Raw genomic sequence first — 44,739 nt, 5'->3', positions numbered from 1 at the left:
AAGCACGGAGTACCGGATGCATTGAACCAAAGGGCACCGACCCGTAACGTTAGCAAGACCGGCCTCCACCCCTTGGACAGGCGTAACGAAGGAATGAGAGGGCAAAGACCCGTTGAGACATGGGAGTGATAACCTCCAGGGGCAGCGTGGAGAATGCGTGCAGTATATGGAAGGATATGGGGCTTGCAACCTCCCCCTCTATTTCCTCACGCCTTCATGTTGACCTGGTCTTCAACTACCTTTCTCTACTATCTTTCCGCATTTCCGGCAAGGGTGAAATCCTGCGAATAAGCGAGTATTTGTGAGAAAATTGAATCGTACTGAGGGAGTTCAATCGCCTATTCGATCATCGATTTCGCTAATATAACCATCTGCTTCCTAGACAATCGAAAGCTATCCATCTCAATGTAAGTACCATCTTTCACCCACCGTAAACATCCTCCTTGTGTTCCATAATCAAACCTCGCTTCAATTCCGTTCAAATTAACAATCTCACCACTCGAATCAAATTTAAAATTCTCTTCTATAACTTTGGTCGTAATTGTTTTACTACGAACATCTATTATTGTTTCAGATCGCTTACTTTTGTATCCTATCGCTTTATGCTGTTCAATCCCAAACATATAATTGCTTCCTGATTTATCGAAGTAATGGAGTCTAACCTTCGTAATTAGTCGGTCAGTATCAAGAGGATAAGGTTCTTTGATTTCAATCTTCCAATTCGTTAAGGAGTAATGTGGGGTAAACAACTTAAAATCTGTTGCACTTTTTAGCTGATCCAATCCAATATGTGCAGAAGCTATTATTGGATTTAACAACGATATTGTTGTTAAGACCAAAATAAGGACCAGTTTTTTCAGAACCACCATTAGCACCCCCGCATTATTCGTGTAGGGTTTCCCAAGACTGGTATCTTTATCAACGGGTGGTTTTGTTTAGGAATGCTGCCCGTTACTTCAATAAACCAAAAGAAGTGCTACCACCTTCGCAAGCACCTCCACAATCTTAGCCGTTATCCATCCATGCCGCTCACACGACACCACAGGTTATGGAAGTATTTGCGTTCTTCAATGGGAGCTTAATAAACAAGGAGCAGCTGCCATGGCAAATCTGCTCCTTGTTTTGATAAACTATCGTACTGATAGCTTAATCATGAACAAGCAGCCCCATTAAAGGTGGGACTGCTCAATGTGATACGAGACAGTAAACTTCTCTCTATTCCGCTGTTATTCTTCGATTTTAAACCATGGGCCTGATGCTTGAATTACGCTCCAAAGTTTTTCTGGAAGCTCAAGCTCACCAATCTGTGAAGTTTTAATCGTTGATTGGATTTCGGTCTCTCGTCCACTTTGTACCTTTTCAACCCACTCGGGATTCATGATTAACGCGTGGCCAATCGCAGCTAGGGTGAGACCTTTATCTATTCCTTTTGCAACATCATCAGGAGTCACCATAGAACCGGCAGCCAGCACAGGAACTCTGCCTTGTACATGATCAACAATTAACTCAAGATACGTTTTCTCATCTTGACTGTTGACTGGCTTTGAAGATAGAGCTGCTGCCAATGAAGCATGCACATAATCAACGTCTTCTTCAATCAGGCGTTCAATCAATGCATAGGTATCACTCATTCTCAGGCCACCTTCTTCTGATTCTTCGGGAGAAATTCTGTAACCCAGAATAAACGGTTTAGTTGCATGCTTCTTAATTACATTCTTAATCTCCCTGACGACTGCCAGTGGGAAGCGCAAGCGATTATCTAAAGAGCCCCCCCATTCATCCTCACGTCTATTGAAGAAAGGAGAGAAGAAGTTTTGAAGTAAAAACCCGTGTGCTCCATGAATTTCAACACCATCATAACCAGCTTCAATGGCTCGTCTTGTTGTTTGACCAAATGCATAAATCACGTCAGTTATTTCATCATGAGAAAGTTCTCTGGGTAATACTGAAGGAGCAAATGCAGTAGCTTCAGTCTCTACAGCACTGGAACTAACCACCTCACCATTTGGAGTTAATGCCGGTAAAGCTTTGTTCCCTGCATGGAAAATCTGAAGTAACACCGGAGCACCACCGCTTTTCGCAGCATCAGCTAATCGACGAAGACTTGGAATAAATGTATCGTCATAAGCCACGAACTCATTAGTAAAACCTATTCCGTTCGGTTGCACATGTGTACAGCCGGTTATTACAAGGCCAACTCCGTTTACCCTTTTGCGATAATAGCTGACTTCCTCATCGGAAATGGTTAGGTCATCGTTGCTTGCCCAGGTTGTCATTGGAGCCATCACGACGCGGTTCTTGATCGTGATACCATTTTTGAACGCGAAAGGTTCGAACAGTTGATTGTATTTGGAATTCATATTATATCCTCTTTTCATTTGATTTATTGATAACAGTTTAGACTGGAGTGGATCGATCAGAAGGCAAAATCATTGGGTGCCATTGTTAGTTAACCGAACATTCGTTTATTTATTATTAAAAGTATTCCCTCCCCTACCACATTAATGTAGCCAATTCATTCGCTATTATAATAAACGATCGTTCGATTAAAATCAAGCCATTTAAAATCAGAGGGATTGTAATTTCCTTTGTTATGGAATCTGCTCCCTCTGAAAGTCTGAATCAAATTAAGCTTTTAAAGCATCCCAAGTCATTTGAATTAACTCGTTCAAGCTTTCCTGTTTAAACTCTATTTGACCGCCAATATATGCTTTGACAAATTGCATGGCCGGGATAAACATGAACATATGGAGCAGGTTCGTATCCACTTGTTTGAAAACATTTTGACTCTTGCCTTTTTCTAATAAGTTAAAGATCGGCACAAAAAAATCTAATCCCTCTTTTAGAGATAACTTATGAAGCAGAGGTGAATTTGAAAATTGCTCAAGAAATAAAAATTCATCTTTATTGGTCAATATAAAGTTTATATACTTTCTCAACGCATGCTCGAAAGCGGATTGTAACGATAAAGAGTCATCGTACTCATAGAACACTTCTAGACTCATCTTCTTTTTGATACTCAAATACAATTTATTCAGCATATCCTCCTTGTTTTCAAAATAGACGTAGATCGTTGAAGCAGATACACCGGCTTTTTTCGCAATCTTGGACATCGAGGTTTCTGATAAACCATGTTCATTTATCAGATGGATCGCTGCATTGAAAATGCTGTCGCTTTTATTTTCATCTTTAAGTCTCATGTACCTATGTTAAACGATCGTTCGATTAAAGTCAAGTTACTCCGAAGTACCCTGATCGCGCCTACTTGTTGAACTATGCTGCCCGTTAGCGTAATAAAAAATGGAGTAGCTGCCGACTGCATCTGCTCCATTTTGTGTTTAACTAACATTACCCGTTATTTTAATGAGAGCTGTGGAAAACAATACATGTTCTTGTCCCTAATCGGCAAACAATATATGATCTTTTCATTAACTTTTGACAATAGCATCGTTTGCCGATTTTGAGTACAGTTTTGCTCGATAAAAACGTGCCCACCAATATGGCTGCACGTTTTTTAAAACTAAGTTTTGATATTATATCGATCAACTCAAATACTTACGCAAACCATATCGTTAATCGTTAAGGCATGCCTTATGCAGTATTTTATTTCCTAACTTTCCATATTCCAGCACATTGCCCATCCTAGCAAAGAGTCGCCCCGATAGGACGCTCCGCATCATAATTTCTCAGCATTAAGTTCGATAATAGGACAGCACCCAGCAAACGCCGTTTCGGTCGGTAACGATGGCCAGTAATCCGTTAAACGGGGCTTCGTACATTTCCGAATTAATAGTCCCGCCGGCCGCAAATTCTTCGTAAGTCCTTCGGAACGCTTCCTCCGTCTCGATTCTCAAGAAGACTCTCACGTAATCGCCTTTAAGTACTGGCTTTGCCGCTTGAGTATCGGCAAACTTAAGAGTTGCCCCCTCTACATACAGGTCCGCGTTAAGCAGCTCTTCCCCTTGCTTGCGCAGAATCGCAATCTCGCCGCCAAGAACGCTTTGATAGTACTTGATTTCATCTTTGCAGTTCTCCACTACGATAAACGGAATCGCTATCATCATTTACATCCTCCTAAAGATTATTTGATCATATTTGGAACGCGCGATTTCAATGGCATGAGCGTCTTCTTACTCGGTATTTAATTAAACGGACACCCAGCCCGAATCGGGATTCATATGATGCGGCCTTGCCTTCTCTTCTTCAATCCATCGATCGCGTTCGGATTTTGGCATGAGCAGGTCAATCAAGCGGTTACCGTGAAGATGCACGATCTCATTGCCGTTCAACTGAAATTCTTACCCTCCGAACCGATGAGGGTGCGTCGTAACGCTTGCCCAAGTCAACAGCTCTTCGGTCAAGCCTGCCCCTCCGTTCCCGCTCATCCCTACGTCTCCTCCTGCTCGCTCAGATTGCGAAGCACGGTTTTCAGCAGGCCTACCAACGAGTCATACTCCTCATCGGTAATGCCCTTCCGGGTTTTGTTCTTGACGCGGCCCAGCGCTTCCTGTACCTTCGGCACCACCTCATGTCCCGATTCTGTCAAATAGAGCAGTTGATAGCGGTTGTCGGCGGAATCAACTTCCCTCCGCACGTATCCTTCTGCTTCCAGCTTGGCAATCGCCTTGGCGGTAGTCGTCTTGTCAACGAGCAGCTTCTCACTTAGCACCTTCTGCGTGATTGGCTGCTGAAACGCTATCGCCATCAGAAAAATATACTGTCCGCTTCCGATTCGATATGGCGCCAGCTCGGCTGAGATCATTATCTGCATGTGGCGATAGATAGCTGAGATGTATTGGCCGTGCGATTCCGTTGCTCCCTTGTCATTTTGCCTCCAATGCTCGCTCAGTTTACTCCCTCCTTAAATAGGATGTTATTGCAACTAATTTCACGATACGCCATATAGGATGCTATTGCAACTATTTTTTTGTAAAACTCATCCGAGTTACTGGATTTCAAATATGACGCCACCTAGTTGAATTAAAAAGTCCGCATGACAAAAAGGCAGGGAAGTCACCGCAACAGGGGGGCCTAGCCTTTCTTATGTCTGTACAGATACCGGAGAAAGTGAAGATATTGCATATTGGATGAAAAGTCGATGTCACCACCACGCTAAGCTGCCCGTTAGCGTAATAAAAAATGGAGTAGCTGCCGACTGCATCTGCTCCATTTTGTGTTTAACTAACGTTCCCATTTAGCTCAACGAGGGACGAGAGTGCTTCCAGAAAGGCAAAAGCATAAAGGTTTACCTTTATCCTTTGGTGTCCATCCCTGGTTCATCGCCTCGATAATGACAGTAGTCACATCCGCTGGCTTAATGACCTTCATATCCAGTGACTTTACATTCGGGCACTCAATCCAATATTCATTAATGTCTGATTCTACACTGACTCTAATCAACTGCCCATTGAAATCGTCGTGTTGCACAGTTAAAACAAGAGACCCTTTGCCTGAAGGAGAGACAACCCATCTATAATTCTCTTGCCCGATCGTTATCTTTCTTGATCTTCTATTACTAATAGTCATCAGTTCAACTCCAATAAGACTTCAAGTATCCATTATTCCAGTGTTTAATTATCACTTTCGTGTTCACCCTTAAAATGAAAGTGCTCATGGTAAATACCGTCCATACCTACCAACTTACCGTTTTTTTATGAAAATAAGCAAAATTATGGTTCAATGGCAGTTCAAGCAAATCATAATTCATATCTTTTGGTAACCCTGGAATTACTTCTATTGCCTTTTCACGAGTCTCGAAGAAAGCAATTGGAAAAAAGTTTGGAAAACGTCTAGCATCTTCTGAAACAAATATTCCCCACATAACTACTTGATCCAAGGATTCACTCCGTTCTTGATTGTCCATTTTTACCATATTGTAGCACATTATTTTGCGTTAAACTGCCCGTTAGTTGAGAAAACGGCAGCCAGATTCATGGCAGCCGTTTCATCGTGTTTATTAAGCTATCGTTACCCGTTAGCTTAAGGAAGCATCTGCCGTCTTAGACTTTATTTTCTTTCAACAGATGGCGCGACTGTCTGGAATAGCAAAATTCAATTAATGAGCCGCTATCAAAAAGAAAGTATAATGTGTTAAGACATCATCTTTAAAAAATAATCTAACAAACGGGTAGACATCCGTTAGTATTGAAATTTCTCTATTTCCATTATCTTGAGTAACATATCCAGATGGTCCCCAAGTATCTTGCTCAGCATCTGGATCATATTGACCATAAAATACACCATTGGCATTACTTTTCCAATTCTCATTTTGAGGGAAGAGCGCCATTACCTCTTCAAAAGTATCACCTACACGAATTCCTCGTGGTCCCGGATGATCCCCAAACACATCAACTACTGCCGGTGTTGTTTCTATAGAGCGAGCATCAAAATAGATATATTTAACCACATCATTGGAAAAATACGTTTCACCGCCAAGGTCATTTACCTCTTTTTTAAGCCCGAGCTCTGCCATTTGCTCTTTAGTCCAATCCGAGCGTATTAAATCAAAGTCAAATATTTCTTGTTTAGTCATAACTTCTGGAGAAGGGATATTTGTTTCAGATGGCGCCGTTGTGCTTGTTTCAGAAACCGCTGTACTTTCTAGAGGAGATGATGATATGTCCGATGGAGTGGGACTAGTCTTCGTGGATGAATTAGAACTGCAAGCGCTTAAAAAGATTGACAACAGCAATAAAAGAATAATATTTTTATTCATTATACACCTCCAAGCTATGTTTGTTATTATTTTGCTTGGTTTGAATTTTGAAACTTCCTTTAGTTATTGATATGGCATACTCTTAGTTTTTTCACGTCTAAATATTTCATCATTTGGATATATCAAACAGTTTAGACGTTACGCTAAATTATATTGTTGCATATCTAATGCGGGAAATTTTATTGCGTTAAACTGCCCGTTAGTTGAGCGAAGGCAGCCAATCAATTTTGTCGGCTGCCTTTGCTGTTCCTTTGAACTAACGTTCCCCGTTAGCGTAATAGTTTTCCATCTTTTTCAGCCTGCAATCATTAGAATTCAATTCAATTTCTCGTTAGTTTGTTGATTTAAAGTATTTTGATAAAATGCCCTCTAAAACTTGCTTATAATCGTTTTTATTATAAGAAGAGTTATCAACTTTTATCTTGGTTATGTTTAAGCGGTTAAAAATTTCTTCTTCTAGTTCCCTTCTTGCTTTAAGAACCTGCAGCGTTCCATCTAACCCTTTGTAATTTTGTTTTTTTCCATAACCTTGGTTCGTATAATATTCAATAAATCCCTCTGACCATTCCTGAGGTCTTTCATTTACAGCTTTTCTGAAAGAATGATCAAGATCGTTCTGTTCTACGTAAATCAGCAAGGGATTCAGGCGCTCCACAATTGTTGCTAGTTCAATAACGTAACTTATAACGTCTTCCTTCTTCGCACCATGTTTAATCATCCCCATGGTTACAGGGTTTTGTATAAAACAACAATCAAAAACAAAGGTGTCTGCGCCATTCAAAACACGATCCGCAAACTTCTTCCATCGTTCTGTTATCAGTTTCCTGTTTTGATCTAGCGACAACTCATAAATATCATGTTTGAAAACTGCATGAAGCAATTCATCTGGAAAACCTGACCCGTATTCATTTTTTATTTTCCGATATTCTAGGAAGTAATCGTTACCTTGTTTAATCATGAGATTACTCAACAAATCTTTAAACTTTTCATGGGTACTCAATAATTCATCGCATTCATTTTTCTTAAAGAAAGCGACTCCATCATAATCAACAGGATGTTCCAGATTTCCTTCTAAAAACAGCTTGGATGTAATGTTCATTTCCGTAAGAATTTCATGAACGAGTTGAGCAGTTGTTGTTTTCCCGAATCCTGGCAATCCCTCAATCAAGACTAACTTCGATCTCATAATAAAGTTCCTCCATTCGCTAGTAGGAGGATAAGCAGGTAGGAATCAATAGAGACGCGGTTTCCCACGAATAAAAGCGGATACCATCAGGTATCCGCAGCATGGGTTTATGATACACCTTTCCCTGCATACCCTGTAAGATTAAAGAAAAGCATGCCTAATAGAATAGTGTAGTCACTATTACAGGCATCATTTCGATTGTTAATCTTTACAGAGTAATCCACATGATAAGGTTTATGCTCCTTTGTTTGCATCTCTATTGCCTAGATTAACATTAAGCATAGATAAATACAATCAGGGACTTTCTAAACAAAACTGCCCTCGTTAGCTCAACGAGGCTGCCGTTTCATAACGGCAGCCTCGTCCTGGTGATTGTTATGCTATAGTGTCCCGTTAGTACAATGACTTAACATTTCTGAGATAAGCTTTTTCTGGTCTGTAACTGCAAGATAATACAAAAAAGGCTACCTCAAACATCATATTGGATGGTAACCTCCGCCTTAATCCTTTATCATTTATGGTTTTGGCATACCGTAATCACATTGAAATCATCATCACGCATGTTGAAATATGATACAAACTCATTCCGGATAATCCCACCATAAATGATTTGGAATCCTAAACCTTCTATTAAAGCTGCCGCTTCATCAATATCATCAGCCGGCACAAAGCAAAGAGGTGGAGCTTTATCTGGAATTGGAACATTGTCCATTCCATTCGAATCGATCATAACGTCCGTTCCGTTCGGCAGATGTAGGATATGCATGTGACCGAAACGCTCCTGCTGCTCGCTTGAGAGGTTAAATAGCCTGCTGTATTGCTCTGCCGACTTTTCAAGATTTCTGGACCAAAGAATTACAGAACTGATCTGACTCCGAATGGGATTCTTACGTTCTTCTATCATTGTCGACTTCCTCCTTTTTTTTCTTTAAAAGACTATATTTACTTTTTTTAGCATATTCCCTAGAATAAATTCGTCTTATAGAAAGGAATCCCTGCATTGTTTTAATGCTTACTTGAGAAAAATAAAACTTGCCAATACGTGTGGTATTACTCTCCTACTATACTGCCCGTTAGTTGAGCGAAGGGCTGCCACGCGTCAGCCCTCTCTGTATTGAACTATCGTTCTTACGTTAGTTTGGTCGATTATAAACTATAAATTCCATCTCCTTCTCTAGTTAATACCCGCTTTTCAATGGGGAGCCGTGAACTTATATTGTTTTTCCCACCTCGTTCAGGATGAACCATATCAGCCACTTCCGTTTGACAGCTTTTCCACCGAGGTCCGTAATTACTTAAAATCCAGTCATCGATTTCAGTGTAATGTCTTTCTCCTCCGAGAGTGCGCATTGCATCTATTATTGCTTCATACAAAGTTATCTTCATAATTATCCTTCCCCTTACGTATCACATATTTCTCCGTTAGCTTAAGCTTCGCAGGGCATCATACCATATTATTTTCAGGAAGTTCTTCTTCTAATGGCGCTCTTACTAGGTCGCGGAATTCTTTCTTACAAACGCCGTAGAGCTTGTAATTTTCTCTGGCTTGATTTAATGGAATGTGGTTTGCCCCAATATTTTTATTAGGGCGTTCTTGTGCAATAACATCGTACTGCCAGAAACACACATCGCAGATATCCACGATAACTTCATTTTCACTTTCAATAGTATAGAATCCGCAACAAGGACATTGTAGTCTATTCACATAACAACCTCCTTATTTCAACAAATAAATCATACCACATATTGGAACTAAACTGCCCGTTAGTTGAATAAGCAATTATGAATTCTTTATTTTCAATAAGTCCAGTTCATAACCTAAATCATATTGAAAACGTTCATCCCATTCATCTGAATTATTTACCTTGATTGGATATCTATTTTCATTTAAAAGATAATGCTTCATTTGTAAAAAGCTACTAATAGGAAAGTCATTTCCGTACCATTGTTTTCTATAACCTACAAACCCGTGCTCACTTAAGATTGCTTCTAATGTTAATACAATCTCATGTACAAAATCATGAAATATGCATTCCTTGTCAATGAGCGTCTCTAATGGTAATGTTTCTATTCCATCCTTAAATAAATCAATTTTTATTCTAAGTTTCCCCTGTTGTTTCATTTCAAAATACCAGCGATGTATGGCGGGTTCTGAATCCCAACTGAAAATCACCTTATCTTTAAGTTCATCTGGTTCTACACATTCTGGGATTAATGATTCAACTGCTCTGACCAAATCTAAAAGTGGTTCAGATAAATAACTTGGTCTAATATAGACTCTAACATCATCTATTTCTAGCTCAGCGTCGGACCAACCAATGCTATGCAGTTTATAAGTAAACTTCATCGCGATGCTCCCTTCTTAAAATTGTTATAATTATATGTTTGATTCGAATATTTCAGCAAACGTTCCCCATTAGGTTAATCACGCTTTCGTTTTGATAGATACTTCAGTAGCAACATTCGAGCTTCATCAAAGTTCTTGTACTCCCGACTAAATGCCTCGTAATCGCTGATTCTATCCTCAATAAACTTGTATTGTTGAAACCAACTAAAGAATGACAACTGTAATTTTTCGATTTGTTTTTGAGGAATATCTCCTGTCTGACCAGCTAAAACGTAACTTAAAGTACCCACAATATTCATGCAATATGTGTTAAAATCTCCGGTTAAAGAGTTTTTATCATCCGCTAGCTTCATAAAGTCAGAGCGAAAATCAACCTGTATTCTATCAGTGTCCCTATACGGGAAGGGATTATCTAATTCGATACTTGTCAATTTTTGAATCACATTATCCGCAATAGTTTACCACCCCGTTTTATCCATTTCTTATATAACGTATTTCGGTGTACTACTCAAGTATTCTGCCCGTTCGTTGAGAAAAGGCTGCCTTGATGGCATTGAACTATCGTTTCCAGTTAGCTTAGTAAAATATCTGGGTAAACTCTGATAATTCCTCACTCCTTCATGGTCTTTTTTGTTTGACAAAAGATAAAATGATCACCAGGATTCCAAACGTGCAGATGATCAGCACGGTAACCCCGCAGCCACAACATGCCGTTAATTCGTCTAGGATAAAAGCCTTTCGGAAAATCATCGTCTTCAGATAGTATCTCCGATGCTATTGTGATGGAGCCAGCTGGAGCTTGATGTCGCCGTAAAGGATTCCCAAAATAACCTTCAGGCTGATCCAGATACTCCAGTCTTAGGTGAGGCGCCAGCTCAAGCGGACACAATTCCAAACCAAGTTCGCTCGCTCTTTTAATGATCTGAGCCGTAGTAGCTCCATCATGAAAGCCAAGGTCGCCAACGGTTAGTTCAACGGTCTGCAGGCTGTACTTTGTATCAGAAGTCGTAAATTTATCATCAGCTAATAGCCTCTCTCCAGACTCATTCATATAGATAGAGTATTGTTGCAATTTCTCTATAAGCTGCGATTTCGTAAGTCCGCCAACCTCTACTGTCCTTGTAATGATTTCGCAATTGGGATATATTTTCTCATTTTCGATACGCATTCATCGTCACTCCTAATAAATTGGGGACATAGGCTGAAAAACCGATATAATCGATTGTATTTAAATATTCTACACTTACCCATAAATTTCCTAGTCCCACTAATCTGCCCGTTAGTATAATAAAAATGAGCAGGCCAACATAGCGCCTGCTCAACATAAAGTGTTATTCAACTATCGTCTCCCGTTAGTACAATGAAGTACGTATTCTAAAAGTAGCCAAAGACTAGTTCGTCTCATATTTTATAATCAAGATTGTTGTAAAACCACCTAGAAGTAAACCCAAAGAAATATATCTAATTTTAAAAATAAATCTAATCAAAACAGCTACTATTATTCCAATAATGGAAAATGCAATTGCTAAAATAAAGGCACCAATAACTTCTTCATATCCACTTTCAAAATCAAATAGAAGAAATAATGAACTATACGGAAGAGTCATAACCTAAATTTATGAAATTCGCAAACAATTGGTTCACTAAGAAAATTCGCTATTCGATTAAACTATCCTGCCCATTAGTTTAACAAAGAAAGGGAGAAGATGCCGCACCAAACTACTCCATGTTTGTTCAACTATCGTGTCCCGTTAGCAGAGTAACTTGGTTTTTCAATCAATAACAACTTTTATTCTTTTTAAATTTTATTAGTTCAATTTGTTGAATAAAACTCGTAATTACCACTATTGTTAAAGAAATTCCGAAACTCCATTTCATAACTAATAATGTTTCTGTATCAGGATTCATTATGTCTTGAGAAGAAAATCCCCAATTTAAATAATGTAACACATACGATAAAGATGTTGCAGAAAGTATTAACACTGTATTCTTAAAAAAGAGATAATTTTTTCGCTCTATATTATACCATCCATTAAAAACGACTTGTAAGAAAGGTATTATAAAGGTTGTACAAATGGTATCTATAAAAGTCATAACCCATAAATAGTCAAAGCGTGTGACAAGTAACCAAATGGGAAGGAACAACAAATGATATATTACTACTGGAAAAAAATTAATAGTGTATATATTATCTTTAATTAAAGATTTCAATTTATTAATATTTATCACCCACTGTCCTTAATGTCACGACCATTGTAAATAACTGTTTCGAGTATATATTCTCCAACCCAAGGATAAATCCTTACTTACTCTATGACTAAGTGTAACACAGCAATAATTTCAGAATAGTACCATCATTTTTTAGTACCAGACTACGGTATCGTACTACGTTATCCTGCCCGTTAGCGTAATGAACTAAATTTTAGCTTAACGAGGTACGAGTTTGTTTTCGGAAATGTAGAAAGTTAAATTTTTACCTTTCCCCCTTTGGTCACCCTTATATGATTGCCTCTGTGATGATCGTGGCTACTTCTGCTGGTTTCACCAACTTGTTATTCAGTGACTCAATAGTTAACCACTATTAAATTGAATGATGATGGTGGACGAAGGACTGAAAAATAGTAATCCTCTGCCGAGTCCCATCGAAGATGCCATTCCACATCGTCAGTACCCTCTCTAATATTATGCCTATTGCGGCGTAGTTCGGGTAACACATCCACGAGAATTGTAAAATCGACAACATCGGATAGTTCAGGGAGCGAGCTATAAATTCCCTCGAGAATAATTACCTGTGAAGGCTCATTTGTAACTAAGTACGGTGCCAAACCATTCCCAGACGAAAAGGAAAAAGGGTGATATTCTGCTTTTTCACCTCTAATCATTGGTAATAATGCCTCAGTTCGCATACGCTGCCAATTAATACAATGGCGACATTTTTGCTCCGATGTATAGGAGTCCCATTCATCGTTAGTGATAGTCGCATCGAAGAAGTCATCGTACTGAATCACTACTGCACCCAAGTGCGAAGCAACCTCAGCAGCCAACGTAGATTTACCAGCACCACTCCCTCCATCCAAAGACACGACCAAAGGAATGGTTCGTCCAACCAGACGCTCCTTAATAGCAGAAATAATGGACCGAACAGCTTCTTGTGATTTATGTGATAAATGGTTCTCTTCCACATCTACTACTCCCTTACTAAAAAAGATATTTTGAATTAATTGTAGCTGCTTATAGATATCATGTGAATGGAACAAATATCTTAAGTTATTGAATCTTGTGTGGGTGGTGTTTTAAGCATAACTGCCCGTTAGCGTAATGAACTTTATGCTCAACCTTTCCAATACTTGATTAACATAGGAATACCAAATTGCCTTCTTTCAAAGCAGTAAATATTGCATCTGCGACATCGACTGACCTTTGGTCTTGAGCAACTTCCTCCTCAAAATTATCCTCAAATATCGAACGGATATGTTTTTCAAGTTCAAACGCATCCAAGTCATTAAGATGCTTAGTAATATAAATCGTAATTCTGCGAATCTCAGACTCATATTCGTCTGGGGGACAATCCATTGCTAATAGTCCAAAAGGATCCCATTGATCAACGAACATTTTGACAATTTGAAAGATTGGAGCAGTATCTATAAGAAGGTTGCTAAGATATCTTTTTTCCTCGGCTATTTGGACTTTAGCCAGATTTAATCTTTCCTCAATCGACATGGATTTTTTCATAAAGCACCGACCGCCTACCCTTCACTAAGACTTTTTCAAATTTACTTGGTCAGCACACTGCACTATCCTGCCTGGTAGAGCAATGCAAAACAATCGATGGATCGGTTCCATAGCTGTGCTATCGTTCCCCGTTAGCTTAGCGAACAACCTGATTAAAACTAATATCTACAGCTTCATCAAAGCTGTATTTCAGGTAGTTCTTTACATATTCAGAAAAATCATTAATTGTTACCCAGTTCGAATTGTCCGTTCTAATTGTGCCATTCGTTTTTTCAGCGCATAAGATGGCAGACCTATAAAAGGCCCGTTTATCTACAAGTAAGGCGTTATCATCGATATCAATCATGATAAGTTTATTATTCAGTAATTCAAAATTGTTGACCTTTGGATAACATCACTCCAGCGATTATCATCTATCCATTTATCCCATGACAACATTAAAGAATTATATTCTTTTAGGTCTAATGCGTGAGATACACTCAATGCCTTCTCCCACATAACCTTTTTTAACTCGTCTACATTGGGCAAGGTTTTTGAACTTTTCATGTTTATATATAATTGCATATAAATCCCCTTTTTATTTCAGATCGTCTCCAACATTGCTATTCTCAGTTTAGCTAAGTCTAAAGAAACTTCATACAAAATTCCACTAATCTGCCCGATAGCTTAACGATCGGCCTAGGCACAATAAATGAACTGCACCCCAATTGTTAGACATCATCTAACATTGGAGGTAAGTTCATTAATGGATTTGGCTTCTTTTTTTGTTTTACTCACTTTTAACTCCTTAAACAGACCGGATATACGGGTCGTCGATGCTAACGCGCCGTCCTTCCCGGTTCGATACATAGCTTGCAAGTACCATGCGAAGCGATGTCCGACCTTCCTCCGCCGTGGCCAACGGCCCCCGCTCACCATGAAGGAATTGGGCGATCGGTCCGGCCAGTCCGCTGATGCGGTACCCGTGATTCGCCGGGCTTGCAATATCACTTTCCTCCCATACACCAGACTCCGCGTAATACCGCTTGAGTCCCGTTGCTCCTTCCGGCCGTGGAACGTTGCAGCTGGGAACATCTCCGTAGTTCTGCACGATCGTACCTCGTTCGCAGATGATCTCCATCGTGTTCTCCGCAGCTGTGCAGGTGAAAGAGCAGCTAACCTCGGCGAGCGGTCCTCCCGGATACCGGAATATGGCGATCCCGTTATCATTCGGGATTCGTGGGTTGTACAACGACGCAATCTCTGCGGTTACTGTCTCCGGCACGCCGAGTAGGAAGTGGAAGAAATCTATTGGATGTGAGGAATCGTCCGCCCAAATATCTCTGTTATGCTCGGGGTCAACATGCCAGGAATCGGCGAATGTCGGGTTCAAAGCCATGGGCAGCCCATGTCTACGGCGAACTATAAATACCTTGCCGAGCTCCCCACTTTCCAGCCATGCCTTCATTTGCAGATTCTGCGGGTCTACCCGCATCTGCCAGGCGATTGTAAAAGGAATGCCGTGCTGTCGCACAGCCTCCACAATGCGATCCGCTTCGGCGATCGTCAGCGCGATCGGCTTCTGCAGTACGACCGCTTTACCGTGTATAGCCGCCAGTTCCACCAGTTCTGCGTGCATGGACGTTTCAGAAGCGATCACGACCGCACGGATATCCGCCCGGGAAAGGAGTTCCTCCACGCTATGACAGATCTCCAATCCGTATGATTTAGCTGCCACTCCCACTCTTGTGGAATCATGATCCCATCCAGCGATCACACGCACGCGATGCTCCGGTTGATTCCACTGTTCGCAATAAGCATTGACATGTCCGTGGGCAAAACCCAATACGCCTATTCCAATTGTTGTATTCATTGTGTTCCTCCATTCTGAAAATTTAGTATGTAATAGATTGTAATAGGCATCTCGGCATCATATTACAAAGTCTAGTAACTTCTGATGCATCTGATGTTTGAAACAGTCTTAGCAATAACCCTTTCATACATCAAAACAATTCCCCTCCCCCGTATAGGCTTAGGCCTATTTAGACTACACCCAATGATGTTCATTTCTCAGACCAATTTACTTAAAATATCTCAACGACATATTACTATATATTGTAATTACCCTGCCCGTTAGCGTAACGAAAGGCCGCCCGCTGGCAGCCCTCATGGTATTGAACTATCGTGTCCCGTTAGCTTAAAGATTTAATCGACTAAGACCCTATCACCCTTACTAATAGGTTGAGAAATTACAAGAAATTCAATGTCATCATTTGACTTGTTGAACATTTGATGAGGCACCAAGGGAGCGACTTCTACTCCCTCTTGTGTATTGAGCACAATCTCTTTACCATCAATCTCAATGGTTGCTATACCAGTTAAAACAAAGAAAAATTGACGTGATTGTTGGTGATAGTGCTTAACTTCGGAAGTTTGTGCTGGCATTCTTTCATGGATTACGCTTAAATCTTGATTCTTTACTAAATGCCAACCATCGCAATTATCGCCCCAAATATAGTGTTCAGCAATATGTTTACTCATTTTCATTCCTGTAACTCCTCTCATGATGTTGGAGTAATTTTAACATAATTTCATTAAGCAAATCTGCCCGTTAACGTAATAAAGCTACCCATCGTGCAGGTAGCTTCTCGTCTTAAATTCTTATTGAGCTATCGTGTCCCGTTAGCTCAATGACTTACACCATCTAAGAACCGCCTCGTCAACTTCATCGATATAGCCAACATTATCGATTAAATTCCAAAATAAAATTTTGTCTGTCTCATCATTTTCTTTAAACGGCACTACGTTATCCAATTCTGCATAATAAATTGGATTATATTTTATTGCCCCATCTGGTTTCCTAACCTTCAGTAGGCCCCTAAATTCCATATCCTTAACAACCTGCCCTGTTTCCTCAAAAAGCTCCCGAATCGCACATTCTTTAGCTGTTTCACTGTTATCTCTTCCTCCAGCAGGTACTTCCCACTGTTTTCTCAATGTATTAAAACAAATCAGATACTTACTATCGAATCGAACCACGGCGTATGAACCTGCCAGTGGTGAGTTATGCTTTAGTTCATGTTCATTCAATGAGATGCACTCTAAAAACTCGTAGCCATCTTTATTAATAATAACTGTCACTTCAAACCCTCCTTTCCCCAAATTGTACCATAATGTTAAAGGTGACTATTGCGCAAATCTGCCCGTTAGCCATCCATGCCGCTCACACGACACCACAGATTATGGAACTGATTTCGTTCTTCCATGGGAGCTTAATCTTACTGGTCTTTATTTTGCTTCTTCATATGATTCAAAAAATTAGTCTCAATCCACGCATCCGATACATCATAACTATTAAATTCTTCTTCAGATGGGGCGAATTCTTTTTCATGAACCAAACCTTTTATGAAAGTTTCAAAATTCTCCGCAAGTATTGTAATTTTTGGTTCATCAAATGTCTCTACATCAACATGTATCACTTTTGGATTACCATTAATTCCACATTCGCTATAATCCATCATAATAGCATCATGACCGCCAGAGGGGCATGAGCATACAAGGATACCAATGTTAGGGTATCCCCATTCTTCAATCATAAACTTACTCCCGAGTTCAATAGAATCAATCCCCCACATACCTCCTATTCCAAGAATGGCGGTAATGGCAATATGGTCTTTTGCCCATGAGGTGGCCGTATTTGTGGGGAAACATGTATTAACGGGGGTACCTCCATTTTTTAATTTTATGAGTTCAATATATGCATTCGGCAGTTTATAGCCAAGGAGTTTTTCTGTTTCACAAATCATAGTGTCCGAAACTTGATTCGGACTTGTATAATAATCTGATTCACCCCAAAACTTGTCATAGTCATTTTTCATGATTTTCACCCCTCCGTTTATTACTACATTCGCTATTCAAGTGATTTCTCCCTTGTTTTAGAGTCTATGTTATTGAACTATTCTGCCCTTTAGTTTAATAGCGGCGGAACTCTAGAGGAGAATCCACTGCTATCTCATACTAAAAAAATCGGCGATAAAGTTCTCTCCGACGCTCTCCGCGGAGCTGAGCATAAATTTGCGTGGTTGATGCTTTTTCATGCCCCAGCATGCCTTGAATAAAATCTAACGGTGCTCCGTTATCAAGCAACTGGCACGCATAAGTATGACGAAATCGATGAGGGTACACGTTTGCCTCGATCTCTCCGCGAACTGCAAGCCGCTTTAATGCCCATCTGAGCGTTGGAATGGCCATACGTTTAAGTGGTTTTGTATCAGTTACAAATAAGGCTTTACATGAATCCTCACGATTGGCTAAATACTTCTTCAACCATACTTTACACTCAGTGGTGAAATAAACTTCTCTCTGCTTTGAACCCTTCCCATTAACAATGGCAGAGCAATTCTCCCAGTTCAGATCCTCAATGTTTGTCTTCTCGACCACTCCAATTCGGCAACCTGTGCTGTAGAGAAACTCAAGCAGAGCTCTCTCCCTGAATGTCTGACATGAGATTTTTAGATGGATTACATCTTCCTCCATTAAAAACTTAGGAATTCGCTTATCCATTTTGGGCTCACGTAGCTTGAGTGAAGGGTTGGTAAGTAAATAAGTTTCTTCATATGCAAAACGAAATAAGGAGCGTACAAAACGGATGCGGTGCCCAAGACTACTTGGTTTCAATCGATCAGAATGCTTAGCGAGGTATTCCTTAAGCAGATTCAGAGTTATTTCAGAAATATCTAAATCTCCGAAATTAGTAACCAGCATATTAAGCTGCAGGGCATAAGCTTTTAATGTGTTTGGACTAAACCCTTGGATTCGCTTGTCCGCCTCATAATGACGCCAAAGTTCACTTAAATTCATATTAAAACCTCCTATTAGAGCAGTTAATTCTAGTTTGCTTCTAATAAAAGGTTTTAGACCGATTGATTCATAATAGCGTTCCCCGTTAGCGCAGCGACTCTTCAGTAATAAAAAATCCAACAGGATAGTGCTCATCTTCTTCCACATCTACATCGGGGTACCGATTGAAAACCGATTGAAAGTTATCGTGTTCAATTAAATGTTCGATAAGTTGTTCAATTCTTTCCCTGCTAATAACGTCAATTAACACCATGTCGCTGGACCAAAAATACGAACCGTTCATGCATTCTCCAGTTTGTATATTCTTTTGCCTTAACGTCTCGATGTTTAGATAAGTGAAAAAGCTCGCAATCCATTTGGAGCGATCCGAATAGACAACAATAACATCGGTATTACAATTGTTACAATCCCATGAGTCTTCGAGCCATTCTTCAGCTTCAATCCAAACATAACGCTTCAAATAATTCATACATGACTCCTCTAAGTAGCTTGTATTTCAGCTATCGCTCCTCGTTAGCTTTTTCGTTTGATACGAATAAAGGGGGTTAATGCAATTAAAACTCCTGCTAAGAAAAAGGAAATTCCATACGCATGTAAGTGAAAATCTGTCGCTGGAATGAAGAGGTTATCAAAAAAAAAACTTACGAATTCCCATACTTCCGTTTGGACTTCTGGCGGTAAATGTATAAATCGAGTAAGCTTCATAAATAAGATACAGTCCTAACAGCACTGCAATAAGCTTAAATGTCAGTTTCAATGTCGGCCTCCTTTCTTGCACTTACCATTAATTCCATATAATGTATACGTATTGATTGGGCTTTTTGTTTCATTAAACTGCCAGTTAGTTTAACAAAGAAAGGGAGCAGCTGCCGCAGCAAACTACTCCATGTTTGTTCAACTATCGTTCCCCGTTAGTTGAACAAGATAAAGTGTGTTAAATAATGAATTCCTGTTTCTTTATCTACTATTATTCTGTTTCCATTAGCCACGCCATTTTCTGTAAGGATTTCTTCAAATCTATTCTTTGAGCCTTTATTCTTCTCTGAGTCTTTATTAAACATTTTTCCGCCTCCATATTCAGTTAGATGTTAACACTATTACTGAAATTTCAAACAACACCTTTTTATACTATGATCTTAGCAGGTAATTATTAAAAAAGTAGTAAAAAGGAAACATTTTTTCGAAAACAGCCTATTGCATTAACCTGCCCGTTCGTATTATGAGGTCACCAGATCTTTCTGGTGGACCTCATTTTTGTGTGGTCGTAAGATAGCGGTAGCCGGGGATAGAACGTACCTGCCCGTGGGAGCTAGATCCCGAGAGCTATACAGTTCATCCCCCCTACTTGTTAAACCATGATTAGGCTGGTTGGGACCATGATCCCGAATCACATGCGATAATGTGGACGACAAGAAGGTTAGGGGTTGCCAGCGAATATAATATGAGGAGTGATTGAATGAATCCTGTCATTGGATTAGATGTATCTAAAGGAGAAAGTCATGCACAAGCTTTTTCAGATCGAGGAACGCCCTACGGAAAGACCTTTCGATTTGAGCATAATCTTGAGGGATTAGCATCCTTCCTCCGCTTTGCTCAAAACGTGGAGTCCTTTGCTGGGCAGCGTCCGGCCATTGTGTTAGAAGCAACAGGTCATTATCATAGTCCTGTTATTCAGTTTCTAGATGATCATCAATATCTGTATATCGTTATCAATCCATTAATTTCACACCAAGCGAAAAAGATGAATTTACGTAAGGTGAAAACGGATGTTGCTGACGCATACCAGTTGGGCGAAATGTTCTACAAAGAAGAGCTGGAGCCTTACAAAAAACGGGGTCAGTATCTGATGAACCTGCGTTACCTGACACGGCAACATGAGTCACTGACTGAAATATATGTCCAGGTAAAGTTGCAGTTTCAAGCGGTACTGGATCAAGTCTTTCCAGAGTATCATGGCGTGTTTGGTGACCTTTATTCTAAGGTATCACTTCGTTTCCTGGCCCAGTATCCAACGTCTCAATCGGTGCTAGCGTTGTCCGAGGAAAACGTTACGGCGAACATAAAACGCCTTGTTGGACATGTTACCTCGAACCGGTGGTCGCTAGATCGGGCACAGAAACTAATGGCTGCTGCAAAGCGAAATCCCTTCAGAGAGACCGCTTTTCCGAGTCATTTAATCTCATTAGAGTTATTCATTAATTTACTTCTTCAGTACCAGGAGCATCTAACGAAACTGGATAAATCGATAGAAACTCTGGCTGAAGAATTAATGGAGTACGATCTAATCCAATCGATACCCGGCATTGGCACCAAAATTGCAGCAACAATTTTAGCTGAGGTCGGAGAAATTGATCGGTTCGATCACGCGAAGAAACTGGTTGCGTTTACTGGGATTGATCCAAGCGTCTTTTCTTCCGGCAAGTTTACAGCAACCCGAAATAAAATCACCAAACGTGGTTCTAGAAGGCTTCGGACAGCTTTATATCAAGCTGTAAGGTGTGGACTGAAAGGCTCACGTAACAAGAGAATAAGAGCTTATTACGACAAAAAGCGTGCAGAAGGCAAACTATTTAAAGTAGCCGTGATCGCTTGTGTAAATAGACTAATCCATTGGATATATGCGATTTTGACCAAGAAAGAACCTTTCCGATTGACTGAATAAGCAACGTTTAGATATCGAGGAAAACCTTCCCAAATTCTTTGGGGCGGTTATTTGTCATGCATTTTTACCAGTATAACATCCTTCGTTTACTTCATTAATAATTAAATATTGACAGGCTATTAGCTGGTATAGTTTAACAAAGAAAGGGAGCAGCTGCCGCAGCAAACTACTCCATGTTTGTTCAACTATCGTTCTCCGTTAGTTCAACGCCTAATAGTACATATGTACAAAATTCTATATTTTGTAAAGATGTAAAAAGAAGCTGCCACGGCAGCTCCTTCATCGTCTATATAGAGTCCTTCATTTATCGTGAGCTCATCACGTAAGAAAGCTTTGCTTCGGCATTTCCCGTTAGCTGCAACAAAATTGGTTCGTTTTCGTGACTTGCGCTAACCGTGAACGTTAAAAACGGACAGCATTTTCGCTCCAAGCTAATCCAATCATATAACAGACGCAGCGTATCCGAATCACTAGGAAATTGATACTCAAACCCTTACTCAATCTCCGCAACTCCTAGCCTTCTTTTTTCTAATTCGCCCCCAGCGTCCTTGTAATCTATACGTTCTTCTTTCGTGAAAACGATATGGCAGCAAGCAACCGGTATTTCTTTTTTCATACGCTTAGCTCCTTCCACTTGCACAAGAAGTGCAGCTGCAGCCTGGTTTCATACACGATGTTCCATTTGCCTTTCAGCGCTGATAAATAACGACTGCAACAATAATAAGAACAAGAGCCAATATCACAATCACCACTGGATTTAAAAAGAAAGAAGATATGCCAAGAACTGCCGCGTCGCCAAGCAAGGGTATTGCACAACATAGCGCGCATGCTCCAAGAACACCAAGCCCCGCTAGCCATTCCTTGTTTTCATTTACTCCACCACCTCATTCCGACTATACTTTTATTATAAAACTTAAAGTTAACTTTAAGTCAGGGGGAGGTAAATTCCTTTGCCAAGTCTCAGCATCGGAAAGTTAGCAGCAAAAGCCGATATAAACGCGTCTACGCTTCGTTATTATGAATCTATTGGATTTTTGCCGCCACCGGAACGAATAAACGGTCAGCGCCGCTATGCTGAAAATCTAATTGAGCGAATCACATTCATAAAAATTGCGCAGCAAACCGGCTTTACGATTCCAGAAATCGGCGTGCTGCTCGAAGGTTTCGAAACGCTCCCGCCATCAGAGCGATGGGAGGAAATGGCGCGAGAAAAACGTACGCAGCTTGAAGAGAAAAAAAACAAATTAACTCCATGATCCAAATTTTAGATGATGGCTTGAGCTATAAATGTCTTACCTGGTCCGAGTGCTTTGATAAAATAAAAACCACCGGTACTTGTTCATAGTGAGGTTTCGGCAACATTTTAACGTAAATATACGCTAAGGGATGAGTCGATCCAAGTCACCATCCCTGACGCCAGATGATACTCGCCACCAATTATTTTCAATTCACCGTTCGCTAACTTCTCATTTAATGCTGTTCGTAAAAGGATTGCGAATCTTGTCGTGAATCATTTCCCGTAATGTTTGGCATTCGCATCCACTCCTTTATTATCATTAATTCAACTTCACAACGTCGCGCGCAGAAAGCTGTGCGCGTTGTGAAGTTTTGATTTCAAACAATCAAATAATCAAATATTCAAATATACAGCAGTTACAACCAAAAAACAATTGATGTGCTGGATTGTACCTTCTTCCACGATGTTCGGTTCGAAAATATGTGCTATTATATTCATATATTCAAAAGTTTAAACACATTAAGGGAGCATACGCCATGAATCAAAATATTCAACAGTTTAAAGCCGATTTTTTTAAAGCTTTAGCTCATCCAATGAGAATTCGAATTCTTGAGGTTCTGAGCGAAGGAGATAAAAACGTAAATGAATTACAAAGTATTTTGGGGTCGGAAGGTTCTGCCGTTTCTCAGCAATTGTCGGTATTGCGAAATAAAAATGTGGTCACGAGCTTAAAAGATGGAACTTCGGTCATTTATTCATTACGGGACCCGCTGATTAAGGAGTTACTAGCAGTCACGAAGCAGATCTTCGATAATCATCTAGTTGATGCCATTTCATTACTTGAGGTCATTCGAAATGAATCATAAACGAAAAAACAAGGGCATCCGTGAGTAACACCAGGGATCACCTTGTTTTTTTGTTTTTCAATCTGGAACCTGCTAAGCAATGTTCGATTTTAGCGATTGACATTGATCGTTGACAGGAGTAACATTTCATATATATTCAAATAATCAAATATATGAAGAAGAGAAGGTATATCAGATGAAATGGACGGGACGATTGGAAGGATACCATGCAGCCGCATTCCGTAAGGATCTCATTTCAGGCCTCATTGTTGGCATTATCGCCATTCCATTAGGGATGGCGTTTGCTATTGCTGCCGGTGTGAAACCGGAATATGGCATTTATACAACCATCGTTGCCGGTATTTGTATTTCCTTGTTCGGAGGCTCTAAATTTCAAATAGGTGGCCCAACCGGCGCATTTATTCCGATCCTCTTCGCGATCGTCATTCAATATGGATACGAAAATTTATTGATCGCGGGATTTTTGGCGGGAATTATCCTTGTTCTTATGGGGGTATTTAAACTTGGTGCGTTGATTAAGTTTATCCCTCGTCCTGTAACCATAGGATTCACCGCAGGAATCGCCGTGATCATCTTTAGCGGTCAAATTGCCAACTTTTTAGGGCTAATCGGTATTGAGAAACATGAGAATTTTCTACCCAACATGAAGGAAATTGTGGTGCATCTGACAACTACAAATATTTACAGTGTCATAACCGCTGGGGTTTGTTTGGCGGTCATCCTCCTAACGCCGAGATTTCTACCGAAGGTACCAGGTTCCTTAGTAGGGCTTGTCGTATCCACTGTAGTGGCGACAGTATTCTTCAAAGGAGACGTATCAACGATTGGGTCGTCATTTGGAGTTATTCCAAGCACATTACCCCATTTCCATTTTCCTGATCTAACCTGGGATCGTATTGAAACCCTGATTCGCCCCGCCTTTATTATTGCCATGTTGGGCGGCATCGAATCCTTGTTATCTGCGGTTGTTGCCGATGGTATGACCGGAAGTCGTCATAACAGCAATCGTGAACTGATAGGGCAAGGCGTCGCCAATATGATAACCCCTCTCTTTGGGGGCATTCCAGCGACAGGAGCCATTGCACGGACAGCAACCAATATCAAAAACGGTGCGGTCTCGCCTCTGTCCGGTGTCATACATGGCATTGTTGTATTACTGGTGCTCATATTGTTTGCACCTTACGCATCGGAGATCCCACTTGCTAGTATGGCACCTATTCTGATGCTGGTTGCTTGGAATATGAGTGAACGAAAAGAATTCGCCCACGTCTTGAAAACCAAAACGAGCGATTCCGTAGTCCTCCTCATCACCTTTTTCCTAACTGTCTTTACGAATTTAACGACTGCAGTTGAAGTCGGATTAATCTTGGCCGTTCTTCTGTTTGTGAAAAGAATGAGTGACGGCTTAATAGTTTCCAAAGTATTGCCTGACCCAAAAGCTAAACATGAAAAAGTGAAAGCCCATATGGTAACGGAAAGCCATGATTGTCCACAAATCGGGATATATACCATAGAAGGCCCCCTCTTCTTCGGTGCCGCGAACATGTTTGAGAAGTCGATCATGGACACCATTCATCTAAGGCCGAAAGTGTTACTTCTGCGCATGGGAAAAGTACCCTTTATGGATACAACAGGTGAGTCTAACCTGGCTAGCTTGGTGAAACACTTCAAGAAGTTTGGCGGGATGGTTCTTATATCGGGAATTCAATCTCAGCCTTTGGAAGTATTGAAAAAAACAGCGTTGTATTCGCTAATTGGCGCTGAACATTTATTCGAGCATACGGGTGAGGCGCTTGACTTCGCTCTATTGCAACTAGATTTGAATAAATGTCTGGGTTGTAAACATTTCGCTTTCCGTGAATGTATCTCATTATCTAACAAAGAGTCTCAAAAAGAAATGATATCCAGCTTGAAGCCAGATCCAGCAAGAACATAACCTATCCTCGATTCGGGGTGCTCCAAAGACGAAATGAGGTGAATGGATATGCAACTTAATACGTTATTCTGCCCGTTAGCGTAATAAAAAATGGAGTAGCTGCCGACTGCATCTGCTCCATTTTGTGTTTAACTAACGTTACCCGTTAGCTTAGTAAAATATCTGGGTAATCTCTGATAATTTTTCACTCCTTTAAGTTCTTTTTTGTTTGACAAAAGATAAAATGATCACCAGGATTCCAAACGTGCAGATGATCAGCACGGTATCCCCGGAGCCACAACACGCCGTTAATTCGTCTAAGATATAAACCTTTCGGAAAGTCATCGTCTTCAGATAGTATCTCCGATGCTATTGTGATGGAGCCAGCTGGAGCTTGATGTCGCCGTAAAGGATTCCCAAAATAACCTTCAGGCTGATCCAGATACTCCAGTCTTAGGTGAGGCCCCAGCTCAAGCGGACACAATTCCAAACCAAGTTCGCTCGCTCTTTTAAAGATCTGAGCCGTAGTAGCTCCATCATGAAAGCCAAGGTCGCCAACGGTTAGTTCAACGGTCTGCAGGCTGTACTTTGTATCAGAAGTCGTAAATTTATCATCAGCTAATAGCCTCTCTCCAGACTCATTCATCAAGATAGAGTATTGTTGCAATTTCTCGATAAGCTGCGATTTCGTAAGTCCGCCAACCTCTACTGTCCTTGTAATGATTTCGCAATTGGGATATATTTTCTCATTTTCGATACGCATTCATAGTCACTCCTAACAAATTGGGGAGATAGGCTGCAAAACCGATATAATCTGTTAGCGCAATTTAGAGCCTCAAATTCACCATGAATAATAAGTATAATATTACAGGTAACCCTATAGCAGATAGTATTGTGACTACGGTACGTACATTTTTCTCATCTCGTAATATAAACGCTAAAAACTTATACCCTAAAATACCAATCCATCCACCCATACAATTTAAAATTATGTCATCAATGTCTGATGTTCCGATGCCTAAAAGCCCCTGAGTGATTTCAACAGATAAACTCACAAGGAATATAAACAACAGATTGGTTATTACTCTTTTGTCCTTTTTGAATAATGACAAATAAGTACCAAGAGGAATAAGAATAACAATATTACCGACCACATTACTAAAAGCAAATCTTTTTATAGTCGCAGAACCGCCAAGTATATATTCCTTTATACTATAAAAGGGAATTAGATTAATTGACCTATTTAAAGTCCTTTGACTATTAAACATCTCCAAAAGTGAAATTCTTGATAATAACAATAATTTAATTAAAAAAACTATATAACAAATGAAAACACCATATAAAAAGATTGTTTTAAATCGCTCTCGTTTATTCATAATACCTCCACTTACTTCATCCCTGCTTATTCTCTGACGTTCAGTTAATAAATTGAGTTCATTGAGTGAAAAATCAATTTTACGTGCTTAATGCCCGATTGTTCAAAAATTCACCTATTTATTTCAATGGTAATATTCATTTTTTTTAGCAATTCATTGACCACATGCAGCGCTTCATCTCGCTGCATGTGCTCTAAAGTACAATATCTAATCATATCTAAGTTGATATCTATTTGTTTTAGTTCTCCTTCTATATCGTCAGGCACTGTTATCCAGGAAAAATTATGTTGCAATTCAGCGATACTGTACTTACCTTCAATAAACTTACGACAAGCTAGAATAAACTCGTACAAACAATCATTAATTGATACCCAAACAGGGTCTCTTTTGTCCTGCTCTGTTTGCTTCCTAACATATTGAGTCGCTGTTTCCTCACAAGCACCATACCTCAGATAATTCTTTTGTGCCTCTAACAATGGTATCTTATTGGCTCCTAAATCATATTCATTCATTTTTTGAAAATGGTCATCTTCCCAAAAACATACTGGACAGATTTCATAATCTTCGTCACTGTCTATCGTTTTGTAACCGCAACATGGGCATGTATATTTTTTTACATCATACCTCCATTACGATTTTCTCTATCTTAAAACACATAACCTCTAATTGCACTAAACTGCCCGATAGTTCAACGAGGCTGCCGTTTCATGCCTGCAGCCTCGAATTGGTGATTGTTAAGCTATAGTTCCCCGTTAAGTTAGCTAAGTAGCTTTGAGCCATCCCTATAGGGTTGCTCTCCGTACTGCTGTGGGAACGGTGAACATTGAAGCGTACAACGATCTGATAGGCCTCTTCTGGGTCAGCCGTCTACGGTAAACTCCGAGTAATCAAAGAAGTGATTCAAGATGCCGAATGCGCGAACGGTAAACGCTTTATTTCCTTCGGAATAATTATCCTCCACCTGCATGTAGAAAGGAAGAGATCGAACGTGCTTAGATTGCCACTCCACCGAATTCTCGCCTCGATTGCATACGATAATTTGGTCAGGCCCACCAACCTCGCAAAAAATTTCATGCCTCTCTGCAAGCCACGCTCTGTAATCGTCATCATCTGGACATGTCACACCCAACAAAATGAGCAATAAGCCCAAAACTATTAGCGATACCTTCCATGCTCGTTTCATTAAAACCTCCTAAGTATCGGTGGATGGGAACCGTACTCTTAACTTTACACGAGTTTATCAACAAAATACCAATATTTCACCTTTTTAGAAAGTGTATTTCTATCCTTTTGTTGAACTATCCTGCCCATTAGCTTAATAACATGAGTAAGCAAATATAAGAAAAAACCTCCCCACAGCCAAGAATCGCTGCAAAGAGGTTCATTTCTAATAATAAATCTTCTCATCCCGCTTCTCTTTAAGTATCTCAACCGCTTCACGAAACCTCAGTGAATGTATAATCTCACGCTCTCGCAGAAACTTTAGGCTGTCCTGCAGATCTACATCATCTGTCAGATCAATGAGCCACTGATAGGTAGCCCTCGCCTTCTCCTCAGCCGCAATATCTTCATAAAGATCAGCAATCGGATCACCTTTGGCTTGAATGTAGGTAGCCGTAAAAGGTACACCTCCTGCGCTCTCATAGAACAATGCGCTATCATGGGCAGCATAATGAGCTCCTAATCCAGCTGCTTTGAGTTGATCAGGTGTTGCGTCTTTTGTGAGCTTATAGACCATGGTGGCAATCATTTCAAGATGGGCGAATTCTTCTGTGCCAATATCGGTTAGCAATCCAACTACCTTATCCGGAATCGTATATCGTTGATTTAAGTAGCGCAAGGCAGCTGCCAGTTCTCCATCCGCCCCGCCATATTGCTCCATTAGAAATTTAGCCATTAGAGGATCGCATTTACTGACTCGAACGGGATATTGGAGTTTTTTCTCATAAACCCACATGAATTGAACCTCCTATTCGTTGACCTTAACTCATACCTATCGTAATCGCACTATACCTGCCACGGCCAAGGTGCTTCATTCCACTGCCAAGGCGACTTCGAATAACTGTGGCCAAAATGCATAAGCGGACCATATTGCGATTCGTAATGGTTTGCAATTCTTTGCCTCAGCTCCGCAAAATGATTATACTGCTGAATCGCATCTGAATCTGTTGGATGCGTGTCCAAATATAAATTCAATTCGACCAACACAAAATCTACGGCTTGCAATTCATGCAGCAGCTTATAATAGGCCTCATCCAGCACTTTCTCCATCTCTATTCACCTTCTTCTGGCCTGTCATTTTTTGGACCGTACGGACTGAATAATGCTGGCCAAAGCGTTCCGTATTTTAGAGCATCAAAGGGTGAAAACTGCGGTAAATTGGGGGGTTGAAATGTAATGAACAATTGAGGACCCACATTAAAGCTCTTTATTCGTATTGGCGGACAAGGATCAAACGGACTGACGAAAGGCTTATAATAGCGTGTCTGATCATTCACGATCGAAGTCTCCTTTCGGTGATGTTCTCCGATTAATTGTATGATAGACAGCTTGCTCAACATTACAAATATATAATTTCTTATCACTACACAAAAAAGCTGTCTCAAAAGGTTAAAAACCTTTTTGAGACAGCTCTTCTTCTATCAATTCGTTCTATTAACGGATACGATAGCTAAGGTCATTCCAACGAAGCTCGTTGCGCAAACCGCGAATCGTTGTGTTTTTATCGATAACAACAGCTTCGATGCCAACCAGATCAGCCCAATCAACAAGCTGTTCCGTTGTAACTTCATAAGAGAATACTGTGTGATGTGCACCGCCTGCATAAATCCAGCCTTCAGCCGCATCGCGCAGTGATGGCTGCGGCTTCCACAGTACACGAGCTACAGGAAGATTTGGCATAGCATGAGTCGGTTTAACCGCATCCACTTCACTAATAATAAGACGGAAACGATTGCCCAAATCAATCAATGATGCATTAACAGCTGCGCCTGAGCGACCATCAAATACGATACGTGCCGGATCAGCTTTACCGCCAATGCCAAGCGGATGTACTTCAATCTTCGGACGGGTATCTGCGATAGTAGGGCACACTTCCAACATATGCGCGCCTAGAACGAGCTCGTTGCCTTCTTCAAGATGATAAGTATAATCCTCCATGAAGGATGTTCCTTTATTGTTAGCAATAATCTTCATTAGACGAGTAAATGCTGAAGTTTTCCAGTCTCCCTCGCCTCCGAAGCCGTAGCCTTGCTCCATCAAACGTTGAACTGCAAGACCCGGAAGCTGTTTCATGCCATGCAAATCTTCGAAAGTTGTAGTAAAGGCTGAGAAACCGCCCTCTTGCAAGAAACTTTTAAGTCCTAGCTCGATACGTGCTTGTTCGCCAATCGATGCCCACGAAGCGGCATTGTTGCGTGTCTCAGAAGAAATGTCATACAGCTCGCTGTATTCTTCTAGCAGCTGCTTTACATCCGAGTCTGAAATATCATTCATGCGAGCAACTAAATCGCCGATTCCATAACCATTAATCGACCAGCCGAACTTAATTTGCGCTTCAACTTTATCGCCTTCTGTAACGGAAACTTGACGCATATTATCGCCAAAGCGAGCAACCTTCAAATGACGTCCTTCGTTGAATGCAACTGCTGAACCCATCCAGCTTGCAATACGGGAACGTGTTTGTCCATTTTCCCAGTGACCTGTAACAACTTTGCGCTCAAGACCCAACCTTGAGAAAATATGACCAAACTCACGGTCACCGTGCGCAGATTGGTTTGTATTCATGAAATCCATGTCAATTTCGCCCCACGGAATATCACGATTAAATTGTGTATGTAGATGAAGCAGCGGCTTGCGAAGCTCAGATAAGCCATGAATCCACATCTTTGCCGGAGAGAAGGTATGCATCCACGTAATAATGCCTGCACAGCTTTCGTCTGCTTTCGCCTCCAAGCAAAGCTTGAAAATATCTTCAGGAGTTGTAACTACAGGTTTGTATACAATATCGAAAGGAATTGCAGAATCGTCATTCAGCGCCGCCGTAATAATGCGTGAATGCTGAGCAACTTCCTCAAGTGTTTCCGGTCCGTACAAATGCTGGCTTCCCGTAACAAACCAAAATTGATAAGGTTTAACTTGTAACATTGAATAATTCCTCCTTAAAGTTTTGCGAATGCAAAACTACTTCGTAAGCATTCACCTAAGTTTTGCGAATGCAAAACTACTTCGTAAGCATTCGGGTAACATTCACAAAATAGAGTATAAAAGTTTTACTTGTACGGACATTAGCGCTAATTATTACAGGTATGACGAAGCACTTGTACATACAACCTAATATAGGTTTATCATACTCTGAATAGAAAAGGTTTTCAATATCCTATCCATATAAAATTCAAATCTATTTTGTTGAAAGAGTGAATGCTGCGCTTTAAGGATAGTTTTTCGGGTTAATCAGCAGCTCATATACTACATTTCCATTGACCCTGTGGAACATACATACAACTAACTGCAAAACCTCCAGCTAATTAGTCTCAATACTATTCCAAAGAAGTGTTTAGCTGTAAATCCTACAGCTAATATAGCGATAAAGCCGTCACAGTATAGTAACTTGTCCGATTAGATGTAGGAAATACAGTTAAACCGTGCTAATACGCAGAAATCAGTTAATTAGATGTAGGAAATACAATTAAACCGAGCAAATAAGCAGAAATCAGTTAGTTATATGCAGGAATTCCATTTAACTCATACGATCTACACTCGCGCATCTGCTAAATCAGAATACATAGCATCAAGAACAAATCTTATTGAAGTAATTAATCACTATTTCGAATGAAGGAGTTAATTCATATTTCGGATGCTGAGTTTGGCTACTTGAGTCTTGTTTCGGTTAGCAGCATTTACATATATGTGTTTTGTTTTAAGCTAATCCATGTGTTGTTCTTAGGTTTGACGTGAAAAATTTTGCTTCTGCTGATTTTTGACCATAAGCAGACAAGTAGGTCCTTTACCGATCCGGATATTGCTCTAGACGATATGTATATCCGCAAAAAGAGCAGCGAAACAGAACACTTTTATCTCCTACTTTAAAGGTTAGACGGTCATCGTCCTCAACCTCTATGAATTCTCGTCCCTGCTCATCTCGATCTCCAGTAGCGAATAATACGGTCTTATTTCCACACTCACATTCAAAACTCATCAACGGAATCACTCCTCTTTAATGTAAATCATTTGCCGTCCAATTATTTCCACGAAATAAAAACGAAGTCCTTTTCTCTCGATTCATTGCTTCATTGTGTTAGCTTCGATATAATTATCAAGTGTTGTCTACAATAATTATCGATGACATTATTATATTACAAAAATCACGTCAAGGAAGGGTTACAAAAAACATGTACATTGCAGATAAATGGGTAGATTACGAGGTAATAGATACGGGAGATGGAGATAAACTAGAGAGATGGGGAAATTATACACTCCGTCGTCCTGATCCGCAAATTATTTGGCCAATTACGAATGAAACAGGACTTTGGAAAAAAGCAGACGGGCATTACCATCGCAGCTCTGCTGGCGGCGGCCAATGGCAGATGAACCCGACGCTTCCCGAGCGCTGGACCATTTCATACGGTGAGCTTAACTTCCATATTAAACCGACTAATTTCAAGCATACTGGATTATTTCCTGAACAGGCTGTTAACTGGAGCTGGATGATGGATAAAATCAGAGCTGCTGGACGTCCGATTCGCGTGCTCAATTTATTCGCCTATTCAGGCGGAGCAACTGTTGCTGCTGCTGCTGCCGGCGCTGAGGTTTGCCATGTTGACGCAGCCAAGGGCATGGTTCAATGGGCAAAGGACAACGCTCAGCTGTCCGGCCTCGAGTCAGCACCGATTCGGTATATAACAGATGATGTATTCAAATTCGTTCAGCGCGAGCAGCGCCGCGGCAAGCAATATGATGCAATCATTATGGACCCTCCTTCTTATGGGCGTGGGCCTAATGGTGAAACATGGAAGCTTGAAGAAAATCTTTTTCCTTTTCTTCAATCCTGTACATCGATATTGTCCGATAACCCTTTATTTCTGCTAATTAATTCTTATACTACCGGACTATCCCCGTCTGTGCTTCACAATTTGCTGCATATGACGATGAATGCCAAATACGGCGGAGAAATTAATTGCGGAGAGATTGGACTGCCTATTACGAAATCAGGACTGAATTTGCCATGCGGCATCTTGGGCCGTTGGGAGTCTAAGTAATGTCCATTCCTATTTTGTATGAGGATAATCATGTGCTGGCCGTCGTTAAGCCGCCTGGCATCCTTTCGCAAGAGGATGAAACAGGAGACCCTGATATGCTCTCGCTGTTAAAGCAGGACTTAAAAGAAAGATATAACAAGCCGGGAAACGTGTTTCTCGGTCTTGTTCACCGTCTTGACCGGATGGTAGGCGGCGTTATGGTTTTTGCGAAAACGTCAAAGGCAGCTTCCAGGCTGTCCGAGTCCGTTCGAAATCGTGATTTCGGCAAAACATATGTATGTGTGGTTCAAGGTACTCCTGCTAAGCAGCAAGCGCGGTTAACTCATTATATCCGCAAAGACAGCAAACAAAACCAGGTTACCGTTTTTAACAAACCAACTCCTGAAGCGAAGGAAGCGATACTAGAATATGAGATTGTGGCGGCATCAGAACGCTGCTCTCTTATTGCAATCAGGCTTCATACCGGAAGGCCGCATCAAATAAGAGCACAAATGGCTCATATCGGTTGTCCGCTTGTCGGCGACCTCAAATATGGATCTAGACCAACTTCCAATATTGACAGCATTGCTTTATGGTCAACCTCCGTATCTGCTCCTCATCCTGTCACAAAGGAAACAATGAGCTTCCATTCTATTCCAAGCGGTTCAGTCGCTTGGAGCTGGTGGACGAAGGAACAGCTAGAATCCGCCTCCAAAAGGTTAAGCAGCTAGCAAAAAGGAAGGAAGATCCATAAATGCGCCGCAAACGGCATCGAAAGACCAATACCCTCTTATTATTGTTATCCTTGATCGGACTTGTGATCATTTTTCTCATGCCCTCTGTCACAGAGAGGGCTTCTTCTCCCGCTGAAACTGAAACTGCAGCCACTGCATCACCTGCTCCCGATGATCAACCTGTATTCTCACCTACACCGCCGTCTCAAGAGCCAATCCAAACCGAGCCCTCTCACGCTCCCCCACAGCCCGAATATGCAGATGCCGTATGGATTGCGGTTGGCGATGTAATGATGCATACACCTCAGCTTCCCGGCGCTTATGACAAACAAACAAATCGCTATAACTTTGATCCTTTCTTTGAAGAAGTCAAGCCGATCTTACAGCAAGGAGATTGGGTAATCGCTAATCTGGAAACACCAATTGCAGGAGTTGAATTCGGATATACCGGATATCCAACCTTCAATGCGCCGACTGAATTAGCAGAAGCATTGAAGAATGCAGGCTTTAACTTCCTTACCAATGCTAATAATCATTCTCTTGATAAAGGCGAGAGAGGGATTCTTCAAACCATAAAAAACCTGAAGAGTCTTGATTTCAAGCCAATTGGTACAGCATCCTCGCAAGAAGAAGCAGATAGTCTTACACTGTCTGAGAAAAATGGCATTGTGATGGGACTAGCAGCTTATACGTACGGAACGAACGGCATTCCTTTACCTGACGGCAAGCCATATCTTGTTTCTCTTATTAATGAACAAAAAATAAAAGATGATATTAAGCGCCTCCGTGATGCAGGTGCAGATTTTGTAGCTATATCTCTCCACTTTGGCACTGAATACCAGCTAAAGCCCAATGACGAACAGAAACGGCTCGCAAGATCTCTTATCGCAGCAGGCGCTGATATTATTGCAGGCTCACATCCGCACGTTGTTCAGCCTTACGAGGTTCTCGAAACTACAGATCAGAACGGTCATGCCAGAAAAGGCCTTATTATTTATTCTATGGGTAATTTCATTTCAAATCAGCGGGGCGAAACGAAGGATTACGGGGTTATTTTTAAAGTAAGCATCCGTAAAAATATGTCCGATGGAACGATAGATTTTACTGAAATCGAGTCTATTCCTACTTGGGTGCACAGATATAAGCCGGATAATTCCTATCGGTACCGCATTCTGCCAGTTGAAGAAACGCTAGCTGATGCAAAGGATACCTTACTCACGAAAGCCGACTACGAAATGCTCAAGAAAGACAGTGTGCTGCTGCGCAATCGGCTTGATTCTATGAAATAAACAGAGAAATGCATTATATTTCGTTAAAGATTGGCCACTTTCCCTAATAGGTAAACAAGCAGCTGCTGATTATGAGAGGATATGCGGTCCAGCGACATTTCCATGATTTCAGTTCGAATCGCTGTTCCGCGTTCCGTCTCAGCCTTGCCCTTCTCCGAAAGATTCACCCATACGATTCTTCGATCATTATCGTCTCTCGTCCGTTCAATCAGCTCATTGCGTTCCATTCGATCAAGCAGCGTTGTTATTGCTGCAGGCGTAGTAGACAAATATTGAAGCAGATCCGATGGCTTCATCGGCTGATGCTGCATCAGCAGCTCAAGCACATTCAGTTGCCCTTCTGTTAAAGGAGCAAGTGATTGCTCTAAATTGTTTTTCCATTCTCGCGAAAGCTTCGTCCACAATCGAGTAAATTCATCAGTTAACATGCCCTCACACCTGCCTCCTGTCAAATTTCACCTATTTGTTTCTTATTATATCAGTCTTTTTTGTTGAATAAAAGGTTAATACAATTAATAATTTGCGCTATTAATCGATACAAAACCGAACCATTTGACAGCATTAGACATACAATGTGGCGAAAGCCCAGAATGATGTCTTTTATACAACGGTTAAGGAGCGTGACCCAGGTGGATGAAAAAAAAGCGGCTATCATCAAAAAAACAAAAGAATATGGCATCATAAAAGACCCACAATGGCTTGACCGCCCGGATGAGCTAGTACCATTGTGGGTCATGCTTGAAGCTATTTTAGAAGTGATCGAACGGTTTGATCCGCCTAATCGCCCTTTTGATTAGTGTCCGTAATAGGACGAGTGAGCGTGCTCGTAATAAGATCATTCTTCTCTACAGGGAATATTAATTTCCCTATCGCTTTGCGATCCTCAATTGGAGCTTTCTCAGAGAGAGCTGCAAGCTTAGCTCCAGATGCGGTTATGGCTACGATCTCTTTCGCTTCTTTGCAATAATGGGCAGCCACAAGCGCTGATCCATTCGGACGAACTCGCTTGCCTTCCTTAAATTCAAAGGTTTGAACGCCCTTGCCGCCCCGGCCTTGAATCGGATAATCGAGCAGAAGGGATCGTTTGGCAAAGCCGATATCCGTAATGACGAGTATTTCGCCTTCATCCTCTGCAACCCATTCCGCGGCGATAAGCTCGTCTCCATCCTTAAGCTGTATGCCTCTTACACCAGTAGCCACTCTACCCATTGGATTTACTTCCGTCTCCACAAACCGGATACTCATCCCAAGCTTCGTAACGAGCAGAATATGTTTAGCGCTGTCGCTGAGAACGACACGAATAATTTCATCGCCATCACTTACCTTGCAGGCTGCGACAGCCGTTGATCTTGTCGTTGCATATTCCTTAAGCTCTGTTCGTTTAACCTGCCCCCGCTTCGTTACAAATACGAGTGAAGCGGTCGATGCTGCTATATCTTTAATCGGTATGACGCTTACGATTGAATCATCCTTCGGAATCGGAACCACATTCACGATTGCTGTTCCCGTATCCTTCCACTTAAACTCAGGAATTTGATGGACAGGCAATAAGTAATATTGGCCTTTGCGGGTGAACAATAGAAGATTATCGATCGTATTGACCTCAAGCAGATCTCGAATAAAGTCACCGCCCTTGACGCCGGAGCTTTCCAGTTCTCCGCCTGATCTCGTAAAGGAAAGCATGCTGGTCCGTTTCACATAACCATCGTTGCTAAGCGTAACCAGAACATCCTCGGACGTCACCATTACCTCAAGATTAACCTTAAGCTCCTCAATTTCTCCTCGCAGATCAGAACGGCGATCAATACCGTATTTGGTGCGAATTTCGGTCAGCTCATCCTTTATCACGCCGATCAGCTTCTTGTCGCTTGCCAAAATTGACTTTAAGTAAGCAATTTTTTTCTGAGCTTCCTTCAGCTCTTTCTCAAGCGTTGTAATTTCCAAATTCGTTAAGCGATATAACTGCAAGGTTAGAATCGCATCCGCTTGACGCTCCGTAAAGCCATAAGTTGCAATCAGGTTCTCTTGCGCATTGGCGCGGTTTTTGGATGCTTTGATCGTTGCAATGACTTCATCCAATATATTGAGTGCTTTTACAAGCCCTTCTACAACATGTGCACGGTCTTCAGCTTTCTCCAGATCGTACTTCGTGCGGAATGTGACAACTTCCTTCTGATGCTCGATGTACGCCGACAGGATTTGCTTTATTCCAAGCTGCATTGGCGCTTTGTTCACAATGGCTACCATATTGAAGCTATAAGCAACTTGCAAATCGGTTTTCTTAAACAAATAGGCAAGTATTCCTTGCGCGTCCGCATCTTTCTTGAACTCCACCACAATTCGTAGACCATTGCGTCCGCTCTCATCGCGCACTTCCGCTATGCCTTCTACTTTCTTCTCGATGCGGATGTTCTCCATCGCTGTAACAAGCCGAGACTTAACGACCTGATAAGGAATTTCTGTAATAACGAGCTGCTGCTTGCCGCCGCGCATATCTTCAATCGCTGTCTTGCTTCGAATATAGATTCGCCCTTTGCCCGTAGCATAAGCATCACGAATACCTTCTTCACCCATGATGATTCCGCCAGTTGGGAAATCGGGTCCCTTCACGTAAGCCATCAGCTCTTCAAGCGTCATCTCAGGACGCCCCATTAGGGCGATACAGGCATCGATGACCTCTCTAAGGTTATGGGGCGGTATTTCCGTAGCAAAGCCGGCAGAGATGCCGCTGGTCCCGTTGACGAGCAAATTGGGATACCTCGACGGCAGTACAACCGGCTCCTTTGTCGTATTATCGAAATTATCCTTAAATTGAACAGTCCGTTTCTCGATATCACGCAGCAGTTCCATCGCGATCGTCGATAAACGTGCTTCCGTATAACGCATCGCTGCAGCGGGATCGTCATCCTGCGAGCCCCAGTTTCCATGTCCATCTACTAAAGGATGCCCCATCTTCCAAGGCTGAGCCATCCGAACCATGCCTTCATAAATCGATGAATCGCCATGCGGGTGATAGTTACCCATCACGTCACCGACCGTTTTGGCCGATTTGCGGTATTGCTTATCCGGTGTATTGCCAGAATCGTACATCGCGTAAAGGATACGCCGCTGCACGGGCTTCAAGCCATCTCGAACATCAGGAATCGCCCGGTCCTGAATGATATACTTTGAATAGCGTCCGAAGCGATCTCCTACTACTTCCTCAAGAAACGCTGGCAAAAACTGTTCCAGCATACTCATATGTCAGCCCCCTATTCCTCATATTCCATAAAGTCGACATTCTCGACAATCCAGCGTTTACGCGGATCGACCTTATCTCCCATAAGGGTCGATACTCTCCGCTCGGCTTTCGCGGCATCCTCGATTTGAACTTGAAGCAGCGTTCTTTTCTCAGGATCCATCGTCGTTTCCCACAGCTGATCGGGGTTCATCTCGCCTAGCCCTTTATAACGCTGCAGCTCATAGTTTTTACCGAATTCCTTCAAATAGTTTTGGAGCTGCTCGTCCGTCCATGCATAACGAATCGTCTCCAGCTTACCTGATTTACGAGTTAATTTATACAATGGCGGTTGAGCGATAAATACGCGTCCCAAATCGATTAATGGCTTCATATAACGATAAAAGAAAGTAAGCAGCAGCACTTGAATATGAGCGCCGTCTGTATCTGCATCCGTCATGATAATAATTTTATTATAGTTGCATTCTTCTGCCACAAATTCGGAGCCGACGCCGGCGCCGATAGCGGAGATAATCGCTTTATATTCATCATTTTTCAATATATCAAGCAGCTTTGCCTTCTCCGGATTCATCGGCTTGCCTTTGAGCGGGAGCAAAGCCTGATATTTCGAATCTCTGCCCTGCTTAGCTGAACCGCCTGCAGAATCGCCTTCCACGATAAACAGCTCTGTACGCGTATAATCCTTGGATTGAGCTGGCGTAAGCTTGCCGTTCAGGTTAGAGCTCTCGCTCTTTTTCTTGCCGCTGCGAATTTCCTCGCGGGCTTTGCGCGCTGCTTCGCGCGCTTTCGATGCTTGCAGCGACTTCTTAAGCAGCATTTGGGCTACTTGCGGATTTTCCTCAAGAAACACTTGCATTTTGTCCGAAACAATCGCATCTACTGCGCTTCTTGCAGATGAGCTTCCGAGCTGATCTTTCGTCTGGCCGACGAATTCCACCTCAGACATCTTAATATTGATGACGACCATCATGCCTTCACGAAGGTCATTGCCCTCAAGATTCTTGTCTTTTTCCTTAAGCATAGCAGCTTTGCGTGCATAATCATTCATGACCCGAGTATAAGCGGTTTTAAAACCAGTCTCATGGGTTCCGCCGCCGCGTGTAGGGATGGAGTTAACGAACGAAGCAATGGTTTCGGTATAGCCGTCATTATATTGCAGCGCAATCTCAACCTCTATATCATCACGTTCGCCAGCAAAATGAATGACATCATGCAGCACAGTCTTGTCCTCATTCAAAAATTGAACAAATTGCCGCGCGCCGCCTTCATAATGGAACTCATCATGCTTGCCGCTGCGGTCATCTTTGATCGATACCTTCAGTCCCGAGTTCAAAAAAGCAATTTCCTGCAGCCGCTCTGCTAATGTGTCGTAGCTAAGGTTTGTCCCATTCTGAAAAACACGGCCGTCAGGTTTAAACGTAACCTTCGTTCCCGTGCGATTTGTTGTACCGATAATTTCCAGGCCGCGTACGGGTTCACCGACATGCTCCTTGCCCGCTTCGTCTACCCAATACTCGAAACGCTGTCTATGAATTTTGCCATCGCGATAAATATCTACCTCAAGCCATTCGGACAATGCGTTAGTAACGGATGCGCCAACGCCGTGCAAGCCTCCTGACTTCTTATATCCGCTGCCGCCGAACTTGCCTCCTGCATGCAGAATCGTAAAAACAACTTGTGGTGTCGGTATACCGGTCTTATGCATGCCGGTAGGAATGCCCCGTCCATTATCATGAACCGTTACTGAACCATTCTTGTGCAACGTAATATCAATAGCCGAACAAAATTTAGCTAAATGTTCATCTACCGCATTATCAACGATTTCCCAAACCAAATGATGCAGTCCAGAGCTGCTTGTACTTCCTATGTACATGCCCGGTCTTTTGCGAACTGCGGTCAAGCCTTCAAGCACTTGTATGTCATCGGCCTCGTAATTTCGGTTTGCGGCCGCTGTATTTGCGAAGAGATCTGTTTGCTCCGTCATGAGCGTCCCCCAATCTGTAGTCACGCGTTTCCGTATCTTCAAGCTATTTTAATTCAAAATGTCCTGTTTCGTAAAGACTTCAAAGCAAATGGCTGCTGCAAAAGGCCCCTATCAAGTAAGCACAATTAGAGATTTCGGAAACGATTGTCCCTCATTTACGTTCGGTGTCCCCAGCCAAAATAACTGTACAGCATCGAATTCACGGCGAACCATTATATTAACGATGAGCTGATAATAATGCAACTGTTACGCGGCACCACTCCGAATACTGTTCAATAAGCTATAATACCGTTTTCGATAATTGTTCTTACCACATAGTTGTGATAATAACATTAGGCAGACTCACTAACAACGGTTCTTGAAAACAAATTTGATTTCTAACTATAATTGTCCCACTAAATCGAATACTTTGCCAGTTGCAAGCAAGCGACCGAAATAATAAATGGCATTCTGTCGAAATGATATTGTAACTCAATTCATAAATAAACGCTGTTCTTATATAAGCTTCGACCACAGAACAAACGGTTAAACACAGACAATACAACCAATTGCATAAAGGAGCTCCACAAGGATACGCTGTTAGCATGTTTTGCAGTTTAATCGGATTTATGTATGATAGCATATATTTATCTCATAATTAACCACTTCAAACAAGCGTTAAAGCTGGTATTTCGGGATTGAAAAGTATTTCGGGATTGAAATAATGGTTTATTTTATTGTTCAAATTATGAGTACAGCAGGAGGCAACATGGGTATTAGGGAGGGATAAAGTGAGGTACTGCAAAACAAGAAGCGGAATGAAGTCTACTTTCTTTCACATCCTCATTATCCGTGAAGCTGTTGCTCAATAGCGCCAGATGGTATACCATAAATACTTAATTGTAATGTATGGATAAACCCTTCACGGATAAAAGAGGTATTCAAATGAACCCTATACAGCGTATAAATTGTTTGAAATGCAAACATTATTATGTGACATGGGACCCTAAATCCCCTAAAGGCTGCAAAGCCTTTGGATTCAAGACACAACAAATGCCAAGCAGCGTTGTATTATCATCCTCAGGCAATCCCTGTATGCATTTTGAAGAAAAGAAGACATCCTCCACCTAATCCTGCTATTTATGCTTAGACCAGGATGGATCACTATTGTCCAGCAAATAAGCAAAATCATTTTCTAACCGCTTCTGTTCCTGCTTCTTCTTCTCTTCCTCCTGCTTGCGAATTTCCTCTTTCTTATTGGCCTCGGTCTGCTTCATTTCCTCTGCTTGCGCTTTAAGCTTGCTTACAATCTCAGGATTAAGCAGCTCATTTAGCAATACGGGGTTATCTTTTTCAGCTTTGGAAGATTGCTGAGATTGCTGCTTTGCTGGATGCTGGTTCGTTTGTTTGCGTTTCTTGGCCATCGTCGTTCTACTCCCTCGTTTTTAAACTGAACTTCTGATTCAACACATCTAAATGCCTATTTATTTAACAATTAATGATCATATTCGATATAAAGAGCTTCAGCGGCAATGCGAGCCGTGTGGCGCGCTTGCTCGACATCTGACGCCGTGCTGAGCGCAACGGCCATACGACGGCCTACCTTCGTCTCCGGCTTGCCGAATAGACGAACCTGCACGTTAGGAACAGCCAAAGCCTCCTCAATACCGCCAATTCGGAATGAAGAGGACTCACGATCCGCTTTCAGCGTATGAGAAGCGCCTGGCGACAGCAAACGAAGCGTTGGAATAGGGAACCCGAGAATCGCGCGCACATGAAGCGCAAATTCGGATAAATCCTGCGTTGCCATCGTTACCATGCCTGTGTCATGCGGACGCGGAGAAACCTCGCTGAAGAGTACGCCATCCTGCGTAATGAACAGCTCAACGCCATAAATGCCATAGCCCCCAAGCTCATCCGTAATTCGCAACGCAATTTGTTCTGCTTGCGCGATTTGCTCCGCTGACATTTCATGCGGCTGCCAGGATTCGATGTAATCGCCATCCTTCTGCACATGACCGATCGGCGGGCAATAGCTCGTACCGGATACAGATCTTACAGTCAGAAGCGTGATTTCGGATTCGAATGTGATAAAGCCTTCTACGATAATGCGCTGCTTCTTCGCTCGGCCGCCCTCCATCGCATAGCTCCAGCAGCTCTCCAGTTCCGCCTCTGATCGGCATACGCTCTGTCCTTTGCCTGATGAGCTCATTATCGGTTTGATTACGCACGGGAAACCAAGCTCGGCTGCCGCCTGCGTCAGCTCTTCGAGCGAATCCGCAAACCGATAAGGAGCAGTTGGAAGCTCCAGCGTCTCTGCAGCAAGGCGGCGAATTCCTTCGCGGTCCATCGTTAAGCGTGCTGCGCGAGCCGTCGGAATAACGTGATGTCCTTCCTGTTCCAGCTCCAGCAATGTTTCTGTTGCAATCGCTTCAATCTCAGGAACAATATAATCAGGGCGCTCCTGCTCAATAATTCGCCGGATCGCTTCTCCGTCCAGCATGTCTGCCGTATAGCTGCGATGGGCAACCGCCATTGCTGGTGCGTTCGCATAACGATCTACTGCAATCGTCTCGACGCCTAATCGCTGAGCCTCCAGAACAACCTCTTTTCCAAGCTCGCCAGAGCCTAGAAGCAATAATTTACGAGCATTTGATGTTAATGGTGATCCATACATAACGAAAGAGAACCTCCTGGAAGCAAGCCGACTTCTCTATCGCATCTGAACATAATGTGCAATAGAGCGTCGGTTCGTTTTTTTCTTCCATTGTGGAGGTTCCCTATGCAAAAATCAACTTTTTTCATGAATTGTTTCTAAACAAAACGGTATTGCGCTTCAATCAAGCCGTTATAAACACCGCGATGCGCGATCAATGATTCATGATTTCCTTGTTCAACAATTTGACCATGATCGAGCACAATGATTTCATCCGCATGGCGAATCGTAGACAAACGATGTGCAATCATAAACGAAGTACGGCCGGCTAGCAATATTTTGAGCGCCTCTTGAATTTTCAGCTCTGTTTCGGTATCAATGCTTGCCGTTGCTTCATCTAGAATTAGAATTTGCGGATCGGCTAGCAGCGCACGAGCGAAGGAAAGCAGTTGACGCTGACCCATGGAAAGCACATTGCCCCGTTCCTCAACCTGCGTGTCATAGCCGTCAGGCAGACCCATAATAAAGTCATGCGCATTTACCGCTTGTGCTGCTTTTACAATCTCAGAATCAGTAGCGTTCAGTCTTCCGTACCGGATATTGTCCCGAATTGAACCCGAGAAAATAAAGGTATCCTGCAGAACGATGCCGACCTGAGAGCGCAGGCTTTCAATTGTTATGTCGCGAATATCAATGCCGTCAATAAGGACGCGGCCCTCTACCGGATCATAGAAGCGGCAAAGCAGGTTAATGATCGTGCTTTTACCGGAGCCAGTATGGCCGACTAGCGCTATCGATTGTCCCGCTTTGACATCTATCGTCACATGCTTGAGAGCTGGTCTGCCCTTCTCGTATTCAAATACGATGTCGTCGAACTTCACATCGCCTTTAATTTTCGGCAAGGCTTTCGCGCTGTTTAATTCGCCTACAGTCGGCTCTTCATCAATAAATTCAAATATGCGCTCAGATGAAGCCATTGCAATGAGAAGCTGTGAATACATTTGTCCTAAACGGTTGATAGGGTCCCAGAAGTTGCCGATGTAGTTCGCATAACCAACAAGCAGCCCTACTGTGATCGCCCCAACTTGAATCAAATGAGTACCGTACCAGAATAGGATAAACGTACCGATAGCCGCTGTAATCTCAATGACTGGGCCTAATGTTTGGTTAAGCGCTGAGGCTCTGTTCCATGACTTGAGATTATCTGTATTCATATGATCGAAAAAGCCCATATTATCTCTTTCCTGCACATATGCCTGTGTAACCTTCATGCCTTGAATGCTCTCATTCAGGTGAGAGTTGATCCGAGACTGCCTCATCCGAACATCCTGCCAACCAGTACGGATTCTTTTGCGCAGCGTCGTCGATACAAGGAACATAAGCGGAACTGTAATCATAATGGCGAGTCCGAGCTTGAAATTCCATACAAGCAATATAATAACGATACCGAGCAGCTGGACACAGTCCATGAGAAGGTTGACAACACCATTCGTGAACAGATCCTGCAGTGCATTAACATCATTCGTCACCCGAACGAGCACCGAGCCGGCTGGCCGCTTATCATAGAAGCGAAAGCTCAGCTTCTGAATATGCTGGAACAAATGATTTCTTAAATCATAAATAACCTTTTGGCCGATAATGCTTGTGTGCTTGATACGGTACGCGTTGGACGCCCATTGGATAATGTATAGAATGAGCATGAGCGATCCAATTGTGATCAGCTTCGGTATGCTTGTATCTCCATTCTT

General features: G+C 41.9%; 49 protein-coding genes and 2 pseudogenes (1 of these 51 cut by a window edge). 8 read left to right on the top strand and 43 right to left on the bottom strand.

The annotated features are described in order from the left end of the window. Nucleotides 1-338: 338 nt before the first annotated feature. The 27 genes and pseudogenes from CEF13_RS12140 to CEF13_RS28780 form a co-directional block, all read right to left on the bottom strand. Nucleotides 339-869, bottom strand: coding sequence for a hypothetical protein (locus tag CEF13_RS12140; RefSeq protein WP_102710927.1), 531 nt, complete (start codon nucleotides 867-869; stop codon nucleotides 339-341). 357 nt (nucleotides 870-1,226) lie between these two features. Further along, a complete protein-coding gene (locus CEF13_RS12135; protein ID WP_102710926.1) occupies nucleotides 1,227-2,360 on the bottom strand; it encodes an NADH-dependent flavin oxidoreductase in 1,134 nt (377 codons plus the stop codon). Between the two features lie 267 nt (nucleotides 2,361-2,627). Next, entirely contained in the window at nucleotides 2,628-3,041 is a 414-nt protein-coding gene (locus CEF13_RS12130) for a TetR family transcriptional regulator C-terminal domain-containing protein (protein ID WP_244917152.1), read from the bottom strand. A gap of 3 nt (nucleotides 3,042-3,044) precedes the next feature. After that, nucleotides 3,045-3,200, bottom strand: a pseudogene (locus CEF13_RS29460) (TetR/AcrR family transcriptional regulator); the annotation flags it as partial. A gap of 492 nt (nucleotides 3,201-3,692) precedes the next feature. Continuing rightward, the gene (locus CEF13_RS12125) at nucleotides 3,693-4,064 is read right to left on the bottom strand and encodes a VOC family protein (RefSeq protein WP_243864980.1); all 372 of its coding nucleotides are present in this window, start codon (nucleotides 4,062-4,064) and stop codon (nucleotides 3,693-3,695) included. Between the two features lie 81 nt (nucleotides 4,065-4,145). Next, nucleotides 4,146-4,289, bottom strand: a complete 144-nt coding sequence (locus CEF13_RS29195) for a luciferase domain-containing protein (RefSeq protein ID WP_243864978.1) — start codon at nucleotides 4,287-4,289, stop codon at nucleotides 4,146-4,148. 98 nt (nucleotides 4,290-4,387) lie between these two features. Further along, the gene (locus CEF13_RS12120; protein WP_243864976.1) at nucleotides 4,388-4,771 is read right to left on the bottom strand and encodes a MarR family winged helix-turn-helix transcriptional regulator; all 384 of its coding nucleotides are present in this window, start codon (nucleotides 4,769-4,771) and stop codon (nucleotides 4,388-4,390) included. A 428-nt stretch (nucleotides 4,772-5,199) separates the two neighbouring features. Beyond that, nucleotides 5,200-5,526, bottom strand: a complete 327-nt coding sequence (locus CEF13_RS12115) for a hypothetical protein (RefSeq protein WP_102710923.1) — start codon at nucleotides 5,524-5,526, stop codon at nucleotides 5,200-5,202. Nucleotides 5,527-5,632: 106 nt separating this feature from the next. Next, nucleotides 5,633-5,836 carry a hypothetical protein gene (locus CEF13_RS12110; protein WP_102710922.1) on the bottom strand — a complete coding sequence of 68 codons (204 nt, stop codon included), beginning with the start codon at nucleotides 5,834-5,836 and terminating at the stop codon, nucleotides 5,633-5,635. 219 nt (nucleotides 5,837-6,055) lie between these two features. Next, nucleotides 6,056-6,715, bottom strand: a complete 660-nt coding sequence (locus tag CEF13_RS12105) for a hypothetical protein (RefSeq protein ID WP_146022704.1) — start codon at nucleotides 6,713-6,715, stop codon at nucleotides 6,056-6,058. Between the two features lie 331 nt (nucleotides 6,716-7,046). Further along, nucleotides 7,047-7,901 (bottom strand): P-loop NTPase family protein, encoded by an 855-nt coding sequence (locus CEF13_RS12100; RefSeq protein ID WP_102710920.1) that lies wholly within the window; start codon nucleotides 7,899-7,901, stop codon nucleotides 7,047-7,049. Nucleotides 7,902-8,412: 511 nt separating this feature from the next. Next, nucleotides 8,413-8,805, bottom strand: a complete 393-nt coding sequence (locus tag CEF13_RS12095; RefSeq protein ID WP_102710919.1) for a VOC family protein — start codon at nucleotides 8,803-8,805, stop codon at nucleotides 8,413-8,415. Between the two features lie 242 nt (nucleotides 8,806-9,047). Next, nucleotides 9,048-9,287: a hypothetical protein gene (locus CEF13_RS12090; RefSeq protein ID WP_102710918.1), complete on the bottom strand. Its 240-nt coding sequence runs from the start codon at nucleotides 9,285-9,287 to the stop codon at nucleotides 9,048-9,050. Between the two features lie 58 nt (nucleotides 9,288-9,345). Then, entirely contained in the window at nucleotides 9,346-9,606 is a 261-nt protein-coding gene (locus CEF13_RS12085) for a CPCC family cysteine-rich protein (RefSeq protein WP_102710917.1), read from the bottom strand. A gap of 75 nt (nucleotides 9,607-9,681) precedes the next feature. Next, the gene (locus CEF13_RS12080) at nucleotides 9,682-10,248 is read right to left on the bottom strand and encodes a hypothetical protein (RefSeq protein WP_102710916.1); all 567 of its coding nucleotides are present in this window, start codon (nucleotides 10,246-10,248) and stop codon (nucleotides 9,682-9,684) included. Nucleotides 10,249-10,322: 74 nt separating this feature from the next. Next, nucleotides 10,323-10,679, bottom strand: a complete 357-nt coding sequence (locus tag CEF13_RS12075; RefSeq protein ID WP_166743017.1) for a YxiJ family protein — start codon at nucleotides 10,677-10,679, stop codon at nucleotides 10,323-10,325. A 179-nt stretch (nucleotides 10,680-10,858) separates the two neighbouring features. Beyond that, nucleotides 10,859-11,416, bottom strand: a complete 558-nt coding sequence (locus CEF13_RS12070; RefSeq protein WP_102710914.1) for a helicase — start codon at nucleotides 11,414-11,416, stop codon at nucleotides 10,859-10,861. A gap of 1,396 nt (nucleotides 11,417-12,812) precedes the next feature. Beyond that, a complete protein-coding gene (locus CEF13_RS12065; protein WP_166743016.1) occupies nucleotides 12,813-13,430 on the bottom strand; it encodes a uridine kinase family protein in 618 nt (205 codons plus the stop codon). Nucleotides 13,431-13,599: 169 nt separating this feature from the next. After that, nucleotides 13,600-13,980, bottom strand: coding sequence for a DUF1871 family protein (locus CEF13_RS12060; protein ID WP_102710912.1), 381 nt, complete (start codon nucleotides 13,978-13,980; stop codon nucleotides 13,600-13,602). A gap of 787 nt (nucleotides 13,981-14,767) precedes the next feature. Further along, on the bottom strand, nucleotides 14,768-15,832 hold the full coding sequence (locus CEF13_RS12045) for a Gfo/Idh/MocA family protein (protein ID WP_102710909.1): 1,065 nt from the start codon (nucleotides 15,830-15,832) through the stop codon (nucleotides 14,768-14,770). A gap of 332 nt (nucleotides 15,833-16,164) precedes the next feature. Beyond that, entirely contained in the window at nucleotides 16,165-16,506 is a 342-nt protein-coding gene (locus CEF13_RS12040; protein WP_102710908.1) for a cupin domain-containing protein, read from the bottom strand. Nucleotides 16,507-16,641: 135 nt separating this feature from the next. Next, on the bottom strand, nucleotides 16,642-17,100 hold the full coding sequence (locus CEF13_RS12035) for an NUDIX domain-containing protein (RefSeq protein ID WP_244917072.1): 459 nt from the start codon (nucleotides 17,098-17,100) through the stop codon (nucleotides 16,642-16,644). 137 nt (nucleotides 17,101-17,237) lie between these two features. Continuing rightward, complete coding sequence (locus CEF13_RS12030) at nucleotides 17,238-17,837, bottom strand: SMI1/KNR4 family protein (protein WP_102710907.1); 600 nt, start codon at nucleotides 17,835-17,837, stop codon at nucleotides 17,238-17,240. Between the two features lie 139 nt (nucleotides 17,838-17,976). Then, nucleotides 17,977-18,819, bottom strand: a complete 843-nt coding sequence (locus CEF13_RS12025; protein WP_102710906.1) for a tyrosine-type recombinase/integrase — start codon at nucleotides 18,817-18,819, stop codon at nucleotides 17,977-17,979. Nucleotides 18,820-18,904: 85 nt separating this feature from the next. After that, nucleotides 18,905-19,288: a hypothetical protein gene (locus CEF13_RS12020; protein ID WP_102710905.1), complete on the bottom strand. Its 384-nt coding sequence runs from the start codon at nucleotides 19,286-19,288 to the stop codon at nucleotides 18,905-18,907. Between the two features lie 159 nt (nucleotides 19,289-19,447). After that, complete coding sequence (locus CEF13_RS29455; RefSeq protein ID WP_279589037.1) at nucleotides 19,448-19,576, bottom strand: hypothetical protein; 129 nt, start codon at nucleotides 19,574-19,576, stop codon at nucleotides 19,448-19,450. A 154-nt stretch (nucleotides 19,577-19,730) separates the two neighbouring features. After that, the gene (locus CEF13_RS28780) at nucleotides 19,731-19,880 is read right to left on the bottom strand and encodes a DUF6440 family protein (protein ID WP_166743015.1); all 150 of its coding nucleotides are present in this window, start codon (nucleotides 19,878-19,880) and stop codon (nucleotides 19,731-19,733) included. 395 nt (nucleotides 19,881-20,275) lie between these two features. Here CEF13_RS28780 and CEF13_RS12015 point away from each other — a divergent pair, with 395 nt between their 5' ends. After that, nucleotides 20,276-21,481: an IS110 family RNA-guided transposase gene (locus CEF13_RS12015; protein WP_102710904.1), complete on the top strand. Its 1,206-nt coding sequence runs from the start codon at nucleotides 20,276-20,278 to the stop codon at nucleotides 21,479-21,481. 493 nt (nucleotides 21,482-21,974) lie between these two features. On the opposite strand, the gene CEF13_RS29450 is transcribed toward CEF13_RS12015, so the two are convergent. Beyond that, complete coding sequence (locus CEF13_RS29450) at nucleotides 21,975-22,097, bottom strand: hypothetical protein (RefSeq protein WP_279588888.1); 123 nt, start codon at nucleotides 22,095-22,097, stop codon at nucleotides 21,975-21,977. Between the two features lie 334 nt (nucleotides 22,098-22,431). Between CEF13_RS29450 and CEF13_RS12000 the strand changes: the two genes are divergently transcribed. From CEF13_RS12000 to CEF13_RS11990, 3 genes are all read left to right on the top strand, one after another. Beyond that, nucleotides 22,432-22,737: a MerR family transcriptional regulator gene (locus CEF13_RS12000; protein WP_243864593.1), complete on the top strand. Its 306-nt coding sequence runs from the start codon at nucleotides 22,432-22,434 to the stop codon at nucleotides 22,735-22,737. Between the two features lie 517 nt (nucleotides 22,738-23,254). Continuing rightward, entirely contained in the window at nucleotides 23,255-23,584 is a 330-nt protein-coding gene (locus tag CEF13_RS11995; protein ID WP_102710902.1) for an ArsR/SmtB family transcription factor, read from the top strand. A 175-nt stretch (nucleotides 23,585-23,759) separates the two neighbouring features. Beyond that, nucleotides 23,760-25,520: a SulP family inorganic anion transporter gene (locus tag CEF13_RS11990; protein WP_102710901.1), complete on the top strand. Its 1,761-nt coding sequence runs from the start codon at nucleotides 23,760-23,762 to the stop codon at nucleotides 25,518-25,520. A 184-nt stretch (nucleotides 25,521-25,704) separates the two neighbouring features. Here the strand turns inward: CEF13_RS11990 and CEF13_RS11985 are convergent, their stop codons facing one another. From CEF13_RS11985 to CEF13_RS11940, 9 genes and pseudogenes are all read right to left on the bottom strand, one after another. Then, on the bottom strand, nucleotides 25,705-26,262 hold the full coding sequence (locus tag CEF13_RS11985; protein WP_102710900.1) for a helicase: 558 nt from the start codon (nucleotides 26,260-26,262) through the stop codon (nucleotides 25,705-25,707). Between the two features lie 64 nt (nucleotides 26,263-26,326). Next, nucleotides 26,327-26,875 carry a VanZ family protein gene (locus CEF13_RS11980; RefSeq protein WP_102710899.1) on the bottom strand — a complete coding sequence of 183 codons (549 nt, stop codon included), beginning with the start codon at nucleotides 26,873-26,875 and terminating at the stop codon, nucleotides 26,327-26,329. A 362-nt stretch (nucleotides 26,876-27,237) separates the two neighbouring features. Continuing rightward, nucleotides 27,238-27,486 (bottom strand): annotated as a pseudogene (locus CEF13_RS29190) (CPCC family cysteine-rich protein); the annotation flags it as partial. Nucleotides 27,487-27,734: 248 nt separating this feature from the next. Then, entirely contained in the window at nucleotides 27,735-28,058 is a 324-nt protein-coding gene (locus CEF13_RS11970) for a hypothetical protein (RefSeq protein ID WP_102710897.1), read from the bottom strand. Nucleotides 28,059-28,262: 204 nt separating this feature from the next. After that, entirely contained in the window at nucleotides 28,263-28,832 is a 570-nt protein-coding gene (locus tag CEF13_RS11960; RefSeq protein WP_102710895.1) for a manganese catalase family protein, read from the bottom strand. A gap of 50 nt (nucleotides 28,833-28,882) precedes the next feature. Continuing rightward, the gene (locus tag CEF13_RS11955; RefSeq protein WP_102710894.1) at nucleotides 28,883-29,146 is read right to left on the bottom strand and encodes a spore coat protein CotJB; all 264 of its coding nucleotides are present in this window, start codon (nucleotides 29,144-29,146) and stop codon (nucleotides 28,883-28,885) included. Between the two features lie 2 nt (nucleotides 29,147-29,148). Beyond that, entirely contained in the window at nucleotides 29,149-29,373 is a 225-nt protein-coding gene (locus CEF13_RS11950; RefSeq protein ID WP_102710893.1) for a spore coat associated protein CotJA, read from the bottom strand. 157 nt (nucleotides 29,374-29,530) lie between these two features. Beyond that, nucleotides 29,531-31,021, bottom strand: a complete 1,491-nt coding sequence (gene araA, locus CEF13_RS11945; protein WP_102710892.1) for an L-arabinose isomerase — start codon at nucleotides 31,019-31,021, stop codon at nucleotides 29,531-29,533. 859 nt (nucleotides 31,022-31,880) lie between these two features. Beyond that, nucleotides 31,881-32,072, bottom strand: a complete 192-nt coding sequence (locus CEF13_RS11940) for a hypothetical protein (RefSeq protein ID WP_102710891.1) — start codon at nucleotides 32,070-32,072, stop codon at nucleotides 31,881-31,883. Nucleotides 32,073-32,265: 193 nt separating this feature from the next. Here CEF13_RS11940 and CEF13_RS11935 point away from each other — a divergent pair, with 193 nt between their 5' ends. From CEF13_RS11935 to CEF13_RS11925, 3 genes are read left to right on the top strand one after another with little or no spacing between them, the layout of a single operon-like run. Then, nucleotides 32,266-33,132 (top strand): class I SAM-dependent methyltransferase, encoded by an 867-nt coding sequence (locus CEF13_RS11935; protein WP_102710890.1) that lies wholly within the window; start codon nucleotides 32,266-32,268, stop codon nucleotides 33,130-33,132. Further along, nucleotides 33,132-33,842: an RluA family pseudouridine synthase gene (locus CEF13_RS11930; protein ID WP_102710889.1), complete on the top strand. Its 711-nt coding sequence runs from the start codon at nucleotides 33,132-33,134 to the stop codon at nucleotides 33,840-33,842. The genes CEF13_RS11935 and CEF13_RS11930 overlap by 1 nt, the downstream gene beginning before the upstream one ends. 23 nt (nucleotides 33,843-33,865) lie before the next feature. Next, complete coding sequence (locus CEF13_RS11925) at nucleotides 33,866-35,134, top strand: CapA family protein (protein WP_102710888.1); 1,269 nt, start codon at nucleotides 33,866-33,868, stop codon at nucleotides 35,132-35,134. Between the two features lie 23 nt (nucleotides 35,135-35,157). Here the strand turns inward: CEF13_RS11925 and CEF13_RS11920 are convergent, their stop codons facing one another. Beyond that, nucleotides 35,158-35,562: a MarR family winged helix-turn-helix transcriptional regulator gene (locus CEF13_RS11920; protein WP_102710887.1), complete on the bottom strand. Its 405-nt coding sequence runs from the start codon at nucleotides 35,560-35,562 to the stop codon at nucleotides 35,158-35,160. Nucleotides 35,563-35,763: 201 nt separating this feature from the next. Here CEF13_RS11920 and CEF13_RS28775 point away from each other — a divergent pair, with 201 nt between their 5' ends. Further along, the gene (locus CEF13_RS28775; RefSeq protein WP_166742836.1) at nucleotides 35,764-35,931 is read left to right on the top strand and encodes a hypothetical protein; all 168 of its coding nucleotides are present in this window, start codon (nucleotides 35,764-35,766) and stop codon (nucleotides 35,929-35,931) included. Here the strand turns inward: CEF13_RS28775 and gyrA are convergent. The 5 genes from gyrA to CEF13_RS11890 all read right to left on the bottom strand — a co-directional run. After that, nucleotides 35,912-38,374 carry a DNA gyrase subunit A gene (gene gyrA / locus CEF13_RS11915; RefSeq protein ID WP_102710886.1) on the bottom strand — a complete coding sequence of 821 codons (2,463 nt, stop codon included), beginning with the start codon at nucleotides 38,372-38,374 and terminating at the stop codon, nucleotides 35,912-35,914. The two genes, CEF13_RS28775 and gyrA, sit on opposite strands and share 20 nt — an antisense overlap. 11 nt (nucleotides 38,375-38,385) lie before the next feature. Beyond that, a complete protein-coding gene (gene parE / locus CEF13_RS11910) occupies nucleotides 38,386-40,356 on the bottom strand; it encodes a DNA topoisomerase IV subunit B (RefSeq protein ID WP_102710885.1) in 1,971 nt (656 codons plus the stop codon). Between the two features lie 1,115 nt (nucleotides 40,357-41,471). Beyond that, entirely contained in the window at nucleotides 41,472-41,759 is a 288-nt protein-coding gene (locus tag CEF13_RS11900) for a DUF3886 domain-containing protein (RefSeq protein WP_102710883.1), read from the bottom strand. Nucleotides 41,760-41,830: 71 nt separating this feature from the next. Beyond that, a complete protein-coding gene (gene purT / locus CEF13_RS11895; RefSeq protein WP_102710882.1) occupies nucleotides 41,831-43,012 on the bottom strand; it encodes a formate-dependent phosphoribosylglycinamide formyltransferase in 1,182 nt (393 codons plus the stop codon). A gap of 137 nt (nucleotides 43,013-43,149) precedes the next feature. Continuing rightward, on the bottom strand, nucleotides 43,150-44,739 hold the 3' portion of the coding sequence (locus CEF13_RS11890) for an ABC transporter ATP-binding protein (RefSeq protein ID WP_102710881.1). The gene runs 234 nt beyond the window's last position; 1,590 of the gene's 1,824 nt are visible here — the last part of the coding sequence; the start codon falls outside the window, past its right edge — the gene reads right to left on this strand; its stop codon occupies nucleotides 43,150-43,152.

Origin of the sequence: Paenibacillus castaneae (genome assembly GCF_002884445.1) — a bacterium.
In the GTDB taxonomy this organism is placed as follows: Bacteria; Bacillota; Bacilli; order Paenibacillales; family Paenibacillaceae; genus Pristimantibacillus; species Pristimantibacillus castaneae.
This window is presented reverse-complemented; position numbering and strand designations above follow the sequence as displayed.

Coding starts and splice junctions, on each gene's coding strand:
- CEF13_RS12140 (WP_102710927.1), bottom strand. CDS start 869: ATGGTGGTTCTGAAAAAACTGGTCCTTATTTTGGTCTTAACAACAATA.
- CEF13_RS12135 (WP_102710926.1), bottom strand. CDS start 2,360: ATGAATTCCAAATACAATCAACTGTTCGAACCTTTCGCGTTCAAAAAT.
- CEF13_RS12130 (WP_244917152.1), bottom strand. CDS start 3,041: ATGCTGAATAAATTGTATTTGAGTATCAAAAAGAAGATGAGTCTAGAA.
- CEF13_RS12125 (WP_243864980.1), bottom strand. CDS start 4,064: ATGATGATAGCGATTCCGTTTATCGTAGTGGAGAACTGCAAAGATGAA.
- CEF13_RS12120 (WP_243864976.1), bottom strand. CDS start 4,771: ATGCAGATAATGATCTCAGCCGAGCTGGCGCCATATCGAATCGGAAGC.
- CEF13_RS12115 (WP_102710923.1), bottom strand. CDS start 5,526: ATGACTATTAGTAATAGAAGATCAAGAAAGATAACGATCGGGCAAGAG.
- CEF13_RS12105 (WP_146022704.1), bottom strand. CDS start 6,715: ATGAATAAAAATATTATTCTTTTATTGCTGTTGTCAATCTTTTTAAGC.
- CEF13_RS12100 (WP_102710920.1), bottom strand. CDS start 7,901: ATGAGATCGAAGTTAGTCTTGATTGAGGGATTGCCAGGATTCGGGAAA.
- CEF13_RS12095 (WP_102710919.1), bottom strand. CDS start 8,805: ATGATAGAAGAACGTAAGAATCCCATTCGGAGTCAGATCAGTTCTGTA.
- CEF13_RS12090 (WP_102710918.1), bottom strand. CDS start 9,287: ATGAAGATAACTTTGTATGAAGCAATAATAGATGCAATGCGCACTCTC.
- CEF13_RS12080 (WP_102710916.1), bottom strand. CDS start 10,248: ATGAAGTTTACTTATAAACTGCATAGCATTGGTTGGTCCGACGCTGAG.
- CEF13_RS12070 (WP_102710914.1), bottom strand. CDS start 11,416: ATGCGTATCGAAAATGAGAAAATATATCCCAATTGCGAAATCATTACA.
- CEF13_RS12060 (WP_102710912.1), bottom strand. CDS start 13,980: ATGAAAAAATCCATGTCGATTGAGGAAAGATTAAATCTGGCTAAAGTC.
- CEF13_RS12045 (WP_102710909.1), bottom strand. CDS start 15,832: ATGAATACAACAATTGGAATAGGCGTATTGGGTTTTGCCCACGGACAT.
- CEF13_RS12040 (WP_102710908.1), bottom strand. CDS start 16,506: ATGAAAATGAGTAAACATATTGCTGAACACTATATTTGGGGCGATAAT.
- CEF13_RS12030 (WP_102710907.1), bottom strand. CDS start 17,837: ATGAAAAATGACTATGACAAGTTTTGGGGTGAATCAGATTATTATACA.
- CEF13_RS12025 (WP_102710906.1), bottom strand. CDS start 18,819: ATGAATTTAAGTGAACTTTGGCGTCATTATGAGGCGGACAAGCGAATC.
- CEF13_RS12020 (WP_102710905.1), bottom strand. CDS start 19,288: ATGAATTATTTGAAGCGTTATGTTTGGATTGAAGCTGAAGAATGGCTC.
- CEF13_RS28780 (WP_166743015.1), bottom strand. CDS start 19,880: ATGTTTAATAAAGACTCAGAGAAGAATAAAGGCTCAAAGAATAGATTT.
- CEF13_RS12015 (WP_102710904.1), top strand. CDS start 20,276: ATGAATCCTGTCATTGGATTAGATGTATCTAAAGGAGAAAGTCATGCA.
- CEF13_RS29450 (WP_279588888.1), bottom strand. CDS start 22,097: ATGAAAAAAGAAATACCGGTTGCTTGCTGCCATATCGTTTTCACGAAA.
- CEF13_RS11995 (WP_102710902.1), top strand. CDS start 23,255: ATGAATCAAAATATTCAACAGTTTAAAGCCGATTTTTTTAAAGCTTTA.
- CEF13_RS11990 (WP_102710901.1), top strand. CDS start 23,760: ATGAAATGGACGGGACGATTGGAAGGATACCATGCAGCCGCATTCCGT.
- CEF13_RS11985 (WP_102710900.1), bottom strand. CDS start 26,262: ATGCGTATCGAAAATGAGAAAATATATCCCAATTGCGAAATCATTACA.
- CEF13_RS11980 (WP_102710899.1), bottom strand. CDS start 26,875: ATGAATAAACGAGAGCGATTTAAAACAATCTTTTTATATGGTGTTTTC.
- CEF13_RS11970 (WP_102710897.1), bottom strand. CDS start 28,058: ATGAAACGAGCATGGAAGGTATCGCTAATAGTTTTGGGCTTATTGCTC.
- CEF13_RS11960 (WP_102710895.1), bottom strand. CDS start 28,832: ATGTGGGTTTATGAGAAAAAACTCCAATATCCCGTTCGAGTCAGTAAA.
- CEF13_RS11955 (WP_102710894.1), bottom strand. CDS start 29,146: ATGGAGAAAGTGCTGGATGAGGCCTATTATAAGCTGCTGCATGAATTG.
- araA (WP_102710892.1), bottom strand. CDS start 31,021: ATGTTACAAGTTAAACCTTATCAATTTTGGTTTGTTACGGGAAGCCAG.
- CEF13_RS11940 (WP_102710891.1), bottom strand. CDS start 32,072: ATGAGTTTTGAATGTGAGTGTGGAAATAAGACCGTATTATTCGCTACT.
- CEF13_RS11935 (WP_102710890.1), top strand. CDS start 32,266: ATGTACATTGCAGATAAATGGGTAGATTACGAGGTAATAGATACGGGA.
- CEF13_RS11930 (WP_102710889.1), top strand. CDS start 33,132: ATGTCCATTCCTATTTTGTATGAGGATAATCATGTGCTGGCCGTCGTT.
- CEF13_RS11925 (WP_102710888.1), top strand. CDS start 33,866: ATGCGCCGCAAACGGCATCGAAAGACCAATACCCTCTTATTATTGTTA.
- CEF13_RS11920 (WP_102710887.1), bottom strand. CDS start 35,562: ATGTTAACTGATGAATTTACTCGATTGTGGACGAAGCTTTCGCGAGAA.
- gyrA (WP_102710886.1), bottom strand. CDS start 38,374: ATGAGTATGCTGGAACAGTTTTTGCCAGCGTTTCTTGAGGAAGTAGTA.
- parE (WP_102710885.1), bottom strand. CDS start 40,356: ATGACGGAGCAAACAGATCTCTTCGCAAATACAGCGGCCGCAAACCGA.
- CEF13_RS11900 (WP_102710883.1), bottom strand. CDS start 41,759: ATGGCCAAGAAACGCAAACAAACGAACCAGCATCCAGCAAAGCAGCAA.
- purT (WP_102710882.1), bottom strand. CDS start 43,012: ATGTATGGATCACCATTAACATCAAATGCTCGTAAATTATTGCTTCTA.